Raw genomic sequence first — 57,671 nt, forward strand, 5'->3', positions numbered from 1 at the left:
CACCAAAAACGCCGTCTGCCGCGCCCGCGCATACAACGTCTCCAACGACAGCCGCGCGTCCTTCAGGAAGATCTGCCGGTCCGCCCAATACCGCACCCGGGTACCCGTACGGGTCTTGGGGATCTTCTTCCCCTTCAGCAGGCCGTTGGCGGGGTCGAACGGGGCGTCCGGACCGGACTCGGTGAAGATCCCCGGCACACCGCGGCGGAAGCTGATGGCGTGCGTGCGCCCGTCCCGGTCGACCTCGACGTCCAGCCGCGCGGACAGGGCGTTGACGACCGAGGCGCCGACACCGTGCAGACCGCCGGAGGCGGCGTAGGAGCCACCGCCGAATTTCCCGCCCGCGTGCAGTTTGGTCATCACGACCTCGACGCCGGACAGCCCCGTCTTGGGCTCGACGTCCACCGGGATGCCGCGGCCGTTGTCGCTGACCTCCACCGAACCGTCGTCGTGCAGGACGACCTCGATGTGATCGCAGTAACCGCCCAGCGCCTCGTCGACCGAGTTGTCGATGATCTCCCACAGACAGTGCATCAGCCCACGACTGTCGGTCGAGCCGATGTACATACCCCTGGGTTGCCGCGTCAGAGGGTACCGAGGCCCAGGACGGCAGGTGACGCACGACCCAGGAGACGATCAGGGAGAACCGCCATGCTAGCCCACATTCGATATCCTGTTCGATAACGACCTGGGTGACACACACATCACGTTCCCATCCAGGCATGAACCGTTTAGGCTCCGGGCACGTCCTCCACAACGAAGGAGGAACAGCCCGCAGCCGGACGACAACCCAACGGCACGACGACAGGCCTGCCGGCGCCACCGGCAGAGCTCGCCACCACCCACCGTCACAGACTGCACAACAGACCGAACACAACAGACGGAAAACCCAACCCCTGCACTACGGCCCATTCGCCGCCACCCGGCAACTATCCGGCCTCCCGGCCAAAAAAGTCCGGGAATGATGGCCAGAGCGGGAACGTTATCGGCCTGGTTGGATGTTGACCCTGGTACGACAGCTCGTCGAGCTAGAGAAGAGGCGACGTGACTACAGTTCTGACCCCCGCGACTCCGCTGACGGCAGCCGACCGCTGTGACCGCTGCAACGCCCAGGCGTATCTGCGCGTTGTCCTGGTGAGCGGCGGCGAGCTGCTGTTCTGCGCCCACCACGGCCGCAAGTACGAGCCGGAACTCAAGAAGATCGCCGCGGAGATACAGGACGAGACGGAGAAGCTCAACGCGACTCCCGCTTCCGCCGGCGAAGACGAACGATGAACTCCGGAACGGCGTCCGCTTGAGCTGACGCCCTCGCGTCCGCATCCGACGAGCTAGCCCGCCGCAGGCCGGAACAGGCGGGCGGCCCTCCCCCAGCGGAAGGGCCGCCCGCCCTCGTCATGGGACGGAAACCCCAGCAGCCCGTATCACGGCGCGGACAGCCGGCCCTGAAGCGCGCCCCCCCCGGGGCGACGGGCCCGGCGCATCCGGCGCCCCCGCGCTTTCCGGTCAGCTCCCCCGGCGCTCGCTCACCTCGGGCGGCAACAGCGGTTGCCGGGCTCACGCCCCCGCCGGGACCCCCGCGTCCTCCGCCTGCACCACGGACTGCAGCGCCGAGACCCGCGTGTACACACCGGGCCGGCCGGGCTCACCGCAGCCGATGCCCCACGACACCAGCCCCACGAGCTTGCCCTGGGCCACCAACGGCCCGCCGCTGTCTCCCTGGCAGGCGTCCCGGCCGCCCTGCTTCAACCCCGCGCACAGCATCGTGGCCGGGTCGTAGGTGCCCTCGGACGACCCCGGATAGGCCCGACTGCAGTCCGTGTCCGCCAGCACCCGCACCCGCGTCGCGTGCAGGCTCGTCGCGTAGGTCCCACGCCCCGTGGTGTCGCCCCAGCCGTAGACCGTCACCGCGGTACCCGACTGGTGCACCGCGTCGCCCTTCTGGGCCATCGGGAGGACGGAACCCTGCGGCAGCGGAGACGCCAGCCGTAGTACGGCGATGTCACCCTTGTTGGTCACCGGGTCGTAGTCCGGGTTCACCCGGGACGACTCGACGGGGATCTCCTTACCGGCCGTACCGGTCAGATCGGTACGGCCGGTGATCACCCGCAGATCCGTGACCTGCGAGGGGTCCGCGCCCAGCACCTCACGGCTGAGACAGTGCGCCGCCGTGATCGCCGTTCGCGGGCCCACGACGGCACCGCCGCAGAACTGCCCCGAGCGCTGGGGACCGAACCGGGAGCGGCTGGAGAGCGCCACCACCCACGGATGACTCTCGGCGCGCACCGGGGCGCCCCCGATGACCGCACGGTCCGGATCCTGGTCGTGTGCCGCCGCCCCCAGGACGCGCCCGACACCGCCTTCCCGTGCCGCGGGCCCGGAAACCTGCCCCGGGGCGTGCACGGGCCGCTCCGCGGCCGACTCGGCCGCCACCGCCCCCTGCGGAACAGTGGGCGCGGCAAGCGCCGCTATCAGCGCCGCCCCCAGCACCAGACGGCGCCTTCCCCGCCCGCTCGCGATCCGGATGACCCGCGTTCGCCTCCAGCGCATCGATCGCATGAGACCGACCTCCTGACCGTACGGAACCCTGTGACTACCCAGGGTGTTCCGGCTCGACGCTGCGCGCATCCCGGGCCGCCCCAGGTGTGCGCCCGGCGCACGGTGGGCCGTCCGGGTGCCGCGGCCAGGAGCAGCCGGTACGGCGAAGGCCGGCACCCCCTCCGCCCGGGAGGGAGCACCGGCCTTCGCCCGGCGCGTGTGCCGCGTACGGCCACTCAGTCCAGGTAGTCCCGCAGAACCTGGGAACGAGAGGGGTGCCGCAGCTTCGACATCGTCTTCGACTCGATCTGCCGGATGCGCTCACGCGTGACGCCGTAGACCTTGCCGATCTCGTCCAGCGTCTTCGGCTGGCCGTCGGTCAGACCGAATCGCATCGACACGACGCCCGCCTCACGCTCACTGAGCGTGTCGAGAACCGAGTGCAGCTGCTCCTGCAGAAGCGTGAAGCTCACCGCATCGGCCGGTACAACCGCCTCGGAGTCCTCGATCAGGTCACCGAACTCGCTGTCACCGTCCTCGCCCAGCGGAGTGTGCAGCGAGATGGGCTCGCGGCCGTACTTCTGGACCTCGACGACCTTCTCGGGCGTCATGTCCAGCTCCTTGGCCAGCTCCTCCGGGGTGGGCTCGCGGCCCAGGTCCTGGAGCATCTGACGCTGCACACGGGCGAGCTTGTTGATGACCTCGACCATGTGCACCGGAATACGGATGGTGCGGGCCTGGTCGGCCATGGCGCGAGTGATGGCCTGGCGGATCCACCACGTCGCGTAGGTCGAGAACTTGTAGCCCTTCGTGTAGTCGAACTTCTCGACCGCACGGATCAGACCCAGGTTGCCCTCCTGGATCAGGTCCAGGAAGAGCATGCCGCGGCCCGTGTACCGCTTCGCCAGCGAAACCACCAGTCGGAGGTTGGCCTCCAGCAGGTGATTCTTGGCGCGGCGGCCGTCCTCGGCGATGATCTCCAGCTCCCGCTGGAGCTTGGGGGCCAGCTTCTCCTCGGTGGCCAGCTTGTCCTCGGCGAACAGACCCGCCTCGATCCGCTTGGCCAGCTCGACCTCCTGCTCCGCGTTGAGGAGCGGGACCTTGCCGATCTGCTTGAGGTAGTCCTTGACCGGGTCGGCCGTCGCCCCCGCGGCGGCGACCTGCTGGGCCGGCGCGTCGTCCTCGTCGTCGTCGGAGAGGACGAAGCCCTCATTCTCGTTCTTGCCGTCGGCGGACGGACCGTCCTCGGCGCCGGGCTTGCCCGACGGCTTGACGGGCAGGTCCTCCACCATTTCCTCGTCACCTTCGAGGAGTTCGTCGACGACGGACTTCTTGGCCGCCGTCTTCTTCGGGGCGGCGGTCTTCTTGGCGGCGGTCTTCTTCGCCGCGGCCTTCTTGGCAGTGGCCTTCTTCGCGGCGGGCTTGGCTGCGCCCTCCCCGGCGGGGTCCTGCCCGACGGTCGCGGCCGTCGCGGCCGGGGAGGAGGCGACGGACGCCGCGGTGGAGGCCGTCCGCGTGGGGGCGGCCTTCTTGGCCTGCGTGGTCTTGGTGGCGACTGTCCTGGTGGTGGTGCGCTTGGCCTGAGTCTTCGCTGCGACGCTCTTGCGGGTGCGCTTGGGCGCCTCGGCTGCGCTCACCATCAGCGTCACACCCTCTTCGTCGAGGATCTGATTGAGGCTGCGCAGAACGTTCTTCCACTGGGTCGGCGGAATCTGGTCAGCCTCGAAGGCCCGACGCACGTCGTCGCCGGCGATCTGCCCCTCAGCCTTCCCCCGCTCGATGAGCGCCATCACGGACTCGGACTCGGCGATCTCCGCAGGGAGAGTACGGGATGTGCTGGCCGACACGAACAACCTCTCGGAACGATGGAAACGGCGGACCGCCGGCGGGGATGAACCGACGGCACGGGCGGAGCAGTGGAGAAACAACGGTGCAGACTAGAGCCCCGAACGGGGCGCCCGTATTCCCTCCTCGGCTGTCACCTCTTGAGTCATCGCGTGGGAACGGGAAGCGTTACGCCCAATTCACGTGGCCCGAGTCACATTCTGTACCCGTCTCTATCCGGTGATAACCGGACGAAACCCCTGACCACTGCGGGCGCGACACCTCCACGGTACGGCTCCCGCACGCGAAACGGTCTTGCGGACAGTCGGCACCTGCACGACGAGCGCGCGAACCACCCGGCGGAGTGCGGACGCGGCGGCGGACCGCCCCTCGGTCGCCCACCCGCTCGGCTGCCCGGGCTTTGTCCCTCAGCCCTTCGGCCTCCACCCGGGGACCGTTGCCGAGGCTGTCCGCCTCCGGGGCAGGTCCGCCCCTCCCGGCCGCCGCTCCTGTCCCCCTGTCGGAGGACGACTGAGCACGACTGCGGTGCGGCACGCGGGGCTGTCGTGCTGGTTGCCCGGCCTTGTGGCCGTGCAACCAGCAGGGGCTGGGCGGACGCTCCGACCGCCCCCTCGTGTCGCTCCGAGGCTCTGATGTGAACCGGCAGCGACTGTCACCCCGGACACGGTGCCGCCGCACCATGCACAGCCGCCCTCTGCGTCCGGGTGCGGGCGGGCAAGGTCGAGCGCAGGCTCCGGGGTCCGGGTGCACGCAGCGGGGTACTCGGCTGGAGGACACCGTTCAGCGAGGCCTTCGAGGAGACGAGCGGGGTCACCGCCCCGACCCACCAACACCAAGACCGGCACCGGCACCGGCATCGGCACCGGCCGAGTGACCGGCTTCCGAGGAGGCCGGTCGCGTCCGATGCGGCTCAGACCCACGGCTGCGAAGCGTCAGCCATGCCCCGCCGACAGGAGAGGCAACGCGAGACTCGGTGCTGTGCTGTGCCATGCCTGCGATCTCGTCGGCCCACCATGGCTTGGTGGCCCGGAACCGCGAGCCCGGGGCCCTCGACCCGGACTCGCGGCGGCCCCGGCCCCGCGACGCCGGACGCGGCTCACCACTCTGCGAGCGGAAACCCACCCCCGAGGCACTCACGGCGGCCAGTCCTCGGCCCCTCGGCTCCTCGGGAACAGCGAAATGGTTTCCCCAGGCCGGTCGCACCGCGACCCGACCCGCGTACCGGAGCGGTGCGTCCTCAGGGGGCCTGGCGCAGTCCCGAGCCACCGCACGAGCCAGGAGCGGGCGACCGGACCACCGTTCGGGTTCGCACCCGCCGAGCCACAGCGGGACGGGCAGCGCTCTGCACCCTCGGGCACGCAGCGACACAGAGGCCGGGTGCCCAGGTCGTGTCCCGTCACCGGACACCCGGCCGGTATGGAAGCCCGGAGCCGACAGGCCGTCCCGCGGGCCGACAGGCCGGCAGAGCGGGCGGGCGGCCCGACTCGGCTGCCCGCCGCCGGTCAGTGCTCGCGCGGCGCCGGGACGACGTGGTCCGCCCCGCCGGGGGCACCCGGGCTGCCTGCCTGACCGGGCTGCCCCGCGCCGGCGGGCACACCATGGGACCCCGCCTGCGCGGGCTGGGCCGCGGGGGCCGCCGCCTGCCCGGAGGCGCCCGCCTGCGCAGCCTGCGCGGCCGGGACCGTCTCGGTGGGAGCGCCGAGCACCTGCCGCATGGCGTTCTCGGCGACGCCGGCCTCGCCGGCGGCGAGAGCCTCCACAACGCGGCGGTGGTACCCGACGACACTTTCGGTCGGGTGCTCGCAGCAGGCCGTCGGGCCGCCCGAGACCTGGAGCGCGGAGGAGACGATGCCGGAGAGGTGCTCCAGCATCCTGTTGCCCGCAGCCTGGAGGATCAGGCCGTGGAACTCCGCGTCGGCGCGGGAGAAGGTGAGGGCGTCGCCCTGAGCGTGGGCGTGGCCCATGATCTCGACCATGTCGCCGAGGCGCTGCTGAACGTCGTCATGGCTCTGCCCGGCGGCCAGGCGCGCGGCGAGGGGCTCGATCGTCCAGCGCAGCTCGCAAAGCTCGCGGCGCTGCCCCTCCCGCTGCGGCCCGAAGGCACGCCACTCGATGATGTCGGGGTCGAGCAGGTTCCAGTCGCTGACGGGCCGGACCCTGGTGCCGACGTTGGGGCGTGCGCTCACCAGCCCTTTGGCTTCGAGCACGCGCAGGGATTCCCGTACGACGGTACGCGAGACCTCGAAGCGCTGGCCGATCTCTTCGGGGACGAGTGGACGGTCCGCGCCCAGGTCGCCCGAGACGATCATCTGGCCCAGCTGCTGGACGAGTTGGCCGTGCAGGCCCCTGCCACGGCTACCGGACGCACGTCGGTTCACACGGTTCATATCAGCCTCGGAACCCTCCCACGCCGAGGCGTTGGTGGTGGTACGCGCCGTCCCCGTGGACTCGGCGTATGCGTAGCGGTCCAGCTCGCCCGGGCCGACGATGCCTGTGTCGACGGAGCGAGCCGCGGTCATCATGGAGTGCGCAAGGGTAGTCACGACCCTTGTGTCGGCGGGGCTCGGCGCGGTCTTGAGGGCTTTGGTGAAAAGCACACGAAAGGGTGATCGCTGCCTTCCTTGTAATTGACGCCTTATCGGAAAGAACGGACCACAACACTGGTGGTCAGAGCCATGTACGCCCGTCGAGCACCGGTTTGCGGGGTGCGCAGGTGAACAGATGCACGTTTACGCGCTGTTCCGTGAGCCACTGACCAATGCGGCTGTCATGGGCCGTGTTCGTCCCTCCCTCCTGCCATCCGTCGGACACCTTCAGCACCTATCTCCGCCATGGGCGCCCCCGCAGCGAGGTGAGGGCATAGGCACAGAACAGCACCATCAGCGCAAAGGCCAACGCCCGCCCCACCGGTTGGGCTGCGATCTCCCCCGCCACAGTGCCCCATCGTTCGGCCACCGAAGGCCAGGGGAAGAGCAGCACTGCCCGCAGACGCTCGGGCAGCCCCCCGAACGACTGGCCGCCCGCATCCACCGTCGCCCCCCGCAGGAACGGCGCCACCAGCAACGGCACGGCCACAACCGCCGCCACACCGAGCACCGTTGAGCGGAATACCCCAGCAGCCAGCAGCCCCGCCCAAGCACAGCCGACGCACAATGCCAGCACCGCGACAACCTGCACCCCGAGCGACGGCACCGAGGCCCCGCCCGCCGAACCGCCCGGCACGGACAAGCTCGTCAGGCCGTCCTGGTGCAAGGTGCCGGCGGGGAAGCCGAGGGCGCCGCTGTCCGCACCGAAGAGCAGGGTGAGTGCGACCCCGTTGCACAGCGCTGTCGCCGCGCACAGCGCCACGGCCGTACCGCCCGTCACCGCCAGTTTCGCCACCAGCAGCCCCAGCCTTCTCGGCACCGGGACCTGCGCCGGAACCAGCGCCGGATACCGGAACTCCTGCCCGAAGGCCGTTGCCCCCAGCAGTCCCGCAGCCAAAGCGGCGGGCGGAACGAGGAAAGGCGAACCGGGAGGCCATCCCGTCAGCAGTTTCAGCGCCGGTGCGATGCCCGTCTCCGCATCCACCACGGCTCTGTCCCCCGCTCCGACGCGCGCCACCGCGACGGACACCACCAGCCCGGCCAGCAGCGCCAACCCGATCAGCACCCACGGAGTGCGCACACCGAACAGCCGCCGCAGTTCGTACTGGAGCGGGGCCACCGGTCCCGGCCGGCGCACCACCCGTGAGACGGGTGGCAACACCGCCCGCTTCCCCGGCGTATCCGAGACGGGGCTCCCGAACGGGGTCTTGCCCGACCACGTCCGGCTCGCCGCGTTTCCCCGAGTGCCGGCCCTGCCCCGCAGAACGCCGTACATCCGCCGGCCGTGTGTCCGCACCGCCGCGCTGAGGGTCCCCTCCTGGGCAGTGGCTGCCGCAGCGCCGTACTCCTCCCGCCGCCCGGGCATCGGCTCGGCCAGGTCCGAGGCGAAGACGCGCCGCGGGTCCGGCCCGCCTTCCGCCCCGCCTTGCGCGCCTCCTCCCCTCCCGGCCGACTGCGCATCGGGGGTCTCCGCTGCTCGGAACACAGGGCCTCCTGCGCTCCGCGTCCCTTCCTCGGCGCTCCCGCGCGGGCCGGCCGGGTGCCCGCCGTCGGCCGACTCGCTCTCAGCCGCGGGCATCTGTGCCGCCGCCCCGGTCTCCTCCGGCACCGTTTCGCGCCCGGCTCCGGCCGGAGACTGCGAAGCACCGGGCGCGGACTGCCTCTGGGCCCGCGGCAGCGCATCGACGGGCGCGGAAATGCCGGTCACCGGTGCCGAGTTCTGCTTCACCGCCGGAACGAGTACCTCTGCCGACGCGGGCCGGTGCTCCTGCGACGGCTCCGGTGCCTTCTGTGACCGTTCCTCTGCTGCGGCCTGCTCACCGGCTTGCTGGGTACCGGTTGCGCACCCGGGCTCGTCATCCGCTTCGGACGCTGTCGCCGGACAGCCCCTCCCCCCGTCTTCCCTGGTTTCCGTGACCACTGCGGCGCCGCCGCCACGTTGTGGCAGGTGAGCACCGGGTGCAGGCACCGAGGCATGCCCCCGGACGGTGATGCTTCCGCCTTCCACCGCCCCCGTCTCATCATCTCGAACCGCCTCCCCCATGTCGTCTGCGTAACGGGCCCCCACATCCGCCCCCTTCGTTTCACCTCCCCCGCTCTCGTCGGGCGAGATGGTCTTCCGCGCCGATGTGCTCCGGGCAGTGGCCCGCCCATCGGCTCGGATCAGCGGCCCCGGCCGGAATCTGTCCCCGGTGTCCCCGATCTCCTCCGTCAGCTGGTGGACGAGAATGCCGTGCCGGTACGCCGTCTCTCCCACGAACGCACAGTCCGTGCCGTACACCGAGATACGACTTCCTCCCTCACACACCACCTCAACAGCGCCCTGCCTCAGCTGTGTTCGTTCTGCACTCCGTGCTTCCTGCGACAGGACGGCCGCGAAGCGCTCCGCGTGCGGTGTACGGACCGCCACGCGCGGCCGGAGACGGGTCCGGGAGAAGTCAGCAGCGGTCTGATCGGCCACCAGCCTTCCGTTGTCGATGGTCACCACTCGGTCCGCGATGCGTGCCGCCACTTTCGGATCACGCGAGGCGATGAGCGCCAGCCCGCCCTGCTCCGCGTATCCGCGCACCAGTCCGTAGAGCCAACTGGCTTCCCGGGGCGACAGCTCCCACGCCGGCTCGTCGAGCACCAGCGTGTGCGGATCCCCCAGTAGCGCTGCGGCCATCCCGAGCCTGCGGTCCATGCCCCGCGAGAAGTTGCCCAGGCGTTCGTCCGCGAGTCCGCTGAGCCCGACCACTTCGAGCACTTCGTCCGCCCGCTCGGCGGGCACTCCCGCCACGGCCGTGAGCATCCGGAGATGGCCGCGTGCGCTGCGGGCCGGATGTCCGGGCACGTCTCCCAGCAGGACCCCGATCTCCCGAGCGGGGTGCTGGATCCGCTGGACAGGACGGCCCCGGAAGAGCGCGACCCCTCGCCCCGGTACGAGTTGCAGCATGAGCCGCAGAGCCTCGCTCTTGCCCGAACCAGCCGGCCCCAGCAACACCGTGACCTCGCCGGAACGCGCCTCGAAAGTGAGGTCGTCAACGCGGGGCAGGTGCTTTCGCCGGGCCGTACTGGTGAGTCCGATGGCCTGAATCATCGCTTCTCCCGCAGAACGCATGGCGGACGCACCACTGCAAGATAACGCGACATTTCCGACTTTCCGGGTAGGCAGTCCAGCCATCAGCCGGGCGGAGCCGGACCCGTCCCGCCTCGCGCCGTCCTCAGACCTCGGGTCGCAGCATGGGTGGGTTGAGCAATGTGGCTCCTCCCGCGCGGAAGAGCTGTGCGGGCCTGCCGCCCTGACGAGTCGTCGTCCCTCCGGTGGGCACCAGGAATCCGGGCGTTCCCGTCACCTTGCGGTGGAAGTTCCGAGGGTCAAGTACCACGCCCCACACAGCCTCGTACACGCGCCGCAACTCCCCGACTGTGAACTCGGACGGACAGAAAGCGGTGGCGAGCGAGGAGTATTCGATCTTCGAACGCGCCCGCTCCACACCGTCCCGCAGGATCCGCTCGTGATCGAAGGCGAGCGGTGCCTGCCGCTCACCGTCCCAGCCGGCTCCGTCGGCGCCGCCCAGCAAGGTCTCCGTCGGCGCCCACCGGGCGCCGCGTGCGTCTCCGCCTGCGATGGGTGAGGGCAGGTCGGGCGCGAGGACGAGGTGGGCGACGCTGACGACCCGCATCCTGGGATCACGGTCCGGCGCACCGTAGGTGGCGAGCTGTTCGAGGTGAGCGCCGGCGCTTTGTCCGTCGGGGACCTGCGGATGGAGCCCTGTCTCCTCTGTGAGCTCGCGCGCTGCCGCCGCCTCCAGATCCTCGTCGTCCCGGACGAATCCGCCGGGCAGAGCCCACATCCCCTGATAGGGCGGTTCCCCACGGCGTACGACCAGTGCGCAGAGTGCGTCTTTGCGCACGGTGAGCACCACGAGGTCGACGGTGACGGCGAAAGGCGGGAAGGCCGAGGGGTCGTAGGGCATGACGTGATCATAGTCGTCTCCTTGACGATAAACAGGCGGTTCGGCAGCACCGTTGACACCTCCTTCTCGCAGGCGGGGGCAGGTCCCAGGGCGGGTACGGGGAATGTTCAGACAGCGGTGTCCGGGGCGGGGCCAGGCCGTTCCGCTTCCTCGTCGACGGGGCGCTCCCGGCCCTTCTGTTCCTTGCGCAGACAGCGACTGACCAGCTGGGGATCGAGCCCTTCGTTGCATGCCTGGTGCAGGAGCTGGGCGAACAGGTAGTCCGGGTCCACCCGCAGTGCCACCCCGAGAGTGACGCGTGCGGTCGGTACGTCTCCGCTCGACCAAGCGGCCCATCCCGCGAGTGAGAGCAAGGCCGCCGAATAGGCCGCGTAGGGTCCCGGGCACCGACGGGCCAGTGCCCGCCACAGCCTCAGGGCCGCGGGCAGGTCCCCCTCCTCCGTCCATGCGGCGACCTGATCACGCGTCTCCCGGTCCTGGAGGCCGAGTACCGCCGCGGCACATTCGTCGTGCGTGAGGAGTCCGTCGTCGTGCGCGTCGTCACTCCCGTGTGCCCCCGTCTTCGGCAGCCGCTGCTCGAAGCGTTCCAAGAGGCGCTGGAGGAGGGCCAGCGTCTCGACACGCACTTCCAGCCGACCACCCTGCGACAGCATGCGCGGGGTGAGGGCGAGGCTCGCGCGGTCGAGGGCACGCTGCTGCTCCTCGCCGAGGGGCGGCCCGAGCGGCAGCAGCCGCCGTTCCATCTCCCGCAACGAGCCGCGGACCGGAATACCGGCGTAGGCGGCGGCGACGGCCATCGCCGAGGTCCGCGAACGTGACAGGGGCACCCCCTCGGGCGGGCAGCAGCTCTCGTCGGGGCAGCAGTACGAGAAGAAGCGGCCGTCCGAAAGGCAGAGCGCTTCGTAGACGGGCATGTCCCGCTGTCCGCAGGCAAGGCGCAGCGCTTGGACGAGAGGCCGCAGCCGCTCCATGACGTCCCTTCCGCTGGCTCCTTCTTCCGGTTCCTGGCATACGAAGATCAGTGCACCGTCCGGCGGGGCTCCCCGCGCCCTGGAGCTGGCATCCAGGCATTCGGCGATCTGAGGAGCGAGGGGGCTCCAGGCGCTCTCCGCGGTGGGAATGCCGATCCTGATCCGTCCTCCGAACCGGCCCCGCTCACCGTGGAGGGCGACCACCACCAGCGAGTCGTCCGGGTAGAAGCCGAGGAGATAGGGCAAGGCCTCCGCGAGTTCCGCCGGCTCCCGCAGGGAGATGCTCATCGGACGGGATTCGGGCAGGGCCGGTTCAGCGCCGCGTTCGGCGCGGTCGTGGTGTGTCATGCCTCGACGGTGACGGACCTCACCGATCCGCGGTCCGCGGTTGTCCACAGGCGCATACCGTCCGTCCTCTTGTCATACGAACAGTGAGTTGTCCACAGCCCGATTCCCCGGTTCCACCGGCCATCGGGTTGCATGGACGCATGAGTGACACACAGCTGCGACGAGAGGCCGACGCCGTGCTCGCCGATCTCGTCGGCGACCGGGAAGGCACGGCCCGGCTGCGCACGGATCAGTGGCGGGCGATCGAGGCGCTGGTCGCCGAACACCGACGCGCGCTGGTGGTCCAGCGCACCGGCTGGGGCAAATCGGCGGTGTACTTCGTCGCGACCGCTCTGCTGCGCAAGCGGGGCTCCGGTCCGACGGTGATTGTCTCGCCGCTGCTGGCGCTGATGCGGAACCAGGTCGAGTCAGCCGCGCGAGCAGGCATCCACGCACGCACGATCAATTCCTCGAACCCCGAGGAATGGCGGACGATCGAGGCCGAGGTGGCGCAGGGAGAGGTGGATGTCCTCCTGGTCAGCCCGGAACGACTGAACAACCCCGATTTCCGGGACAACGTGCTGCCGAGTCTCACCGCGTCGACCGGACTGCTCGTCGTGGACGAAGCCCACTGCATCTCCGACTGGGGCCACGACTTCCGGCCCGATTACCGACGTCTGCGCACCATGCTCGCCGAGCTCCCCCACGGCGTGCCGGTCCTGGCGACCACTGCCACCGCCAACGCCCGCGTGACGGCGGACGTGGCCGAGCAGCTCGGCACGGGCGGCAAAGCCGACGACGGAGACCTCGCGGGCCCGGCACCCACGCTGGTGCTCCGCGGCTCCCTCGACCGGGAGAGCCTCAGCCTGAACGTGCTGCGGCTGCCGGACGCCGCGCACCGCCTGGCCTGGCTCGGTGATCACCTCGCCTCGCTCCCGGGCTCCGGCATCATCTACACCCTCACCGTCGCCGCGGCGGAGGAGGTTGCGGCTTTCCTCCGCCAGTGCGGCCACGAGGTGTCCTCCTACACCGGCAAAACGGAGAACGCGGACCGTGAAGCCGCCGAGGCGGATCTCCTCGCCAACAGGGTGAAAGCTCTGGTCGCCACATCGGCCCTGGGCATGGGCTTCGACAAGCCGGACCTCGGATTCGTCGTCCACCTCGGCTCTCCCTCCTCCCCCATCGCCTACTACCAGCAGGTCGGCCGCGCCGGCCGAGGCGTCGACCACGCCGAGGTGCTGTTGCTCCCCGGCCAGGAGGACGAGGCGATCTGGCGCTATTTCTCGTCGCTGGCCTTCCCACCGGAGGAGCAGGTGCGCCGGACACTGGACGTCCTGGCCTCCTCGGACACCCCGATGTCCCTGCCGGCCCTGGAACCCCGCGTCGAGCTGCGCCGCTCACGGCTGGAGATGATGCTCAAGGTCCTCGATGTGGACGGGGCCGTGCGTCGCGTCAAGGGAGGCTGGGTCGCCACCGGCCGGCCATGGCACTACGAGGCCGACCGGTACGAGTGGGTGGAAAAGCAGCGCCTCGCCGAGCAGCAGGCGATGCGCGCCTACACGGAGATCACCACCTGCCGTATGGAGTTCCTGCGCCGGGAACTGGACGACGAGAAGGCGGCCCCCTGCGGCAGGTGCGACAACTGCACGGGGAACCACTACAGCCCGCAGGCCGACGAGTCGCTGGTGGCCGCGGCCCGCGGTGAACTGCGCAGGCCAGGCGTGCGCGTCGAGCCGAGAAAAATGTGGCCCACCGGCATGCCCTCGGTCGGCATGGACCTCAAGGGGCGGATCCCCGCTCAGCAGCAGGCGGCGCCAGGACGCGCGCTGGGCCGGCTCTCCGACATCGGCTGGGGGAACCGGCTGCGCCCACTGCTGTCGCCCCAGTCCGGGGACGGCCCGATCCCCGACGACGTGCTGCGCGGCGCGGTGACGGTCCTCTCCGACTGGGCGAAGGGGCCGGGCGGCTGGGCGTCGGACGATCCGGAGGTGTCCGGACGGCCCGTCGGCGTCGTGGCGATCGACTCCCGTACCCGTCCTCAGCTGGTGAGGTCCTTCGCCGAGCGGCTCGCCGAGATCGGCCGGCTGCCGCTGCTGGGTGCGGTGGCCTGCGCGGATGAGTTCGGCCTGCTGAACGGCCCGCGCAGCAATGGTGCTCAGCGTCTCCGGGCGGTGCACGAGGCGCTGACGCTGCCACCGGAGCTGGCCGCTTCCCTGGCCTCCGTCAACGGTCCGGTTCTCCTGGTGGACGACTACACCGAGACGGGCTGGACCTTGACCGTGGCCGCCAGGATGCTCCGGCAGGCCGGTGCGAAGGAGGTGCTCCCGCTGGTCCTCGCGGTGCAGAACTGACCCTCGCCCGCCCGGGAGGCAGCCGGCCCGGCCAGGCCGTCACGGAAAGGAGGCACGGAAGGGACAACCGGAGGCTCAGCGGGAATAAGGGGGAAGAGACAGCGGCAGGAGGCCGGTGATGCTCCCCGCCTTCGTCGCCGCCCCGCTCAGTGCCGAAGTGGGGAACAGCACGAACGGAGGTAGGGACATGGCCTTCGGCTCCGCTGCTGCTCCGGCCCCCGGGCCCGTGTCGGGACAGCACAGCCGCATCGTCCGTCTCGCCGAATGGGCACGGTTCGGCATTCCCGTGCCGGAGGACGCCCCCGCCCTGGTGACAGGTTTGTACGAACGTCATCAGCCCCGTCCGCAAACTCTGGTGCTCGGGGTCCTGGGCCCCGGCGAACGGCTCGTCGCCAGCGCGTCGTTCAACCAGGAGACGGCACGGCCGGACGGCTGGGAATACCGCAACGCGCTGCTGAGCCGACTGCGCCGGATCGTTCCGCACGACCTGCGACGCAGAACTCCGACACGCACGGCGGTCCTGCTGTGCTGCCGGTTCGGGGAGCCCGGGTGGACGGCCGTGGACGGTGCGTGGATGTGGGGCCTGCGCGACGCCTGCACCCTGCACGGGTTGCGCTGCGGGGCCTACATCACTCTCACCGCCTCCGGGTGGCAGGTGATGGGTGCGGAGCCCAGCGGCTCACAGCCCGCAGCGGCACGGTCGGCCGAGCCGAGGAACGAGCCGGTCATGGCATCGGCTCACTCGGCGGAGCCCACATCCCCTGGCCCCGCCCCGCGGATCACGGCGTGAGTGCCGTGGCCGCGGTGCCGGGGAACGTCAGAGCAGGACGCGCAGACGCGCCGGGTCGCCACAGACGATCAGCTGCTCGGTGGCCTTCTCCAAAGCCGCCGGCAGTGCTGCCGCTGCCTCCGGATCGGTACCGCCGTTGACCGCGAGCAGTACGACGGGGCGCTGCGCGGTGCGGGCGACGGCGGAGGCATGGGCGCAGAACACGTCCTCGGCTTCGGTGAGTTGGCGCCAGTAGGCGTCCTCGCCGAAGGAGAGCTCGTGCTCGGCCCACGGGTGCTGGGCGCCGGTGGTCAGCAGCAGGATGTCGCCCGGCGAGCGGCCCTCGTCGAGCAGCTTGTCGACGGTTTCGTCTGCGACCTCCACCGCCGTCGCGTCGGTCGCGGCGACGAGCTGGATCTGCGCCTTGGCGGCGGCTTTGGCCTGGGCACCGGGCTTGGGCTGAGCCGGGCTGTTGCCCTGGCGGGGTGCGTTCGGCCGGCCGGGGGTGTTGGGGCCCTTGCTGTCGGTCCTCGGCGGTGCGGGACGCGGCGCGGGGCGCGGGCCGGGAACGGGGGCTGCGGTGCGTGATGCCTGCGGTGTTCTGGACGCTCCCGCTGATGCGCGGGTGCCCGGGACGCTCTCGTAAATCTCTGGCTCCTCGGGAGTGAGAGGCATGGGGTGTTGTCTATCAAATGACGGAATCAGCTAAGTCAGCGGGTACGGAGTACCGGGCTATTCCCCGGCGGAGTTCCCGTACTTCGCGACGTTGCCGTCCGGCAAGTTCCGATTCAGAAGAGGCCGATCTGTTCTGCGGGCTCGCTCCGGTTGCGCTTGAGGTGCTTCCAGCGTGTCAGGGCGTCCATATACGCCCAGGACAGCCGGTGGTGCGGGGTGGGGCCGCGCTTTTCCAGGGCCGCCTTGTGCACCGGCGAGGGGTACCCGGCGTTGTCCTGGAAGGCGAACTCCTCGTGCTCAAGGGCGAGTTCGGCCATGAGGGCGTCGCGGCGCACCTTGGCGATGACCGAGGCGGCTGCGACGGCGACACACGACTGGTCGCCCTTGATGACGGTGCGGACTCGCCACGGTGCCCCGAGGTAGTCGTGCTTGCCGTCCAGGATCACGGCGTCGGGGCGTTCGGGCAGGCCGTCCAGGGCGCGGACGGCGGCGAGCCGGAGAGCGGCGGTCATGCCGTACTCGTCGATCTCCTCCGGTGTGGCATGGCCGAGGGAGTAGGCGTTGACCCACTTGATCAGTTCCTCGGCCAGTTCGCTGCGGCGGGGCTCGGGGATGAGCTTGGAGTCGGTCAGACCGGCGGGCGGGCGACGCAGGCCTGTGATCGCGGCGCAGACCGTGACGGGCCCGGCCCAGGCTCCACGGCCGACCTCATCCACTCCAGCGACGATCTTGGCACCGGTGGTGGCGCGGAGCGAGCGCTCGACGCGATGGGTTGGAGACTCGTACGGCATGGCAATACCAAGCGTATCCGCTGGGGGTGCGGCGAGTTCAGCCGACTCCGAGAAAGGCGGGAGCGGCAGAGGGGAAAGGGTCCGCTGGTCGCGGAAGGGCGCTATTCGGTGACACAGAGTCCGCGTAATGGAGCGTGAGGTTTCGCCTGCTGCGGTTTCCGGGGCTCAGGCGTCAGCGGGGCCAGCCGAGGCTTTCGCGGAGCCAGGCGGGAAAAGCCTCGGTCCGGTCGGCCCATTCCCGGGGCGGGGCGGAGCCGGGGCCTCCTGCGGCGACGATACCGCCGACGATGGCGCAGGTCGTGTCCACATCACCGCCGGCGGCGGCCGTGGTCCAGATGGCTTCGCGGAAGTCGCCCAGGTGCCGGGCGGCGGCCCACAGGGTGAACGGCACGGTGTCCTGGGTACTGGTGCGCCGTCCGCAGCCCAGGACGGCGGCGACGGTATGTACGTCGGCATAGTCGAGCAGGTCGAGCGCACGGCGCAGACCGGCCTGGACTGCGCTGCGGGGGACGAGGTCGTGGACTTGGACGAGCAGTGTCTCGGGACTGAGCGAGGTGGGCGGGGCGGACGTTTTGCTGTCACTTTCCTGCTGGCCGCCGACGTCTTGCCGGTCGCCGACATCTTGCCGGCTGCCGCCCTGCTGCTGATAACCCGCCTGCCGTTCGCCACCGGCTCGTGGCTGGCCGCCGGACTGTCGTTCGCCACCACCCTGCCGTTCGCCCCCGGCCTGCTGCTCACCGGCGTCCTGCTGCCTGCCGTCGTTCGCAGCACCGGTTGCCGCGTCCCGCGCGGGGGCCGCGCCCGGAACGGGGCCCGCGGCAGTGGCTCCCTGGGCGGCTGCGGCGACGAACGCGGTGGCCGCGGCGATGGCGCGGGTGCCGGCAATCGCTTCGGGGTGCCGGTGGGTGACCTCGGCGGAGCGGGCCGCTTCGTCGGCCGCGTACTCCGGGTCGTCGGCGAACCAGGCGCCGAGCGGGGCCACCCGCATGGCTCCGCCGTTCCCCCAGGAGCCCTGGCCGTCGAAGAGGGCGGGGGCCAACTCGCGCCAGTCGCCGCCCTCTTGGCGGATGAGGCGGAGCATGCGGTTCACCGCCGGGCCATAGCCGCGGTCGAAGTCGTGGTGGCGGGCGAAGGAGGCGGCCAGCGCGTCCTGGTCGGCCCGGCCGCAGGCGGCGAGGACGGCCACGACGGAGGCGGCCATCTCGGTGTCGTCGGTCCACCGCCAGGTGCCCGGCGGGAGCTCGCGACGTCGAAGGTGGGGAAGGTTGTCGGGGACGAAGAACTGCGACCCCAGAGCGTCGCCCACGGCGACGCCGCGCAGGGAGGCAAGGGCGCGGGAGATGCGCTCGTCACGCGATGCGGCGGGAAAACGTGCGCTCATATCCGCACGATGCTAGCGCGGACTGCCGTAGGGCCGGGGCGTTTGCCAGCGTTCGAAGGGCCGGTCTAGCTGGTACCGGCCGTCCGGGCCGAGGAGGAGGGTGCGGGTCTCACCGTTGTCCGGGTTGGTGAGGCATTCGAACTCCTCCACCGTCCAGTGGAACCAGCGCATACAGAAGAGGCGCATGGTCAGGCCGTGGGTGACGAGCAGCACGTTCGGCGGGTTGTCAGGATCTTCGAAGCTGCGCCAGAGACTTTCGAGGAAGGCGCCTACCCGGTCGTAGACGTCGGCGCCGGATTCCCCCTGCGCGAAGCGGTAGAAGAAGTGGCCGTAGGCGTCGCGGTACTTCTTCTGCTGTCGTACGTCTTCCCTGTCCTGCCAGTTGCCCCAGTCCTGCTCGCGCAGCCGGGGCTCTTCGCGCACGCGTATCTGGTCGGGTCCCATGCCGAGGGCGGCGAGGGTCTCGCGGGTGCGGCGGTAGGGCGAGACGAAGGCGGAGACGCGTTCTGCGCCGAAGACCTCGCGAAGGTGTTTCCCGGCTTCCTCGGCCTGCCGCAGTCCGCGTTCGGTCAGTGGCAGTGCGTGGTCGGGTACGCGTTCGTAGATGCTGTCGTCGGAGTTGCCCTCCGACTCTCCGTGCCGGAGAAGGACGATGCGACGAGGACGCGCCATGCTGTCCACCCTAGCGAGGTCACACGGTCCACGACGGTTCGAGGTCGATGACGTCCCCGTCCACGTGTGTAATGTCGGCTCCCGTCTGGGCGCGCAGGGCGAGCCGCTCGACGCGTTCCACCCGGTACTTTCCGTACTCGGCGTTCGAGTCCCACATGGAAAGGACGAGGAACTCGTCCCCCGTATTCGCTTGCGCGAATACTCCGCGCAGCATGCCGGGCGAGCCGGCCATCGCCGGGTTCCAGACCTTCTCCTGCATCAGCGTGTAGTGCTCGACGCGGTCGGGCCGCACTCGGCAGTGCGCCACCCGCAGCAGGTCCGCGTCGGTGAACACCGGGGTGAAGCCGGTTTTGACGTCGAACCGGTAGTCGAAGAGTCTGACCTGGGGATCTTTATAGGTACCGACCTGAGAGGCATGGAGCCGGTCGTGAGAGCGGGCCATGAAGGAGTCGTAGAAGGCCCGGCTTTCCCAGAATGCGAACAGGTGGACGACTCCCCGGCGGCTGCGGCTCCAGCCGCCGCCCTGGCCCCGGAAACCGGGCTCGCCGAGCAGCCCCGCCCATTTCCGCTGTGCCCGTGCGAACCCTGGACGGTCGACGACGGCGCAGCGCATCCACTTGACCAGCACCGCGCCATCGTACGGCCATCCCAGCGACCCCGGGTCACGGCGACGGCACACCATCGGTTCGCACTGGTGTACCTCCGCTCCCCAGCCTCGGACCCCACGAGCCCCTGTCGGCTTCCCGTGGCAGGGCCCCGCGCCCGCCACATTCCTGACCGCTGCCAGTCCCTGAAAACGCCGCCGGGGCGGGGACGGGAAGAAAGTGTGCTCTTCCCGTGCCCCGCCCCGGCGGTCAGGGGTGAGGGCCGGCCTCAGCTGCAGCCGCTGGTCGAGCCGCAGCCCTCGCACAGGTAGCAGCTGCCCGCGCGGCGCATCTTGGTGCCGCAGGAGAAGCAGAGGGGGGCGTCGGCGTTGAGGCCGAGCTGCATCTCCAGCAGCTCCGTGGAGCTGTGGGCCTCCCTCGGTGCGGGGGTCGGTGCCTCCGGTTCGGCGGTGGTGCGGTCCGCGTCCTTGGCGTCCTTGGCCTCTTCCCGCGGGGTCACCTGCGGGGCCTGGTCGGCCTTGGGCGCCGACTGGGCGAGGGCGTCGGCGTCGAACTCCTCTTCCTCGCTCGCCTCGTAGGAGCCGGTCTCCAGGTGACGCTGGCGCTCGGCCGCCGAGTGGATGCCCAGCGCGGAGCGGGTCTCGAACGGCAGGAAGTCCAGCGCCAGGCGGCGGAAGATGTAGTCGACGATCGACTGGGCCATCCGCACGTCGGTGTCGTCCGTCATGCCGGCCGGCTCGAAGCGCATGTTGGTGAACTTCGAGACGTAGGTCTCCAGCGGCACGCCGTACTGGAGGCCGACGGAGACGGCGATGGAGAAGGCGTCCATCATGCCCGCGAGGGTCGAGCCCTGCTTGGACATCTTCAGGAAGACCTCGCCGAGGCCGTCGTCCGGGTAGGAGTTGGCCGTCATGTACCCCTCGGCGCCCCCCACGGTGAAGGAAGTGGTGATGCCGGGGCGGCCCTTGGGCAGACGGCGACGGACCGGGCGGTACTCGACGACCTTCTCCGGCTCCTCCGCCTTCTTCTCCTCCTTGGCCTTGGCCGACAGCGGCTGGCCGACCTTGCTGTTCTCGACGTAGACGGCCAGCGCCTTGGTGCCGAGCTTCCAGCCCTGGAGGTAGATCTCCTCGACATCCTCGACGGTGCTGCTCGCGGGCATGTTGACCGTCTTGGAGATGGCGCCGGAGAGGAACGGCTGGGCAGCCGCCATCATCCGCACGTGGCCCATCGGCGAGATGGAGCGCTCACCCATGGCGCAGTCGAAGACCTCGTAGTGCTCGGGCTTGAGGCCGGGAGCGTCGACCACGTTGCCGTGTTCGGCGATGTGCTCGACGATCGCCTCGACCTGCTCGGGCTGGTAGCCGAGGCGCTTGAGGGCCTTGGGGACCGTGTTGTTCACGATCTGCATGGAGCCGCCGCCGACCAGCTTCTTGAACTTGACCAGGGCCAGGTCGGGCTCGACACCGGTGGTGTCGCAGTCCATCATCAGGCCGATGGTGCCGGTCGGGGCCAGCACGGAGGCCTGCGCGTTGCGGAAACCGTTCTTCTCACCGAGCCGCAGCACGTCCTGCCACGCTTCGGTCGCAGCCGCCCACACCGGGGTGTCGAGGTCGTCCATCCGCGTGGCAGCGTCGTTGGCGTCGCTGTGCTGCTTCATGACGCGCTTGTGCGCCGCGGCGTTGCGGGCGTAGCCCTCGTACGGACCCACGATGGCGGCCAGCTCGGCCGACCGCTTGTAGGAGGTGCCGGTCATCAGAGAGGTGATGGCACCGGCCAGGGCCCGGCCGCCGTCGCTGTCGTAGGCGTGACCGGTGGCCATCAGCAGGGCGCCGAGGTTGGCGTAGCCGATGCCCAGCTGACGGAAGGCGCGGGTGGTCTCGCCGATCTTCTCGGTGGGGAAGTCCGCGAAGCAGATGGAGATGTCCATCGCCGTGATGACCAGCTCGACGACCTTGGCGAACCGCTCGGCGTCGAAGGACTGGTTGCCCGCGTCGTCGTCCCGCAGGAACTTCATCAGGTTCAGCGAGGCCAGGTTGCACGAGGAGTTGTCCAGGTGCATGTACTCGCTGCACGGGTTGGAGGCGGTGATCCGGCCCGTCTCCGGCGAGGTGTGCCAGTGGTTGATGGTGTCGTCGTACTGGATACCGGGGTCGGCACAGGCGTGGGCGGCCTCGGCCATCTTGCGGAAGAGCTTGCGGGCGTCCACCTCCTCCAGGACCTCACCGGTCATGCGGGCCCGCAGCCCGAACTTCGAACCGGACTCGACGGCCTTCATGAACTCGTCGGTCACCCGGACCGAGTTGTTGGCGTTCTGGTACTGGACGGAGGTGATGTCCTCGCCGCCCAGGTCCATGTCGAAGCCCGCGTCGCGCAGGGCGCGGATCTTCTCCTCTTCCTTGACCTTGGTCTCGATGAACGCCTCGACGTCCGGGTGGTCGACGTCGAGCACCACCATCTTGGCCGCCCGCCGGGTGGCACCGCCCGACTTGATGGTGCCGGCGGAGGCGTCGGCGCCACGCATGAAGGAGACAGGGCCGGAGGCGTTGCCGCCGGAGGAGAGGAGTTCCTTGGAGGAACGGATACGGGAGAGGTTCAGGCCGGCGCCGGAGCCGCCCTTGAAGATCATTCCCTCTTCCTTGTACCAGTCCAGGATCGACTCCATGGAGTCGTCCACGGACAGGATGAAGCAGGCGCTGACCTGCTGCGGCTGCTTGGTGCCGACGTTGAACCACACCGGGGAGTTGAACGCGAAGATCTGGTGCAGAACCGCGTAGGCCAGCTCGTGCTCGAAGATCTCGGCGTCGGCGGGGGAAGCGAAGTAGCCGTTCTCCTCACCGGCGGAGCGGTAGGTCTTGACCACACGGTCGATCAGCTGCTTCAGGCTGTTCTCCCGCTGGGGGGTGCCCACGGCGCCGCGGAAATACTTGCTGGTGACGATGTTGACCGCGTTCACCGACCAGAAGTCGGGGAACTCGACGCCACGCTGCTCGAAGTTGATCGAGCCGTCGCGCCAGTTGGTCATGACGACGTCGCGGCGCTCCCAGTTCACCTCGTCGTACGGGTGCACTCCGGGGGTCGTGTGGATGCGCTCGATGCGCAGCCCCTTGTTCGCCTTGCTGCCCTTCGCGCGGGAGCCGCGTGTCGGGCCGCTCGTCGTCTCTGTCATTCCGCCTCCCTGTATGGGGCATAACACCCCAACATGCCCCGGTTCTTCCCCGAGATCTGTGCCTGTCTGGTGATCCGGGCACGCTGCGCACCCGGACCAGGTCTCTGTGTGTGCCGGGCTCTCTCCCCGGCCTGTCGGCCCCGCCCTGCAGCGGGCACCGGCCGCCGCTCAGTCGGCGGCGGCAGTGGCGGGGGCGTCATCGGCCCCGCCCGGCCCGCCCGTCCCGGCCCGGCCGTCCGCCGAGGCGGATCCGCCCTTGGCGGACTTCGCTCCGCGGGTCGCCTCCCCGGCACACTCCGGGTCGGGCCCGTCCTCACCCGGTACCCCTGAGCCGGGGACGGACGACCGCGCCTGGCGCAGTTCCGCTATGGCCGCCTCGAAGTCCTCCAGCGATTCGAACGCCTTGTAGACGGATGCGAACCGCAGGTATGCGACCAGGTCCAGGTCCCGCAGCGGGCCCAGTATGGCGAGCCCGACGTCGTGGGTGGACAGCTCGGCACTGCCGGTGGCCCGGACGGCTTCCTCCACCCGCTGCCCGAGCTGGGCGAGGGCGTCCTCGGTCACGGGCCGGCCCTGGCAGGCCTTGCGGACACCCGCAATCACCTTGTCCCTGCTGAAGGGTTCGGTGACGCCGCTCCGCTTGATTACGGTCAGTGATGCGTTCTCCACGGTGGTGAACCGTCGGGAGCAGTGGGGGCACTGACGCCGCCGCCGGATGGCCGCACCGTCGTCCGCCGTACGGCTGTCGACCACACGGCTGTCCGGGTGCCGGCAGAAGGGGCAGCGCATCGTATTCACCCTCCCAGGGCTCGCCCGAGCCCTCACCGTGCATGACAGATCACGCCTGGGCACCCCCGTCACAGGGGCCCCTCGACGGGTCACCAGCATAGGGGAAGCGCTCCCGGGTGAGCACCCGGGGACCACAACTTGTGGTGGCGTGCGCTCATCAAACCACTAGATCTGGTAGCCGATGGCGAGGAACGGAGATACGCGTGTCGCACCGGCGCGAGCCATGAGCCTACGCGAAGCGGGGTGGCGGAAAGCGCCGGGGGCGCGCCTGCAAGACTGTGCGGGACGCGGTGACGCGGCCGGGCCGGACCGGCGGCGAGCCGGTGGCCGGGCGGCGCGGAGACGATGTCGCAGGCTACGCCATACGGCTCCGCGGGCGCGCCGGACGGCTGCCGGAAACCGGCCGTACGGACGCCCGGCGACAGCGCGGCGGCGACCACGCGAACGGCGAAACGATTACGGAGAGCAACTAACGGCGGCGGATCGACAGCAGACAATGCCCGTGGCGGCGACGACGGCAATCCCTCCGGAGGCCGCGGCAGTCAATGGCCTCGGCCATGCGCGGGCGCCGTGGAAAAGACGGTCACATCCGTCACAAAGAACGCCGGCCGGTCTTTGCCCGGCCGTCAGTGCCACAGATGCCACCCCAGCCGCAACGACAACAGACACAACGACAGACGAAAAAGAAGCGACCACCGACCCCGACAACGAACAGACCGCACCTGCGAACAGACCGCGAGAGCGAACGGAAAACCCGGTCACACGGATTCCGAAGGCCCTGCGAAACCCGCCGGTACGAGCGAAAGCGCGACTTATACACCCATGAGGCCGAAGGAGTCCGCAGATCTGCGAATTTTCACTCGAACGTGTGTTTGGCGCAACCTTTCGAAACCAACTACCGTTGTCCGGCTAGGGAGAACTTATCGAGAGGGGCCGACGTGACCACGACCGCAGACAGCGCCACCATCACCTCCCAGAATCGCTCAGCTCAGGCAATGGACGAAATTCAGCCGGTGAATGACGCCGCGAACGTCGCGCATGCCGCGAACACCGTGAACGCGGTGAGCGCGGGGAACGCCGCGCACGCCTCCAACGGAGATCCTCAGGAAGCCCATCAGGCGAAGCGCTCACTGCCCGGCCGACCTCCGGGTATCCGAGCGGACAGTTCCGGACTCACGGAGCGACAGCGCCGGGTGATCGAGGTGATCCGCGACTCCGTCCAGCGGCGCGGATATCCGCCGTCCATGCGGGAGATCGGTCAGGCTGTCGGACTCTCCAGCACTTCCTCCGTGGCGCACCAGCTGATGGCACTGGAGCGCAAGGGTTTCCTCCGCCGTGACCCGCACCGGCCCCGTGCCTACGAGGTGCGCGGCTCGGACACGCCCAGCACCGCACAGGCCGCCGCCGACACCGCGGGGAAGCCCTCCGCCTCCTACGTTCCCCTGGTCGGGCGGATCGCCGCGGGCGGTCCCATCCTCGCGGAGGAATCCGTCGAGGACGTCTTCCCGCTGCCGCGCCAACTCGTCGGTGACGGTGAACTCTTCGTCCTCAAGGTCATCGGCGACTCGATGATCGAGGCCGCGATCTGCGACGGCGACTGGGTCACCGTCCGGCGCCAGCCCGTCGCGGAGAACGGCGACATCGTCGCGGCCATGCTCGACGGCGAAGCCACCGTGAAGCGCTTCAAGCGGGAGGACGGGCACGTGTGGCTGCTGCCCCACAACTCCTCCTACCAGCCCATCCCCGGCGACGACGCCACCATCCTGGGCAAGGTCGTCGCCGTTCTGCGGAGGGTCTGACCGACTTCTCTTCTTCTGGATCCTCACCACGGCACCGCCCCGCCGCCATCTGCGGCCCCACCGGTCGCCGTGCAGCCCCTCGGGGCCCCACGGGCCGCTGGTTCCCTTCGCACCGGAACCGGCGGCCCGCTCCTTTTCCACCACCGCGGCCGAGCGGCACGCATCCGTCCGCCCTCTTGCTCCGGCTGCCCCCGGCACGGACCAGGGCCGCCCCTCGCCTGACGAGGCAGCCCCCCGGATCCGCCCCCCTGCCCCGGCATCCCCTGCGGTCTCCGACGGCGGCGCTGACGGCCGACAGCCGGGCGACCGCCCCTGTCAGCCCTTCTTCGCCGCGGCGTCGATGGCGGCCAGGGAGCGCCTCACCTGGTTGCGGTCCGTCGTGTACCAGAAGTCGGGCAGAGAGGCCCGCAGAAAACCGCCGTACCGGGCCCGCTCAAGTCGCGGATCGAGGACGGCGACCACTCCCCTGTCCCCCGTGGCACGAACGAGCCGGCCGGCTCCCTGCGCCATCAGCAGCGCGGCGTGGGTTGCGGCCACCGCCATGAAACCGTTGCCGCCCGCCTCCTCGACCGCCTTCTGCCGCGCGCTCATCAACGGGTCGTCGGGGCGGGGGAAGGGCACCCGGTCCATCACCACCAGCTGGCAGTTCGGACCCGGGACATCGACGCCCTGCCACAGCGAGAGGGTGCCGAAGAGGCAGGTCTCCGCATCCTCGGCGAAGCGCCGGATCAGCTCGCCCAGTGTCTCCTCGCCCTGGAGCAGGATCGGCACATCGAGACGTCCGCGCAGTTCCTCGGCGGCCACCCGCGCCGCCCTCATGGAGGAGAAGAGCCCCAGGGTGCGGCCACCGGCGGCCTCCACCAGCTCGGCCAGTTCGTCCAGCATGTCGCTGCGCTGCGCATCGCGTCCGGGCGGCGACAGGTGCTTGGCGACGTAGAGGATGCCCTGCTTGCGGTAGTCGAAGGGGGAACCGACGTCGAGCCCCGTCCACGGCGGCGTCTCGGCGTCCTCGTCGTCGTCACCGATCCCCTCGGGGGCCAGACCGAGAGACGCGCCCACGCCGTTGAAGTCGCCGCCCAGTTTCAGGGTGGCGGAGGTGAGGATGACCGAGCGGTCGGCGAACAGCTTCTCGCGCAGCAGGCCGGAAACCGTCAGCGGCGCCACCCGCAGCGAGGCGCCGTAGCGTTCGTGGCGCTCGTACCAGATGACGTCGAACTCGGAGCCCTCCAGGATGCGTTCCGCTACGTCGTGGACGTTCTCCACCGACGCTTTGGCCTGCTTGCGGACCGCGTCCTCGTCCTGGACGGAGGCGTCCCGGGTGTTGCCGAGAGCCGTCAGACAGGCCCGGCCCGCGTCCCGCAGCGCCATCAGCGCGTACTGGAGGTCTTCCGGAAGAGTCTCCAGCCGGCCTGGCAGGGCCAGCTCCATGAGTCGCTCGAACGTCTCCGAAGCGGTCTGGAGCTGGTCGGCCGCCTTCTCGTCCACCAGTTTGGCGACGCGGCGCACCGCGCGGTTGACCCCGCCCGGGGTGAGCTCACCGGTGGCCACGCCGGTGACGCGGGAGACCAGTTCGTGGGCCTCGTCGACGATCAGCACTTCGTGGCTGGGAAGCACCGGCGCGCCCTCGATGGCGTCGATGGCCAGCAGTGCGTGGTTGGTGACGATGACATCGGCCAGCTTGGCGCGCTCGCGGGCGGCCTCGGCGAAGCATTCGGCCCCGTAGGCGCACTTGCTGGCGCCCAGGCATTCGCGTGAGGTGACGGAGACCTGGGCCCAGGCACGGTCGGAGACGCCCGGCTTGAGGTCGTCGCGGTCGCCTGTCTCCGTCTCGTCCGACCAGTCGCGCAGCCGCAGCAGGTCCTTGCCGAGTTTCGAGGTGGGGGCAGCGCCTTCGAACGGGTCGAAGAGGCCGTCCTCCTCTTCCTGCGGGACGCCCTCGTGGAGGCGGTGCAGGCACAGATAGTTCGAGCGGCCCTTGAGCATGGCGAACTCGGGACGGCGGCGCAGCAGTGGATGCAGCGCGTCGACGGTGCGCGGCAGGTCCCGCTCCACGAGCTGGCGCTGGAGCGCGAGCGTGGCGGTGGCGACCACGACCCGCTCGCCGTGGGCGAGCGCGGGCACCAGGTAGCCGAGCGACTTTCCGGTGCCGGTGCCCGCCTGAACGAGGAGGTGGCGGCCGGAGTCGACAGCCTCGGCGACGGCCTCGGCCATGGCGGCCTGACCAGTGCGTTCGGTGCCCTTCACGGCGTCGACGGCGGCCTTGAGGAGTTCGGTGACGGCGGGCTTGCTCATAGACCCGACACCTTACGCGGCTCCACTGACACTCCGCTCGGCCGCGATCCCCTCCGGTCCCCGACGGTCCGACCTGGTCGAGGACGGTCTCTTCCCGACTGCTTTCCGCTGTGGGTTCCATGCCCGTTCTGACACACCAAGTGCCCGTTCCGTTACGCACCGGATCCCAGCGGGAGGCCGGCGTGCGCCCGGCCGGCGGCAGGACGCCCGAGCACCCGCCCCGGGGCAGGGAACCGGTACACAACCGGAGTCCGGTGAGGCGCCCGGCGGTGCGGCGGCCGGGCGCCCCGGGGGGCCACGGAGATCAGGTTCAGTGCAGCGGGTTGCGGACGGTGCCGTGGACGGCGGCGTGCGGACGCTCGGAACGGTCGCGGTAGCCGTCCGTGTGCAGCCGGTTCCGGTTGAGGCAGAGCCGTTCGATGCGCGGCGTGAGCAGGTCGAAGGTCTCGAACCGGGACTTGAGGGCCGGGAAGCGCTGCTGGTAGCGGTCGATCTCGCCGCGTACGAGCGCCCAGAAGTCCTCCTCCGGAACCCCCAGCTGTTCCTCGCACAGCGGGGCCAGATAACGGAAGACGCCGACGAAGAGTGCGGAGTGGATGAACTGGGTGAGGAACGTGGGAGGTTCCGTCAGCAGCACATCCCGTACGTCGGAGGGCATGGAGTCGTGTTCGGGGACCGGCTCGGCACTCACGTTGACGTCGTCGACGAAGTCCTTGATGGCCAGCCGTACCGGCACGTCCTGCTCGTCGAAGACGACGATCGCGTTCTCGCCGTGCGGCGAGAAGACCGTGCCGTACCGGTAGAGGAAGTGCAGCAGGGGCGGCAGCAGTGCCGCGAACAGGTGCCGCAGCCACACCACCGGCTCCAGTCCGGAACGGGCCACCAGTTCGGCGGTGAGGGCACGGCCGTCCGCGTCGGTGTGGATGAGGGCCGCCAGGGTGCGGGCCCGCTCACCAGGGTCGAGGCCGGGGGTGAGGGGCTCGCGCCAGATGCACCCGAGCAGTTCGCGGTACTGGTAGGGCACGCCGGGCAGGACGTCGTAGACCGGGTGCCGGACGGCCACCGAGGCCACCTCCCCGAGGAGAATGACCCGGCATTCGTCGCTCAGGAAAGGGTCCTGGTCGCGCAGCCCCTGCACCCACCGGGTGACGGCGGGCGCGGCGAGGGTGCGTTCGGTGGGCAGCCCGCGCCACACCAGTGTGTTGAGGATGGCGAGCGGCAGCTTGACGGTGTGCCGGTCCGGTCTGCTGAGGTTGAGGAAGGTACGGATCGACTGCTGGGGCAGGCGCAGGTCGCCGTCGGTGGGGAGCGGGACGATGTACCCGGCGGCCACCTGGGGGGCGAACAGCGGGACGATGGTTTCGTCCCACTGCCAGGGGTGCGTCGGCATGCACAGGTATTCCTGCGGCGCCAGGCCGCGCGAGCGCAGGCATGCGTGGAAGGCGGCGAGGGTCTGCCCGTCGAGTTCGCGTGTGTGGAGACGTTCCGCCTCCGCGAGCCGGGGAACGCCCCGGTAATCCGCCAGGTCCTGGTGCACGGCGATCCACGGCAGAGGGCTCGCGGTGCGGCCCTCGGGCGCCCAGCGTTCCGCGTCGCCGGCGGAGAAACCGAGGCGCCCTTTGTTGGCGACCAGCCAGGGGTGGCCGGTCATGTGGCCTTCCAGTTCGGCGTATCCCAGGTCGGCGAGCCGGGCGGCCGGCAGTTCGGTGGCCAGCAGCCCGGCGTCCGCGGTGAGGGTGGCGGCCAGTTCGCGGAGATAGTGCCCGGCCGTCTCGGCTGACAGGCCCAGCAGTGACCTGGCGCGGCGGACGAAGTCCAGCGGGTCCAGTTCGGGGGTCACTGACGCCGGGTCGATGCTCCAGTGGCCGTAGGCGCCCCGGCGGGCCCGGAAACGCAAGGTGAGCCCGTCGTCCACCGGCAGTTCGTACCCGTCGGGCACGGCGCCGGACAGGGCCCGTGGGAACAGGATCTCCTCGTAGGAGAACTCGGCGAGCAGCTTGGCGAGCAGCCGCCTGGCCGCCCGGCGCCAGTGGTCGGGCCCTGCCTCCAAGCCGGTGGGGACGGCTAGCGGGGCCACGTCCGAGGAAGAGGGGACAGATGGTTTTCGGGACACGGATGTTGCTCCTTGTGGGAAGCGGAATGTGGGGGGGCGGGTTCAGGGGTGGGCACGGGGCGCCTGTGGGGTGCGCGCGTGGACGGGCACGGTCGCGGCACGGCGGGACCTGCCGTGCGCACCGGTTCAGAGCAGGTGGCCCAGTTCGCGGTCACGAATCATCAAGGCCGCGCGTTTGCCGGGCAGTTCGATCTCGGCGCAGAGCCGGAAGCCCGCGCCCAGGAAGGCCGCGACGGACGCCACGTTGCGCACGTCCGGCTCCGCGAGCACCCGGCTGCACCGGGAACGGCGGTCGAGAACCAGATCGGCGACCGTACGCAGCAGCAGCGTGCCCAGGCCGCGTCCCCGGTGGGCGACTCCCCCGATCAGGAGGTGCACACCGGTGTCGTGCGGCCGGGTCGGGAAGTGGCGGGCCAGCGGGTCGAGGTCCGCCCGGTAGAGCTCCCAGTAGCTCATCGGGGTCCCGTCGAGCACCCCCAGGCAGGGGATGCTGCGGCCGTCACCTTCGACCTGCGGGCGCAGATGCGTTTCGGTGAGCTCTTCCGGCCCGGCCAGCTCCCAGAAAGCAGCCACTGCGGGGTCGTTCATCCAGGCGGAGATCAACGGCAGATCGCGCGCCAGCAGTACCGGAACGAGTTGAAAACGGCCCGCCGCGGTGGGGACGGCCGGCCAGGTTGCCGGGTGGTCGAGCAGTTCGCCGGGCGCGGTGCCCGGCCGGGGTTCCTCCGCCGGCCCGGGACAAGCCGCTCGCCGGGCGAGCAGTTCGGGCCATTCGTGCGGCAGTTCCAGGTCGAGGGTGTCCTCCGTCTCCTCGTCGTGGGCCGGTGCGGTGGCCAGGTTTCCGGCCGCTCCGTCCGTCGCTCCAGCGATCCGTGCGGCGGTCACGCCACTGGCCGCCGGAGCGGCGGGTCCACCGTTGCCGGCTGTGAGGGGGTCGTCGCTGCTCGGGTCTGCGCCGGTCTCCGCGGTGCTCACGGCTGCGGGGCCGGCTTGGCCCGGGCCGACGCCCGGGGCTGCGGCTGGTGGTGCGGAGCCCGGCTGGGGATGCGGCATGACGACGTCTCCTCTCCTGGAGGGCCGGGGTTACAGGGTCATGGGACGAGCGGGTTGTCGAGGGTGACGTAGACGGACTGGGTGTCCACCGGGCCGACCAGCTCGTCCAGGCCGTGCAGCCGGGTCAGCAGGTTGGCCTTGCAGCGCAGCGTCGGTGACTCCAGCAGAAGCGCCGGCAGCGGGGACGCCGGGCGTTCACGGGCGGCATCGGCCAGGAAGCTGCGGAAGGCGGCGATGAGCAGCCGCTCGTCGGCCAGCTGCTGGGCGCCGAAAGCACCGATGAGTCCGAAGACGTTGTTGATGCCGAGGTAGTAGGCGAAGCGTTCGTCGGTGACCTCGTCGGCGACGAATGTGTCACTGGCCACGCCGAGGGCGGCCCGGGGCAGCCGCCCGCTGAGCGCGTCACGGTGCGAGGTGCGGAAGTAGTACCCCTGATTGTCGCGGTACCGCCCGCCGCGGGGCCATCCGTCCTCGTCCAGCAGCACGAGCGTGTTCTGCTGGTGCGCTTCCAGGGCGATGCCGGCGTGCGCGTCCAGCCACAGGACGGGCCGTACGACGGCGTGCAGGTACCGCAGGAACCACTCGGCGGCCACCGCGCCGACGGGCCGCCCGGTGTCCTGCGCGAGGGCGGTCACCAGTGCGGCGAGGCGGGAGCGCAGCGCTCCGGAGGGGTCGTCCGCGACGGGTACGGGCGCCGTCAGCCCGGCCACGCAGACCGCGTCCTCGCCGCCGGTGAAGGGGTTGTGCCGGATGACGGTGTCGAACCCGGGCAGACGTCCCTCTCCGGGCACGTCCACCCCGAGCCACGCGGGGTCGCGCACGATGTCGAACCCGGGGCAGGCGGCCCGCCACGCCGTCCCCAGTCCGCCGCGGAGCAGTCGGTGCACCTCCATGCCGCGCAGCAGTTCCTTGCGGAGGTTGTCCCTCCGCGAGTTGGTGATGCGCAGTCCCAAGGACAGCTTGAGCATGGCGATGCTGTCGGAGCGGAAAACGGTCCGCACGGAGGAAGTGGGGTGCCAGTGCTCTCCCGCCTGCCCCAGGTCGTGCAGGAGGCCGGCGTCGAGCAGTCGGCGGACGGCCGGGCTGTGCCGCAGTTCGCCGGCCTGCCAGGGGTGCAGGGGCAGCGGTACGCACTCGCCGGGCAGCCGGTCAGCCAGCGCCTTCCCGCCGAGGCGCCGTGCCAGCTCCGGTGCCGGAACGGGCTTGCCCCGCTCCGTCCATGCGGATGCTCCTGCCAGGACGGAGGGGTGCGCCGCCATCCAGTGCAGGGGGAAGCTGCCGCGCAGTTCGGGCGAGTAGGCGCTCTCCTCCGCGTCGGAGAGCCCTTCGCGGCTTTTCGGGGTGGGGTGGAGCGGGTGGCCGAAGAGGAGAGCCTGTTCGCCGTCGAGGAACGGGCCGGTGCCGGGTGGCGGTTCGGGGTGGGCACGGCGGTCGGCGAGGAAGCGCGCGGTGCGCTGGAGGGAGTCGGCGACACGGCCGACGAGGGCCGCGTTCTCCCGGGTGCAGGCGGCTGCGCTGCTGCTTCCGGTGGGGGCCGCGTCGGCGGTGGTCTCGGCACTCCCGTGCGCGGCGGCGTCTGCCGCACCCTGTGCGGCTTCGCGTCCGAGAAGAGCAGCGACGGCGACGGCTTCGAGGGGCGCCGCGTGCCCGGGGGCGCCTTCCAGGAAAGGCGGGTCGAACCGGTGCCACCCCACGGACGACCAGTGCCGCACCGGCACCAGCAGGGCCGTGCCGCTGGCGGGCAGCGGGATCCGCAGAAGGCCGTTCGCGGGTCGGGCCGGACCGGTCTCCCGGACCCAGCAGCGCAGCAGGTTCTCCGTCGCGGCGGCGTCGGCAGCCCTCCCGGGGTCACGGTCGTGCAGGGGATCGTACGGTGCGATGCGGGGTGGTGCAGCTTCCCTCTCGCGCCCGCCGCCCTCCCAGGGCGCGTGCACCACGTCATACCGGGCGCCGTTCCGCTGCCGTACGCCGGGGCGCGGGGATCCGCCCAGGTGCCGCTCACCGATCCGGTGCCGCTCATCGGCTCGCCGCCCGCCCGGTGAATGCCGGGGGTCGGACGCATGCCGCGCTTCCGGCACGCGCCGCGTCTCGGACACGCGTAGTGCCTCGGAATCGGGCCGAACGTCGGTCGCATACCGGCTCTCGGCCGCCTGCCGGCTCTCGGTGACGTCCGCGTACCGGTCCTCGCCCGCCTGCTGGTTCCCGAGTCCGTACCCGTTCCCGGTCGTATCCGGCGCGTCCTGCCCGTCGGTCACATGCCGTACGGCGGTTCCCTCCTGCTCGGTGGCGTGACCTCCTGCGGCCGCCGTCGTCCCGTGCTGTTCGGCCGGGATGTCCTCCTGGAGCCCGGTGCGGCGCTCCTGTGGCGGAACCTTCGGCTCGATCACGCGGACCGGCCCCTCACGGACCGGTTCCTGCGGGCAGTCGGCTCCGGAGCGCGCGTTCACTCAAGGTCTCCTCAGCTGGTGTCGACTGGGCGCGCTGGGCAGCGAGCCACTGTCCCCCGTACGCACCAACGAGGGGAGCCACGCGGGATCACGGGCTGGTCGGCGATCCGTTTCCGCTCGGGGCACAGTGAAGCGACACGGGGGCGCATCACGCGCGGCGTGCGCCGGGGAACCGCGGACCCTGCTGTGCCCGTCCCGAACACCACCGGGCATAGTGGGGGCGCCCCACTCAGCTAGGTTCATGACAAATCAACAGGCACCACGCAACAGGCACGACGATCCGCTTCAGGGGGAGTTACAGCCATGCCATCGATAGCCAGGTCCGCACGGCGCCGCTCGGCGCTGGCCGCAGCAGCGGTCGCCGCCGTGCTCGCGGTCACCGCGACGGCCTGCGGCCCGGAGGACGACCAGGCGGACGGCAAGCCGTCCCCCGCCTCCAGCGAGCACCTCACCGGTGACCTCAAGAAGGATCTGGGGCTTCCGGACGACCTCCCCAAGGACCTGCCGACCTCCCTCAAGGACCTGGACGCGTGGAAGAACGGCGCCTGGAAGAACTGGGACCGCGACAAGTGGCTGAAAGAAGCGAAACAGTTCTTCAACCCGATCATCGATGACCTGTGGAACCCGGACCGTATGAAGGACGCGGACGGGAACGACCGCAAGGTCGACGACTCCGACATCGACGACGGCCAGAGCGGCGGCAGGGACGGCACGGGTGAGGACGAGGGGGTCACCGACCCGACGCCGCAGCCGGTGAAGGCGAGCGCCGTACCGACGCCGTACACCCAGGACGATCTGCCGGTCGGCAAGGTGTTCATGGACACCCCGAAGGGTTCGATGGTCTGCTCCGGCGCCGTCGTCAAGGACCCGCGCCACCCGGGCAAGTCGAACTTGGTGGCCACCGCCGGCCACTGCGTGCACGGCGGCAAGGGCAAGGGCTGGTACCGCAACGTCGTCTTCGTCCCGGACTACAACCCCAAGGGGCTGCCGAACGAGCAGCTGGCCAACGCCTCCCAGAGCGATGTGGCGCCCAAGGGCATCTGGTGGGCCAAGCGGGCCCGCACGACCGACCACTGGATCAACAACGGCGCCGAGCGCGGCGGCAAGGGCGCTCAGCAGGACTTCGCGGTGCTCCGGGTGCAGCCCGAGGACAAGACGGACAGCACCTCGCTGGAGGAGAAGGCGGGCGGCGCCGTCCAGGTCAGTTTCAGCACGCCGCGGGTGAAGTCGGTGGAGAGCCTCACCGCGGTCGGGTACCCGGCGGCGCCTCCGTTCGACGGCGCCAAGATGTACCGCTGCGCCGACAAGCCCGGCCGCCTCACGCTGGACCCGGAGCAGCCCACGATGTACCGCATCGGCTGCACGATGACGGCCGGCGCGTCCGGGGGCCCCTGGCTCGACGCCTCGGGGACCCGGCTGCTGTCGGTGACCTCCATCGGCCCCGTCACCGCCGACTGGCTGGCGGGGGCCCGCCTCGGCAAGGAGGCCAAGGCGGTCTTCGACACGGTCAGCCGCGAGGGCTGAACCGGTCGCCCGGTCCGGCACCCGGGGTGCCGGACCGGCCGTACGGCGCGGGGCGCCGCGCCAGCGCGCGGACACACCGCGCTCACGTATGACGTCTCAGGGGGAACGCGAAACATGTCACGCATACGCAGAGCACCACACAAGCGTCCGGCGCTGGCCGCCGCGGCACTCGCCGCGACGCTGGCCCTCACCGCGACGGCCTGCGGTTCGGACGACGGCTCCGGCAAGAAGACGGACGCCAAGCCGGCCGCCTCCGACTCGCCGCAGGGGGGCGACGATTCCGGCGACGACGGAGACGGGCTCGGCCTGCGGGACAAACTGCCCAGGAAGTTGCCGGGCTCGTTCCAGGATCTCGACCAGTGGCGCAACGGGGGATGGAAGAACTGGGACAAGGACAAGTGGGTCCGTGAGGCCAAGGAGTTCGCCAACCCGTACCTCAAGGGCCACTGGGACCTGGGCCGGATGAAGAAGGCCGAGGACAACGAGAAGAAGGTCCCCAAGGACATCGCGAGCACCTCAGGAGCGGCCGACACCGCCGAGCCGCGCCCGGTACGGGCCGAGGCGGTCAAGACGCCGTACACCCGCAACGCCGCCCCGGCGGGCAAGGTCTTCATGGACACCCCGGAGGGGCCCATGGTGTGCTCAGGAACGGTGGTGCACGACCCGCGTCACCCCGGCAAGTCCAACCTGGTGGCCACCGCCGGCCACTGTGTCCACTCCGGGCGCAGCGGCGGCTGGCTGCGGAACATCACCTTCATCCCGGCGTTCAACGACCGCGGCCTGGACATGCCTTCGGTCAACAGCGCACCGCCGCAGGAGGTCGCCCCGTACGGCGAGTGGTGGGTCAGGTGGGCGCAGACGAGCAACTACTGGATCCAGAAGGGTGAGAAGTCGGGGGGCGGCGGCTCCCAGCAGGACTTCGCCGTACTGAGCGTGCAGCCGGTGAACAAGTCCGGCAAGTCTTTGGAGGAGACCGTCGGCAACGCCATCCGCGTCAGCTTCAAGGCACCCTCGCTCTCCCGCATCCGGGGCGTGAGCAACTACGGCTACCCGGCGGCCCCGCCCTTCGACGGCGCCAAGATGTACTCCTGCACCGACAAACCGGGCGCGCTCACGATCGACCCGTCCCAGCCCGCGCTGTACCGCATCGGCTGCACCATGACCGGCGGTTCGTCGGGCGGCGCCTGGCTGGTCGAGGGCTCGGACGGCAAGCCGGAACTGATCTCGGTCAACTCGATCGGCCCGCACCCGGCCACCTGGCTGGCCGGGCCCCGCCTGGGTGCCACCGCGAAGGCAGTCTTCGACGCCGCCAGCCGCAAGGGCTGAGCCGACGGCACGTCACACGACACTGAGGGCCCTGCTTCTCCCCAAAGGAAGAAGCAGGGCCCTCAGTCGTCGAAAGAAACGTCCCAGCGGCCCGACGGGAGGGCTCCTCAGCGGTCGCGAAGAGCAGCCTCGTGGCAGGCGGCCTCCGGCGGTGCCGCCGCCGGCTCACCGGCGGCGGCGCCCGGTCACGGCCGGGCCGCTGCCATGGGCTGGAACGCGCGCAGCTCGGCGGCGAGTTCCTCGTGCACACGGGCCTTGAGGAGGGTGCCGTGCTCGGTGTGCTCCTCGGAGAGCACCTCGCCCTGGCTGTGCACCCGCGAGACCAGCTTGCCCTCGGTGTAGGGCAGCAGCACCTCCAGCTCGACGGAGGGGTGCGGCAGCTCGTTGTCGATCAGCTCCCGCAGCTCGTCGATGCCCTGCCCGGTGCGCGCCGAGACCGTCAGAGCGTGCTTCTCGGCGCGCAGCAGCCGCTGGAGGACCAGCGGGTCGGCGGCGTCCGCCTTGTTGACGACCACGATCTCGGGCACGTCGGCCGCACCCACGTCGCGGATGACCTCGCGCACGGCCGCCAGCTGCTCCTCCGGCGCCGGGTGGGCGCCGTCCACCACGTGCAGGATCAGGTCGGCGTCGCCGACCTCCTCCATCGTGGAGCGGAACGCCTCCACCAGGTGGTGCGGCAGGTGCCGGACGAAGCCGACTGTGTCGGCCAGCGTGTAGGCCCGCCCGCTGGGCGTCTCGGCCTTGCGGACTGTCGGGTCCAGGGTGGCGAACAGGGCGTTCTCCACCAGCACGCCCGCGCCGGTGAGCCGGTTGAGCAGCGAGGACTTGCCGGCGTTGGTGTACCCGGCGATGGCCACGGAGGGCACCCGGTTACGCCTGCGGTCCTGCCGCTTGACCTCGCGGCCGGTCTTCATCTCCGCGATCTCCCGGCGCATCTTCGCCATCTTCTCGCGGATCCGTCGCCGGTCCGTCTCGATCTTGGTCTCACCGGGACCACGCGTCGCCATGCCGCCGCCGGCCGATCCGGAGCCACCGCCACCCATCTGCCGGGAGAGCGACTGGCCCCAGCCGCGCAGCCTGGGCAGCATGTACTGCATCTGGGCCAGCGAGACCTGCGCCTTGCCCTCACGGGACTTGGCGTGCTGGGCGAAGATGTCCAGGATCAGGGCCGTCCGGTCGACGACCTTGACCTTGACGACATCCTCCAGGTGGATCAGCTGGCCGGGGGTCAGTTCACCGTCGCAGACCACCGTGTCCGCGCCGGTCTCGAGCACGATGTCGCGCAGCTCGTCCGCCTTGCCGGAGCCGATGTACGTCGCCGCGTCCGGCTTGTCCCGCCGCTGGATGACACCGTCGAGCACCATGGCGCCCGCCGTCTCGGCGAGGGCTGCCAGCTCGGCCAGGGAGTTCTCGGCGTCCTGGGCCGTGCCGGAGGTCCAGACACCGACCAGCACGACGCGCTCAAGACGCAGCTGCCGGTACTCGACCTCTGTGACGTCCTCCAGCTCGGTGGAGAGACCGGCCACTCGCCGCAACGCCGCCCGGTCGGAGCGATCGAACTGCTCCCCGTCACGGTCCTCGTCGAGTGTGTGACTCAGAGCGACGTCCTCTTCCATCAGGGCGTCGGCTCGGCGGTTCGTGGCGATGCGCTGGCCGTTCTGTGGAAGGGAAGAGGAGAAGGTCAAGTGGATCCTTAAGGTCGAGGAAAGTTGTCGTGCCGCTCACAACGCTCCGGCGGCGGGGAAGATTCCCCTCGGGCCTGCGGTGTTTTCCGGGCGACACGCGGAGCGCGCCGCCGCGCCGTGCGGTCACCAGATGGTCGCACGGCGCAGCGGCGGCGTCATCCGTATTTGCCGCTTCCCGCGTGTGTGCCGGTCCGTGTCGAGTTGCCGCTGGGTCCCGTCTCGGGGCCCCTCAGTGCCCGGACGTGGCGGCCCCGGCCGGGTGCCCGGCCGGGGCGGGGCGGGATTCGGCCGCCTTCCGCTGCGGCTTCGCGTGCTTCTTCTGCTTCCAGTCCGGATGCCCCGGCATGGGCGGAGTGGTCTTCCCGTAGAGCCACTTCTTCAAGAAGGCGCTCTGATCCTGCCCCGTCACCCGGGAGGCCAGGGCGATGAAATCGGCCGTCTCCGCGTTCCCGTCCCGGTACCGCTGTGTCCAGGCGCGTTCCAGGCGGGCGAAGGCGTCCTCCCCGATGTGCTCCCGCAGGGCGAACAGGACGACAGCCGAACCGTTGTAGACGATCGGGCTGAACAGATCGACCTTTCCGTCGCTCTTGGCGGGCAGCAGGGCCGCGGGCGGACCGTAACGCTTGCGCCACGCGTCGGACTGCTCGTACGCGGCGCGCGCCCGCTCCTCCACGGTGAAACCGCCGCGCTCGGCGGCGTACGCCCACTCGTACCAGGTGGCGTGCCCCTCGTTGAGCCACAGGTCCGTCCAGCGGCGCGGGCTGACGCTGTCTCCGAACCACTGGTGGGCCAGTTCGTGCACCATCAGTGATTCCTTGTACCAGGCCGGGTAGGCGGGGTCGGCGAGGATGTCGCTCTCGAAGAGCGACAGTGTCTGGGTCTCCAGCTCGAAGCCGGTCCGTGCCTGGGCGGCCAGCACCCCGTAGGTCTCGAACGGGTACGGCCCGGCGTGCCGCTCCATCCAGGCGATCTGGCCGGAGGTCCGCTCCAGCCACGGCAGCAGGGCCTTGCGCTTCTTGACGGGCACCACGTGGCGCAGCGGCAGCCCGTGCGGCCCGGTGGACCGGATCACGGCGGAGCGGCCGATGGAGACCTGGGCCAGTTCGGTGGCCATCGGGTGTGCCATCCGGTACGTCCAGACGGTGTCACCGCCGGCACGGCTGCGGCCGGCCGGGAGACCGCCCGCCACGACGGTCAGTCCGCGCGGGGCGCGTACCCGGAAAGTGAAGACGGCCTTGTCGGCGGGGTGGTCGTTGGAGGGGAAGACGCGGTGGGCGGCGTCGGCCTGGTTGGCCATGGCCAGACCGTCCTTGGTGCGGACCCAGCCGCCGTTCTTGGTGGTGGGATCGCTGGTGTGGTCCACCACCACGTGCAGCCACCCGCCGCGCCGCAGGGGCGCCCGCGGGGTGATCACCAGGTCCTCACCGGCCCTGGCGTGCCGGGCGGGTGCGCCGTTCACCTGAACGGAACGGACGTCACCGGCGGCGAAGTCCACATTGAAACGATCCATGGTCTCGGCGGTGACCTGCGCGTCGATGACGGTGCGTGCGGTGAGCGGTTTCTTGTTGTCACCGCTGTAGTCGAACGACAGGTCGTAGGTGCGGACGTCGTAGCCCGGGTTGCCGAGATGCGGGAAGAGGTGGTCGCCGATCCCGGCCGCACGGGGCGCGGGGAGGGCCGCCCCGACGAGCGCGAGGGTCGCGGCGCCAACCGTGCCGGCAACGGTGCAGCGGCGGCGGGCGGTGCGCGAGCGGCTGAGGGATGTGTGGGCTGAGAGGGCTGCCATGGCTCATCGCTACCAGCGCCCGGGGGCGGCTGGTGATCAGCGTCGGGCGCGTCCACCCGAAAGGGGGCGACGGGTGCGTCCGGGAGAACCCGTGCGCCGCGCCGCCGCGCTCTGTGCGCCGTCCCCGCAAGAGCGTCAGTCGGCCACGGGGCGGGCGGACCGGGTCACGTCGTAGACGCCGGGCACGCGCAGCATCGCGCGCATGAGGGCCGGGAGTTCGGACGCGTCGGGAAGCTGGAGGGTGTAGGTGTGCCGCACGCGCTGCTCGCGAGGAGGCTCGACGTCGGCGGCTACGACGGCCGCGCCGTGCGCCGCGATGGTCTCGGTCAGGTCGGCCAGCAGACGGGGCCGCCCGAACGCCTCGGCCCGCAGGGTCACCCGGCATCCGACGGCGCCCTGCTCCCAGCGCACCGGCAGGGTCAGCCGCCCGTCCGACGCCATCCGGGCCACCGACTGGCAGCTCTCGCGGTGGACGGTGACGGCACCACCGCGCACCGGAAAACCGGTGACCGCGTCGGTGGGCACCGGTGTGCAGCAGCGGGCCAGCCGCACAGGTGCGCCAGGGCGTCCTGGCACGACGGGGACGTTCTCCGCGTACCGGTCGTGCCCGGCGGGCTGCTGGGCCGTCCGCTCCCGGCGCCGGGTACGTGCTGTCCGTACGGCGGGGCGCGGTGCCGCCCCGGTGGCGGGCGCGGTGCTGCCGGCCGGGACTTCGGCGGCGGGCTGCGGCTGCCCGGCCGGCTGCCGGTCGGGATCCTGCTGGTCGGGGTCCTGGCCGGGGTTCTGCCGGTCGGGTGTGGGCTGACCGTGTGCGGAGAGCCACTCGCGAATGGCGAGCCGGGCGGAGGGTGTCCTCACGTGAGCGAGCCACTCCGGCGACGGACCCGAGGGGCTGCCCTGGCCGGGCTCCAGGAAGAGCTGCAGGGAGTCCCCGTCCCGCAGCACGGTCGTGAGCGCCGCCAGCCGCCCGTTGACGCGCGCCCCGATGCACCGGTGCCCGGCCTCCCCGAGCCTGGCGTAGGCGGCGTCCACGCAGGTCGCCCCGGCGGGCAGCGGCAGCGCGGAGCCACCGGACCCCTCGGCGCCGGGGACGGCACAGTAGACGGTGATTTCCAGGTCCTGCGCCAGTTCGTCGCGCAGTTCCTGCCAGAAGGTGTTCGGGTCGGGGGCGTGGCTCTGCCATTCGAGGAGCCGGGAGAGCCATCCGGGGCGCGTCGGATCGGTACGCTCCTGCGGGCCGGCCCCGGCCGGGGCGCCCGCCCGCTCGGTGGCGTCCCTCGCCTCCGCGGCAGCCGAAGCATGGGGGTCGCCCAGGGCGATCACCCCGGTCTCGGCCACACGGTGCATCCGGCGGGTGCGCACCAGCACCTCGGCGACGCGTCCGTCCTGGTCGGCGATCGCGGTGTGCAGCGACTGGTACAGATTGAACTTCGGGACGGCAATGAAGTCCTTGAACTGGGAGACCAGCGGCGCGAAACAGGTGTGCAGCTCGCCCAGTACCGCGTAGCAGTCGGCGTCCTCCTCGACGAGCACCAGCAGCCGGGCGAAGTCGCAGTCGCCCAGCTGGCCGCGTTTGAGCCGCAGCCGGTGCACGGAGACGGTGTGCCGGGGCCGGATGAGCACCTCCGCGGCGATCCCGGCCTCCCGCAGGGTGCGGCGCACCTGTGCGGCGAAGGCGGTGAGCGGGTCGGGGCGGGCGTTGTGCTCCTGGATCAACTCGCGGGTGCGGGCGTGCTCCTCGGGGTGCAGAACGGCGAAGACCAAGTCCTCCAGCTCGCTCTTGAGCGCCTGGATGCCGAGACGCTCGGCGAGCGGGATGAGCACGTCCCGGGTCACCTTGGCGATGCGGACCTGTTTCTCCCGGCGCATGACCCCGAGAGTGCGCATGTTGTGCAGCCGGTCGGCCAGTTTGATCGCCATGACGCGCACGTCGTTACCGGTGGCCAGCAGCATCTTGCGGAACGTTTCCGGCTCGGCCGCCGACCCGTAGTCGACCTTTTCCAGCTTGGTGACCCCGTCGACCAGATAACAGACCTGTTCGCCGAACTCCCGGCGTACCTGGTCGAGGGTGACGGCGGTGTCCTCCACCGTGTCGTGCAGCAGCGACGCGGTCAGTGTGGTGGTCTCCGCACCCAGCTGGGCCAGCAGCAGGGTGACCGCGAGGGGGTGTGTGATGTACGGCTCGCCGCTCTTGCGGGTCTGGCCCCGGTGCGACGATTCGGCCAGCACGTACGCCCTGCGCAGGGGCCGCAGGTCGGCACCCGGGTGGTGCGCCCTGTGCACCTTGGCCACGTGCTCGATGGCGTCCGGCAGGTCCCGTGACGAGGCTCCCCGCAGTGCCACTCTGCTCAGCTTCCGCAGACCGCGCACCGCGCTCATGGGCACCTCCCGCTCCTGCCGCACCCCCGGGCCGGGGCTGTGATGCTACCGACCCCACCACGTGCCGCTGACCGCCTCCCGCCCAGGGTGAGGCGGATCACTCCATCGTGCGACGCGCCGGTGTGCGACACCACCGCGTACCCGTTCTGCGGTCTGTTACCGCAAGGCGGCGCTCCGTCATCGAGTCCGGCGGCGGCAGCCCCGGGAAGACGCGGCACGGCGGAAGCCCGCGGGTGCTCGCCCGGGCCGCCGGGCACGCCGGGAAGCAGCCCCGCTCCTACACGAGGAGGCCGGGGTCGATCCGGCCCTCCGCGACGATCACGGCCGGGCCTGTCATCTCGATCTCCCCGTCCGTCCGCTCGGTGATCTCCAGCTGTCCGCCGGGCACCTCCACGGTGTAGGTGACCGGGGCGCCGTCCTGTCGCGGATCGTGTCCGTCCCGCCGGGCGGCGGCCACCATGACGGCGCAGGCCCCGGTGCCGCACGAACGCGTCTCGCCGGCGCCCCGCTCATGCACCCGCAGCGCCACGTGGCGCGGGCCCCGGGAGACGACGAATTCGACGTTGACGCCCTCCGGGTAGGCGGCGGCAGGCCGCACCACGGGGGCCTCCAGCAGCGGCCCGGGGTCCGCCAGGTCCGTCACGAAGGCGACCGCGTGGGGGTTGCCCATGCCGACCTTGCGTACCGGCCAGGTGTGCCCTGCCGCGCTGACGGTGATCTCGTCGGCGCCCCGCGCGGAGGTGTGCAGTTCGGCGGCGCCCATGGCGATGGTGACGGGACCGCCGTTCTTGGCGATGTGCGCCCGGCGGACCCCCGCGCGGGTCGCGATGGCCAGATCACCGGGTTCGACGAGTCCGGCCCGCTCCAGATAGCGGGCGAATACCCGGGCACCGTTGCCGCACATCTCGGCCACGGAACCGTCGCTGTTGCGGTAGTCCATGAACCACTCCGCCTCGGCGGCCATGGCCTTGGCCTCCGGGTGCGCCGCCGAGCGGACGACACGGAGCACACCGTCGGCCCCGATGCCCGCCCTCCGGTCGCACAGCCGGGCCACCACCGCCGGCGGCAGGTCGAGCTCCCCGTCCGGGTCCGGGATGATCACGAAGTCGTTCTCGGTGCCGTGCCCCTTCAGGAACGGGAAGGGCACGCCTGCTGTGCTGCTCACCTTGCCGATCGTACGGGAGACCGGGTGCCCCCGCGGCCCGGGGCAGCGGTGCCCAGGACACGGCAGTGCCGCGCCCCGGGGAACAGCAGCGCGGCGCACCAGGACGGCGGCGCACGGGGCGGGGCCAGCGGCAGCGGCGGGCGGCCGTCAGCGGAGCCGGGCGACCCGCCAGACGGCCAGGACGACGAGGGTGCACACCACGACCGCGTAGAGCGCCACCACCCGCCAGTCGGGACGGCGGTCCGAGCCGCGCGCGGGCAGCCCCGGCCAGGTGTGCCCCACCCGGCGGGCGGCCATGACACCCCAGCCGGCGGCACAGCCGCACAGCAGCAGCCCCAGCATGGAGACCACCGCGCCGGAGCTGCCGCCCGGCTCGAACGCGAGCGGGAAGGCGAACATCAGGGAGCCGAGCGCGCCGAGCACCACGATGGGAGCGAGCTGCCACAACCGCAGCTTGCGCTGCGGGCGCAGCTCGTGCGGCTCGACGGGAGGGCCCGCATCCAGCGGCCCGCCGCCCACGGCGCCCGGGCCGGGGGGTTCGGCGTCCGCCGGGGAGGAGTCTCGAGGGCCGGCCTCCATTGCCACGCGCCCTCCCAACTCCGGCCTGCTGGCTTCCAACGATGGACGATGATGGCACGCCGACGGTAACGGGACGGTCGCACAGGGCTTCCCGATGCCATCACGTGATCAGGCTGTAACCGCCTTCGTGAGCAACGTCAGGGCCGCACCCGGGAGTTCCCCCCGGTCCGCAGCCGCGCCGCTGAGCCAGTGCACCCTCGGGTCGCGCCGGAACCAGGAGTCCTGGCGGCGTGCGAAGCGCTTGGTGGCGCGGATTGTCGCCTCGCGTGCCTCCTGGAGGGTGCACTCCCCCGCCAGGGCGGCCAGCACCTGCTGGTAGCCCAGGGCACGGGATGCCGTGCGCCCCTCTCGTAGGCCCTGCTTCTCCAGCTCGCGCACCTCGTCGACCAGTCCGGCCTCCCACATGACGTCCACGCGGCGGGCGATCCGCTCGTCCAGCTCCGGCCTGGCCACATCGACGCCTATCTGCACGGTGTCGTAGACGGCCTCGTGGCCCGGCAGGCTCGCGGTGAACGGCCGCCCTGTGATCTCGATGACCTCCAGGGCGCGGACGATGCGCCGGCCGTTGCTCGGGAGGATGGCGCGGGCGGCCTCGGGGTCGGCCTCGGCCAGGCGGGCGTGCAGCGCACCGGAGCCCTCCTGGGCCAGCTCGCCCTCCAGCCGGGCGCGTACCGCCGGGTCGGTGCCGGGGAACTCCATGGCGTCCAGTGCCCCGCGCACGTACAGCCCGGAGCCGCCGACCAGCACGGGTACCCGCCCTCGGGCCCGCAGCCTGTCGATCTCGGCACGGGCGAGCCGCTGGTACTCGGCGACGCTGGCCGCGACTGTGACGTCCCAGATGTCCAGCAGGTGGTGCGGGACGCCCTGCCGCTCCTCGACGGTCAGTTTGGCCGTGCCGATGTCCATGCCCCGGTAGAGCTGCATGGAGTCGGCGTTGATCACCTCGCCGCCCAGTGCGCGGGCGAGATGGACGCCCAGATCGGACTTGCCCGCCGCGGTGGGGCCGACGACGGCGACGACCGGTGGCGCGGACGAGGGGACGGACGGTTGCGGAGCTGCGGCGTTCACGCGTCAAGTTTCGCAAACCGTCCTCCGCCTTCCCGAACGAGCGACGTGACGGACCGCGCCCGGGGTCGTTGCCCGTTGCGAGGTTCCGACAGCCGGTTTCCGCACCGGTGCCCCGGGGCGGCGCAATGGGACGCTCCGCAAGGCGCGGGATTTCGCCCACACGAGTACAGTCTGGAGTAGATATGGGCGTGTTTGCGAGGCTTCTCCGTCGTTCGTCCAGCAAGTCAACACAGGACACCTCCGATGCCACTCGCGCGGAGGAAACCGGTACCGCCCAGGCGGACTCCGTCGCGCGGGACGGCGAGGCCGGTGAGGGCGCGTCCGGCGGGGCCGGATCCGCCGAGGGGCGCACCCCGGAGGCCGGGGCCACCCGGGAGAGCCCGCCCGCCGCGGGCACCGCTGCGGAATCCGCCGAGTCCCGGGGCGCGGAACGCGCCGAGGGTGCTGCGGCGGAGGGTGCAGAGGGTGCCCCCGCGGCGCGCACCGAGCCGGCCGAGGGGTCTGTCGGCATTCCGAAGCAGCAGTCGGCCGAGGAGGCCGCGGACAGCGAGACCGGCGACAACGCCCGCAAGTAGACCGTGCGGCCCGCCCGCACGGTCCGGCAGGAAGGCGACCGAGATGGGCTTCATGGACAAGGTCAAGGGCATGCTCGGCCAGCACGGCGACAAGGTGCAGCAGGGGCTGGACAAGGCCGCCAAGGCCGCCGACTCCAAGACCAAGGGCAAGTACCGCAGCCAGATCGACAGCGGCACCAAGAAGGCGAAGGAAGCCGCCCAGCGGATGGCCGACGAGCAGCGCCGTTCCGGCGGAGCGGGCGGTTCCGGCAGCGGCCCCAAGGGACCGGGGTCACCGGGCGGCGGCAGCGGCTCCGGCCCGACGGGCGGCACCGGCGGCGGCACCGGGACCTGAACTCTCGGACCGCGCCCACCCCTGCGGCTCCGGACCTACGCCGTGAGCAGGCTCCCCGCGCGAACCGGACCGCCCCCTCCGGGGCGCCCGGAAGGCCGTCAGGCGGCCTCCCGGGCTGCCGTGCGACCCCGCGGACTCCGGCGGTCTCGTCGGCCCGCACAAGGGCGCTGTGCGTCTTTCCGCGGCGGGGCAGGAGCGGGCTTCCACACAACGGCGGGGGCGTACGCGTGCCGCAGCACCGTACGCCCCGGTGGTGTCGGCGGTTCCCAGGGCGCGCGCGGCCTGCGCGTCGAAAGCGGCGGCGCGGTCGTCGAAGTAACCGGGAGCCTTCAGGGTGCGGCAGTTGCTGCCGTCTCCCATCACGAGCAGGGCCACGCGGTCGGCGGCAGCAGCCAGCTCGCGGCCCGTCTCCACGCAGCGGGAGCGGGCCAGTGGTTCGCCGATCCCCAGCCCCTCCACGGGGCAACCGGTCCAGTCGGTGCGCTCCAGCAGCCAGGCGCCGACCGTGAGCGACGGGGGCAGTTCCCGTTTGGCCGGCTCGCCCTTGCCGAGGCTCACCTCCAGCGGGACACCGAACCCGGCGAACGACCCGCGCGCCCCTTGGGGGTGCGGGCCGCGCCCCGGCTGTTCGGCGGGGCCGATGACGTACAGCTGGTCCGGACGGGCAGCCGCCAGGACGCCGACGGCGTCGTAGCAGGCGGCACGGGCCGCGTCCATCTCGGGGGCGGCTCCGCCCGCGACCTCGGGCACCAGGAGCGGGGGACAGGGGCATACGGCTGCGGCGACAAGCATGGCGCGCAGCTTAAGTGCCGCTTCGTCCACTTCCCAGACTGCCCGCGCCGTGACTCACCCGCGCGTGCGAGAACCACGAAAACAGGTGACACGTGCGCCACAGACGCCGCACATGTGCGGCGGTCATCTCCCGCCCTCCCGGCAGGCGTTCGGCCGGGCTCCTGCGCTCGGCCGGCCCACGGGAGGCCCCCGTCACGGACCTCTGCGCCCCAGCAGACGGGCTTCCCAGCCGTCCGTTCCGGACGTCGAGGGCGCATGCCGGAGTAGGTGTGCTGGGCGCGCTCACGCCCGGAACAGGACGCCACGGAAGACCGGACGTCGCGGAGCGTCGGACGTCGAGCTCCGGGCGTCGGACGTCGGACATCGGTAAGGGCGTGGGCCGCCGACGAACGACGGCACACTCCGCCGGACCGGCCCCGCGACGCGACACCTTTCGACGAATGCGACAACCCGGACGCCGCCGCCCGACGGATGCGGCAAGCGGCGGAGCGGCGGAGTCCCTGGCAAGCGGGCCCCGGAGACCGACGGCGGCGCGGACACCGGTGGCCGGACCTGACCTGGCGGCGGGTACGCCACCGACGAAGCGCGGCATCGCGAACGCCCATGCTCGGTGCGAGGCCCGAATGTCCATGGACGGCCCGGCAGCACGCACCGGCCGTTGCCCAACCCGGCAACGCGCCCGCTCGCGCTGCCGGGCCCGGCAGCGCGAGCGCCGTCGGTACCGGCGCGGCCCGCCCGGCAGGCGCCGGAGGGGCGAGGAGGTCAGCCCAGGCCGCAGCCGCCGGTGGGTGCGGGCAGCGGCTCGGGGACGCCGACCTTCGGCAGACCGAGCAGCACACCCTTGCCCTGCTCCGCCGCGGGTGCCGCGTTGCGGCGCTCCCAGGCGTCGCCCGCACGGGTCCGGCGCACCGCCTTGGCGGGGCCTTCGGCGAGCAGGTGATGCGGGGCTGCGTAAGTGACCTCGACCGTCACCATGTCGCCGGGCCGCACGGGCTCCTCGGGCCGGGTGAAGTGGACCAGGCGGTTGTCGGGCGCGCGCCCCGACAGCCGCTGGGTGGCGTCGTCCTTGCGGCCCTCACCTTCCGCGACCATCAGTTCCAGGGTGCGGCCGACCTGCTTCTTGTTCTCCTCCCAGGAGATCTCCTCCTGGAGGGCCACCAGGCGCTCGTAGCGTTCCTGGACGACCTCCTTGGGGATCTGGCCTTCCATCTCGGCGGCCGGCGTCCCGGGGCGCTTGCTGTACTGGAAGGTGAACGCCTGGGCGAACCGGGCCTCGCGCACGACGTGCAGCGTCTCCGCGAAGTCCTCCTCCGTCTCGCCGGGGAAGCCGACGATGATGTCGGTGGAGATGGCGGCCTCGGGGATGGCGGCGCGGACCTTCTCGATGATGTTGAGGAAGCGCTCCTGGCGGTAGGAGCGGCGCATCGCCTTCAGGACCCGCGAGGAGCCGGACTGGAGCGGCATGTGGAGCTGCGGCATCACGTTGGGCGTCTCGGCCATGGCGGCGATGACGTCATCGGTGAAGTCGCGGGGGTGCGGCGAGGTGAACCGGACGCGCTCCAGCCCTTCGATGCGTCCGCAGGCGCGCAGCAGTTTGCTGAACGCCTCCCGGTCGCCGATGTCGGAGCCGTAGGCGTTGACGTTCTGTCCGAGCAGGGTGATCTCGGTGACGCCTTCGTCGACCAGTGCCTCGATCTCGGCGAGGATGTCGCCGGGCCGGCGGTCCTTCTCCTTGCCGCGCAGCTGGGGGACGATGCAGAAGGTGCAGGTGTTGTTGCACCCGACGGAGATGGAGACCCAGGCCGCGTACGCGCTCTCCCGGCGGGTGGGCAGCGTGGAGGGGAACGCTTCCAGGGACTCGGCGATCTCGACCTGTGCCTCGTCGCGCAGCCGGGCCCGCTCCAGCAGGACGGGGAGCTTGCCGACGTTGTGGGTGCCGAAGACGACGTCCACCCAGGGCGCCTTCTTCACGATGGTGTCGCGGTCCTTCTGCGCCAGGCAGCCGCCGACCGCGATCTGCATGCCGGGACGGGCTGCCTTCTTGGGGGCGAGCTGGCCGAGGTTGCCGTAGAGGCGGTTGTCGGCGTTCTCGCGGACCGCGCAGGTGTTGAAGACGATCACGTCGGCGGCGTCGGCTCCCTGGGGCGCGCGCACATATCCGGCGTCCTCCAGGAGGCCCGCCATCCGCTCGGAGTCATGGACGTTCATCTGACACCCGAAGGTGCGCACCTCGTACGTCCCCTTGACGCCTTGGACGTCCACTGCCTGACTCCGGTCGCTACTGCTCATGCGACAAGGGTAGGCGTTCCGCCGGACGCCCTCCGCCTCGCCGGAGGGCATCGCCGGATCACCGCGGGAGCACTGTGACGCAGTTCACTGTGCGTACCGGGGGGCGGGCCCGTCCAGGGGCAGCCGCAGTGTGGCCCACACCGCGTTCCCGGCGGTCATCGTGGAGCGGCGCACGCCCCAGTCGGCGGCGAGCGCGGCCACGATGCACAGCCCGCGCCCGCTCTCGTCCCCGGCCTCGCTGCGCTTCAGGTGCGGGCATTCGTCGCCCTCGGAGGGGTCGTGCACCTCGATGCGGAGCAGTGCTCCCCTGGAGGTGCCCCGGGGGGCCACGGCGGCGCGGCACAGGAGTTCAGCGTCGGGCAGACAGCGGGTGTGGACGACGGCGTTGGTGGTCAGTTCGGAGAGCAGGAGGACGGCGTCGTCGGCCGTCTCCTCGGGTATCGGCGGGTCGTGCGGCTGCCCGAGCCACCGGGTGAAGGCGGCACGGGCGCGGGCGATGTTCCGTTCCCGGGCGGGGATGCTGAGCTGCCAGCCGGCGTGTGCGGTACGCGCGGCCGGTGCGGTCGGATCACAGGTGCTTCCCGAGAGGGGGGCGGTGGTGGCTGCGGATTCCCTGCGGGCGGGGGCGGCGTACACGTGGGGGCGCCTTCCGTCGGGCTGGTCGCGGCCGGGGGCGCGGGCCGCGACGCATGGTCTGCCCGTCACTATGGCCCCTGCTGTTCCACTCAGCAAGCGACAGTGTGAAATTTGCACTTCGTCGCTACCACCGCTCCCGCAGCCTCCATGCAGGAGCGGGGATGTGACCCCCGCCACTCCCCCGCCGCCTGGGGGCTGGCAGTATCCCCTTCCATGGCCAGTCTGCGTGCGCGAACGGCGTCCTCCTCCCTGCTGGCCCGCGGGCTGGGTGCCGGACGACGGCGCCTCGTGTGGGTGGCCGCCGTCATCCTGGTGGTGTGCGGGCTGCTCGCGTGGTGGCTGCTGCCCTCCCCCGCGCCCTCGCCCAGCGGACGGATCACCTTCGCCACGGGCGTCCGTACCGGCGTGTACGAGCGTTACGGCAGCCTCTTGAAGCACCGGCTGTCCCGCGACCTGCCCAAGGTGCGGCTGACGTTGCAGAGGAGCCAGGGCTCGGTGCAGAACGTGGCACGGGTGGCGTCCGGGAAGGCCGACTTCACTATCACCGCCTCCGACGCCCTGGCCGCCTACCAGGAGGACGGCGGCAAGGACGCCTCCCGCATCCGTGCGTGCGCGCGGCTGTACGACGACTACATGCATCTGGTGGTGCCCAGGGACTCCCCCGTCAACAGCGCCAAGGACCTCAAGGGCCTGCGGGTGGGGGTCGGCGAGGCGCACTCGGGGGTGTGGCTGGTGACCAACCGGCTGCTCAAGGCCGCCGGACTGGACATGGACCACGACATCCACCCGGTGCGGGAGGGCATCGACCGGATGCCGAAGCTGCTGGCCGAAGGGAAACTGGACGCGTTCTTCTGGTCGGGCGGGCTGCCGACGAACGCCGTCGAACGGCTGGCGGAGCGCACCGACATCCGCCTGGTCCAGCTGGGCGATCTGCTGCCCAGGCTGCACGAGCAGGGGCGCAAATCGCGGTACTACCGTGCCGCCGTCATGGCGCCGGACGCCTACCCCACGGTGCAGCGCGGCCGGTCGGTCAAGACGCTCGCCATCGCCAACCTGCTGGTGACCACCGACCGTACGGAAGCCGATCTGACGGAAGGCGTCACCCGCTCGGTCATCAAGAGCAGGGACCAGATAGGGCGTGAGGTGCACGCCGCGCAGAAGGTGGATCTGCGCACCGCCATCTACACCGACCCCGTGCCGCTGCACGAGGGCGCACGGCGCTACTACCGGTCCGTCAAGCCCTGACCGCTCCTACTGCGCGGCGGTCGCCTCTCCCGGCGGGCCGGCCGCCGGCGCGCTCCTCGGCACGGAGATCAGCACCCGCAGCCCCTGCGGAGTGTTGTGCGCGAAGGACAGTCCCGCACCGCTTCCGGCGAGCAGGGCCCGGGTGATGGACAGACCCAGCCCCGACCCCGAGACGTTCTGGTGACGGCTGCTGCGCCAGAACCGGTCGCCCACACGCTCCAGCTCCTCGTCCGTCAGCCCGGGGCCGCCGTCGGCCGTCTCGACCGTCACCCGGTCGCCCTCCGCGCGGACGAGTACGGTGACGGCGCTGCCGCGCGGGGTGAACTTCACCGCGTTGTCGACGACGGCGTCCAGCGCGCTGGAGAGCGCCACGGGATCGGCCCACCCGGTGGCCGCCGTCTGGCCGGCGAACGTCAGCTCCACGCCCCGCTGCTCGGCGCTGGGCCGCCAGGCGGCGACCCGTTCGGCGGCGACCTCGGCGACATCCGTGAGCACGACGTGCGAGGCGTCGGTGTGCTCGGCCGTCGCCAGGTCCAGAAGATCGTCCAGGACCCGCGCGAGCCGCTTGCCCTCGGCCCGTACGGAGGCCATCTCCTCGTTCCCCTCGGGCAGCTCCAGAGCGAGCAGTTCGATGCGCAGCAGCAGCGCCGAGAGAGGGTTGCGCAACTGATGGGAGGCGTCGGCGACGAACGCGCGCTGCTGCTCCAGCGCGCTCTCCACGTTGCCCGCCATCTCGTTGAAGGAGTGCGCCAGCCGGCGCAGCTCCGGCGGGCCCGCGGAGGCGACCACACGGGAGGTGAATTTTCCGGTGGCGATCTCATGGGTGGCCCGGTCCAGGGTCCGTACCGGCTTGAGCACCCATCCGGTCAGCCGCAGCGCCGCGCCGAGTGCCAGCAGCATGGCCGCGGACTCGCCCAGTGCCACGACCAGCCAGTCCCGCAGGATCCGCGAACGCAGCTGGCCGGTGGGCGAGTCGGTCAGGACGACGGCCGCCACGTCACCGTCCCGGATCACCGGGGAGGCGACCGCGATACGGCCGTCCCGCTGCCAGGGCCACACCTGGGGCGGATCGTGGCTGCGCCGTCCGGCCAGTGCCTCGGCGAAGGCCCGCGCCCCGTCCGGCCGGGCCGCGCCCTGGCTCTCGCCGTCGCCGGGGACGCGCCAGCCGCCGGGTGAGGCGGCCATGGTGCGTTTGTCCCGGTAGAAGACGCCGGCGCGGATGCCGTACACGTCGTGGTACCGGTCCAGTTCGCGCTGGAGGGTGGCGCGGCGTTCGTCCGGCTGGCTCGTGGAGGTGACGAACTGGGCGAGCGAGGCGAACCGTGCCGTATCGTCGATGCGGTCGACCACGACGTTCTGCTGCTCGGCCTGCGCCTGGCTGACGGCGAGGGGGAAGCCGAGCGCCAGCAGGATCCCGGCGAGCAGGATGATCAGAAGCGGTAGGAGGCGGCTGCGCACTGTGGTCCCGGACGGTCCTGGCTCGTCAGACGCCCTGCGCGGCCATGCGGTAGCCGACGCCGCGCACGGTCTCTATGAGGGTCGGCCGCTGGAGCTTGGAGCGCAGCGAGGCGACGTGCACCTCCAGCGTGCGCCCGGTGCCCTCCCAACTGGTGCGCCACACCTCGCTGATGATCTGCTCGCGGCGGAAGACGACTCCGGGGCGCTGAGCGAGAAGGGCCAGCAGATCGAACTCCTTACGGGTGAGCGCCACCGGTGCACCGTCGACGCTCACCGTGCGGGTGGGCAGCTCGATGATGACGGCGCCCAGGCGGATCGTGCCGGGCTGCTCCGTACCGTTGCGGCCGGGCAGCGGGTGCTCGCCCGTGCTCTGGCCGTCCTCCCCCGCGGAGCGGCGGCTGACGGCGTGGATACGGGCGAGGAGTTCCCCCATGTCGTACGGCTTGACAACATAGTCGTCGGCGCCCAGGTTGAGCCCGTGTATCCGGGAGCGGACGTCCGCGCGGGCGGTCACCATGATGACCGGGGTCGCACTGGTGCGGCGGATCCGGCCGCACACCTCGAAGCCGTCCTGGTCGGGCAGGCCCAGATCGAGGAGCACCACGGCGTAGCCCGCCCCCTCCCCTCCGCCGACCAGCAGTTCCTGGAGTGCCTCGGCGCCGCTGCGTACGTGGGTGACGTCGAAACCGTGCCGCTTCAGTACGGCGGAGAGTGCGGCGGCGACCCGGTTGTCGTCCTCGACGAGCAGCAGTTTCACCAGGCACCCTCCTCTTTTCTTGTCCCGTCGTGCCGTCCGGCCGGCGCCGGCAGGTGGTTGCCCCGGCGAACGGTCTGACAGTGCATCCACGCTGATCGGCGCAGGTGAGTCAAGAGGCTGTTCGTCCGGTCCCCCCATCCGTTACGCAGCCGGTACCGACCCCCCTGCCCCAGCGGGGCGGACCGCAGCCGATTCGTGATGCTCAATTTCCGCTCAGATGTAATGACGGTCACGTTGGCCGCTCATTAAGGTCCTCGCAACCGACGAGGACGGAGCTACACGCCGATGAGCGAAGTATCGGTGACCAAGGAAACGAGCGGGCCCGAGTCCGCGACCGACAAGCTGGTCGTGCTGGACAACGTCAACAAGCACTTCGGTGCGCTGCACGTCCTCCAGGACATCGACCTGACCATCGCCCGCGGTGAGGTCGTCGTCGTCATCGGCCCCTCCGGGTCCGGCAAGTCGACCTTGTGCCGCACCATCAACCGCCTGGAGACGATCGACTCCGGCAGCATCACGATCGACGGCAAGCCGCTGCCCCAGGAGGGACGGGAGCTGGCCAGGCTCCGTTCCGACGTCGGCATGGTCTTCCAGTCGTTCAATCTCTTCGCCCACAAGACGGTGCTGGAGAACGTCATGCTCGGCCAGCTGAAGGTCCGCAAGACGGACAAGCAGGCGGCCGAGGAGAAAGCCCGCAAGCTGCTCGACCGGGTCGGTGTCGGCAACCAGGCCGACAAGTACCCCGCGCAGCTGTCCGGGGGTCAGCAGCAACGTGTGGCGATCGCCCGCGCGCTGGCGATGGACCCGAAGGTCATGCTCTTCGACGAGCCGACCTCGGCGCTCGACCCGGAGATGATCAATGAGGTCCTGGAGGTCATGCAGCAGCTGGCCCGGGACGGTATGACGATGGTCGTCGTCACCCACGAGATGGGTTTCGCCCGCTCGGCCGCCAACCGTGTGGTCTTCATGGCGGACGGCCGGATCGTCGAAGAGGCCGCACCCGAGCAGTTCTTCAGCAACCCGCGCAGCGACCGGGCCAAGGACTTCCTCTCGAAGATCCTGCACCACTGAGCCACCGGTCAGCGCAGCCAGCGCACTGGGCCACGACTGTTCAAGCAAGGGATGTTCACTATGAGGTTCCACAAGACCGCCGCCGCGGCAGCCGCCGTGCTGGCGCTCGCCGCCACCGCCGCCTGCGGTGGCAAGGAGGGTTCTGCGGGCGACAAGCCGAAGGACCAGACGGACGAGAAGGCACTGCCGACCTACGACATCGCCAAGGACGCCAAGGTTGACTCCCCCGTCTGGGAGCGGGCCCACAAGCGCGGCAAGATCGTCATCGGCGCGAAGGCCGACCAGCCCTACCTGGGCTTCCAGGACCAGTCGACCAAGAAGTACTCCGGCTTCGACATCGAGATCGCCAAGATGATCGCCGCCGACCTGGGCTTCTCCGCCAAGCAGATCGAGTGGAAGACGGTCGACTCCGGCGCCCGTGAGACGGCTGTCGCCAAGGGTGACGTGGACCTGATGATCGGCACCTACACGATCAACGACGAGCGCAAGAAGCAGATCGACTTCGCCGGCCCGTACTACCACGCCGGCGCCTCGCTGCTCGTCCGCAAGGACGAGAAGGCCGTCACCGGCCCGGAGACCGTCAAGGGCAAGAAGGTCTGCTCCATCGTCGGTTCGACGCCGCTGCAGGTCATCAAGCAGCCGAAGTACGGCGCCAAGGTCACCGAGCTGAGCAAGTACTCCGAGTGCGTCTCACAGGTTCTCGACGGCCAGGTGGACGCCGTCACCACCGACGACGCGATCCTGATGGGCTACGCCGCGCAGAACCCCGGCAAGCTCAAGGTCGTCGGCAAGCCCTTCTCCGACGAGCCCTACGGCGTCGGCATGAAGAAGGGTGACGACGCCCTCCAGAAGGCCGTCGCCGACGCCATCAAGGCGCACCAGGACAACGGCGACTACAAGAAGGCGTTCGAGGCCACCATCGGCAAGTCCGGCTCGAAGTTCAAGACGCCTCCGCAGCTGACCGAGAAGTGACGTCCCGCGCCCCGCTCCCCGGCACTGTCCCCGATGCCGCGCGGGGCGGGGCGCACTGTTGCGACCCAGCCTCCCGGCCGCTTCTGCTGCCGCCCCCTACGCGACTCCTCGCGGAGAATTCATGAACGTACTGCTCGACAACCTGGCGCTGTTCCGCGAGGGATTCCTCGGCACTCTCTACCTGACCGCTGTCAGCGCCGTCCTCGCCCTCGTCCTCGGCGTCGTGATAGCCGGTTTCCGGGTCTCCCCGGTGCCACCGTTGCGGATCTTCGGCACGCTGTGGGTGACGCTGCTGCGGAACACCCCGCTGACGCTGCTGTTCCTCGTGGCGTTCTTCGTCGTCCCCAAGGTGCTCTTCCCCGGCGTCAACTCCTTCCTCCTCGCCGTGTGCGCCTGCGGCTTCTACACCTCGGCCTTCGTCGCCGAAGCCGTCCGCTCCGGCATCAACACCGTGCCCATGGGGCAGGCCGAGGCCGCCCGCGCCATCGGCATGACCTTCACGCAGACCATGCGGATCGTGGTGCTCCCCCAGGCCACCCGGACCGTCGTACCGCCGCTCAGCAGCATCTTCATCGCGCTGACGAAGAACACCGCGATCGCCGGCGCGTTCGACAACGTCGACCTGTTCAACGTGCAGAAGACGCTGAGCAACGACGGGTACGAGATCGCCTGGATCTTCCTGTGGATCACCATCGGTTATCTCGTGATCACCTACGCCATCAACGGCCTCTTCCGGCTGCTGGAGAACCGTCTGGAGGTCGCCCGATGAGTGCGAGCGTCCTGTTCGACGCGCCCGGCCCGAGGGCCCGCGCCCGCAACCTCATCCTGTCCGTCGTCGGCACCCTCGCCTTCCTCGGGCTGTTCTTCTGGATCGGCATCCGCCTCAACGACAAGGGACAGTTCGCCGGCGAACTGTGGGACATCTTCAACTACGCGGGCATCCGGGAGAACATCCTGGACGCGCTGCTGTCCACCCTGAAGGTGTTCGCGATGGCCGGCGTTCTCTCGCTGGTGTTCGCCGTCATCCTGTGCGTGGCCCGGCTCTCGGACCACAAGCCGATCCGCTGGGTGGCCACGGTCTTCATCGACCTGTTCCGCTCCATCCCGCTGCTCATCACCATCTACGCGCTGTGGGTGGGCATCGTCGGCGACTTCACGCCGATGTGGGCGCTCGTCGTGGGCCTGACCGTCTACAACGGGTGCGTCCAGGCCGAGGTGCTGCGCGCCGGCATCAATGCCGTCCCCAAGGGGCAGGCCGAGGCCGCCTACGCGCTCGGTCTGCGCAAGACGCAGGTGAACGCCTCGATCCTCTTCCCGCAGGCCGTCCGGTCGATGCTGCCGACCATCATCAGCCAGCTGGTGGTCACCCTCAAGGACACCTCGCTGGGCTTCATGGTGCTCTACCCCGAGCTGCTGTACTCGGCCCGGCTGATCGCCAACAACACCCCGGTGGGCGGTGTCTACCCGATCGTCCAGACGGTCATCGTCTTCGGCGCCATCTACATCGCGCTGTGTCTGGCCCTGGCCTGGCTGGCGAACTGGATCGAGCAGCGCGGCCGTAAGTCGAAGGCGGGCATCACCCCCGCCGCCGGTGCCAAGGAGCTCAAGGAGGTGGCCGCCGCCGGCACCGCCGACCTGGCCGCAGCCGCCCCGGCGGGCACCGCGGACATCCGCAAAGAATGACCATCCCCCTCCCCCCTCGCAGGCGGCGGCCCGGCAACGGGCCGCCGCCTGCGGCATGTCCGGCCCCGGGGTCCCCCACCGAGACGTGTCCGGCCCTGAACGGGCGTCACTTGACGACCGCTCAGGCAGTGGGTTGCATACCAGAGTGATCGCGCACCAGGCTCCACCGTCAGAAGAACCCTTCCCCCGTCCCCGCCGGCAGGGGTGTGAGGTCGCCACGCTGTGGACCCGGTGATCGTCGTCGGGGCAGGCCCCGTCGGACTGGCGCTCTCCCTCGCCCTGGCCCGGCACTCCGTGCCGTCGCTCGTCCTCGACGCGACAGACGGCCACCCGCAGCCCCGGGCCGCCCGCACCTGCGTCCTGCGGGCGGACACCGCGGCGCTGCTGCCGCCGCTGCCCGGACTGCGCTGGCGCTCCTGGCGCACCCGGCGGCGCACGCAGCCGGTCGAAGAGATCGATCTGCCCCCTGAACACGCCCCGCTCCATGTCGAACAGCACGCCCTGGAGCGGGCCCTGCGCGCGGCGCTGGCCGACGAGAAACTCGTCCATGTCGTCACGGACAGCCCCGTCGACCTCCTCGAACAGGACCCGCGCGGCGTCACCGCACACACCCGCGGGCCGTCCGGCACCTGGTGGCGCGGCAGCTACGCGGTCGGCTGCGACGGTGCCCGCTCCATGGTCCGCAAACTGCTCGGGGTGCGCTTCCCCGGCCGCACCGCCGTCGAACGGCACGCCGTCGCCGCCCTGCGGGTCCGGCTGCCCTGGGAAGAGGGTGAGTGGGGACCGGACGGCGTGTGGGAGCCGGGCAGCGTGGGCGGCGCGCTGCTGCACCGGGACCCGGGCGGCACTCCCGGCGAGGTGACGGCCCGCCCCCTGACGGCCGGACTGTGGCGGCTCGACTGGCTGCTCACCCCCCGGGGCGACCTCGTGACCCCGGAAGAGATGCTGGAACGGGTGGCCGACACCCTCGCCGTCTGGTCCGAGGAGGCCCACACCCTCCGCGTCGGCGCCGGAGGCAGCCGCGAGGCAGCGGGGCACAAGGACGCCGGTACACCGCGCGGCCGGTCCCGGAGGCGCGGGGCCGAGGAGTCCCCCGGCGGTATCGGCGCGTACGAGCTCGTGGACACCGGCGTCCATACGGCACACCAGCGGCTGGCCCGGCACTGGCGTGTGGACCGGGCCTTCCTCGCCGGGGACGCCGCACATCTGACCGGGGCGC

The 57,671-nt window shown here is 70.9% G+C and carries 40 protein-coding genes and 3 pseudogenes (1 of these 43 running past the window's edge); 14 read left to right on the plus strand and 29 right to left on the minus strand.

Going from position 1 to position 57,671, the window contains the following annotated elements:
- Positions 1 to 582, minus strand: a pseudogene (locus tag IO40_RS0130565) (ATP-binding protein); the annotation flags it as partial.
- Positions 583 to 1,044: 462 nt separating this feature from the next.
- On the opposite strand from IO40_RS0130565, the gene IO40_RS0130570 reads away from it, so the two are divergent.
- Positions 1,045 to 1,275 carry a DUF7455 domain-containing protein gene (locus IO40_RS0130570; RefSeq protein ID WP_016470264.1) on the plus strand — a complete coding sequence of 77 codons (231 nt, stop codon included), beginning with the start codon at positions 1,045 to 1,047 and terminating at the stop codon, positions 1,273 to 1,275.
- A 279-nt stretch (positions 1,276 to 1,554) separates the two neighbouring features.
- On the opposite strand, the gene IO40_RS0130575 is transcribed toward IO40_RS0130570, so the two are convergent.
- The 6 genes from IO40_RS0130575 to IO40_RS0130600 all read right to left on the minus strand — a co-directional run bounded on the left by IO40_RS0130575 (position 1,555) and on the right by IO40_RS0130600 (position 12,243).
- A complete protein-coding gene (locus IO40_RS0130575; protein ID WP_031176551.1) occupies positions 1,555 to 2,556 on the minus strand; it encodes a serine protease in 1,002 nt (333 codons plus the stop codon).
- Positions 2,557 to 2,771: 215 nt separating this feature from the next.
- Entirely contained in the window at positions 2,772 to 4,382 is a 1,611-nt protein-coding gene (locus tag IO40_RS0130580; RefSeq protein ID WP_030409309.1) for an RNA polymerase sigma factor, read from the minus strand.
- A gap of 1,500 nt (positions 4,383 to 5,882) precedes the next feature.
- Positions 5,883 to 6,902, minus strand: coding sequence for a FadR/GntR family transcriptional regulator (locus IO40_RS0130585; protein WP_415852529.1), 1,020 nt, complete (start codon positions 6,900 to 6,902; stop codon positions 5,883 to 5,885).
- Positions 6,903 to 7,200: 298 nt separating this feature from the next.
- A complete protein-coding gene (locus IO40_RS0130590) occupies positions 7,201 to 10,044 on the minus strand; it encodes an ATP-binding cassette domain-containing protein (protein WP_031176553.1) in 2,844 nt (947 codons plus the stop codon).
- Between the two features lie 124 nt (positions 10,045 to 10,168).
- Positions 10,169 to 10,924 (minus strand): NUDIX hydrolase, encoded by a 756-nt coding sequence (locus tag IO40_RS0130595; RefSeq protein ID WP_016470259.1) that lies wholly within the window; start codon positions 10,922 to 10,924, stop codon positions 10,169 to 10,171.
- A gap of 107 nt (positions 10,925 to 11,031) precedes the next feature.
- Positions 11,032 to 12,243, minus strand: a complete 1,212-nt coding sequence (locus tag IO40_RS0130600) for a DUF4192 domain-containing protein (protein WP_016470258.1) — start codon at positions 12,241 to 12,243, stop codon at positions 11,032 to 11,034.
- Between the two features lie 140 nt (positions 12,244 to 12,383).
- Between IO40_RS0130600 and IO40_RS0130605 the strand changes: the two genes are divergently transcribed.
- Positions 12,384 to 14,573: a RecQ family ATP-dependent DNA helicase gene (locus tag IO40_RS0130605; protein ID WP_016470257.1), complete on the plus strand. Its 2,190-nt coding sequence runs from the start codon at positions 12,384 to 12,386 to the stop codon at positions 14,571 to 14,573.
- A gap of 187 nt (positions 14,574 to 14,760) precedes the next feature.
- Positions 14,761 to 15,363 (plus strand): hypothetical protein, encoded by a 603-nt coding sequence (locus IO40_RS38330; RefSeq protein ID WP_135567286.1) that lies wholly within the window; start codon positions 14,761 to 14,763, stop codon positions 15,361 to 15,363.
- Positions 15,364 to 15,390: 27 nt separating this feature from the next.
- Here the strand turns inward: IO40_RS38330 and IO40_RS38115 are convergent, their stop codons facing one another.
- The 7 genes from IO40_RS38115 to nrdR all read right to left on the minus strand — a co-directional run bounded on the left by IO40_RS38115 (position 15,391) and on the right by nrdR (position 23,424).
- The gene (locus tag IO40_RS38115) at positions 15,391 to 16,017 is read right to left on the minus strand and encodes a hypothetical protein (protein ID WP_016470255.1); all 627 of its coding nucleotides are present in this window, start codon (positions 16,015 to 16,017) and stop codon (positions 15,391 to 15,393) included.
- A 113-nt stretch (positions 16,018 to 16,130) separates the two neighbouring features.
- Entirely contained in the window at positions 16,131 to 16,808 is a 678-nt protein-coding gene (locus tag IO40_RS0130620) for a ribonuclease HII (RefSeq protein ID WP_016470254.1), read from the minus strand.
- Between the two features lie 172 nt (positions 16,809 to 16,980).
- Positions 16,981 to 18,189, minus strand: coding sequence for an ADP-ribosylglycohydrolase family protein (locus tag IO40_RS0130625; RefSeq protein ID WP_031176554.1), 1,209 nt, complete (start codon positions 18,187 to 18,189; stop codon positions 16,981 to 16,983).
- A gap of 12 nt (positions 18,190 to 18,201) precedes the next feature.
- Positions 18,202 to 18,861: a histidine phosphatase family protein gene (locus tag IO40_RS0130630; protein ID WP_016470252.1), complete on the minus strand. Its 660-nt coding sequence runs from the start codon at positions 18,859 to 18,861 to the stop codon at positions 18,202 to 18,204.
- 19 nt (positions 18,862 to 18,880) lie between these two features.
- Complete coding sequence (locus tag IO40_RS0130635; RefSeq protein ID WP_030409318.1) at positions 18,881 to 19,489, minus strand: YdbC family protein; 609 nt, start codon at positions 19,487 to 19,489, stop codon at positions 18,881 to 18,883.
- Positions 19,490 to 19,734: 245 nt separating this feature from the next.
- Positions 19,735 to 22,635: a vitamin B12-dependent ribonucleotide reductase gene (locus IO40_RS0130640; protein ID WP_016470250.1), complete on the minus strand. Its 2,901-nt coding sequence runs from the start codon at positions 22,633 to 22,635 to the stop codon at positions 19,735 to 19,737.
- Positions 22,636 to 22,803: 168 nt separating this feature from the next.
- Positions 22,804 to 23,424, minus strand: coding sequence for a transcriptional regulator NrdR (gene nrdR / locus IO40_RS0130645; RefSeq protein ID WP_031176555.1), 621 nt, complete (start codon positions 23,422 to 23,424; stop codon positions 22,804 to 22,806).
- Positions 23,425 to 24,527: 1,103 nt separating this feature from the next.
- Here nrdR and lexA point away from each other — a divergent pair.
- A pseudogene (gene lexA / locus IO40_RS0130655) lies at positions 24,528 to 25,223 on the plus strand (transcriptional repressor LexA); the annotation flags it as partial.
- A 315-nt stretch (positions 25,224 to 25,538) separates the two neighbouring features.
- On the opposite strand, the gene IO40_RS0130660 reads toward lexA, so the two are convergent.
- From IO40_RS0130660 to IO40_RS0130675, 4 genes are all read right to left on the minus strand, one after another.
- Complete coding sequence (locus IO40_RS0130660) at positions 25,539 to 27,515, minus strand: ATP-dependent DNA helicase (RefSeq protein WP_031176556.1); 1,977 nt, start codon at positions 27,513 to 27,515, stop codon at positions 25,539 to 25,541.
- A gap of 310 nt (positions 27,516 to 27,825) precedes the next feature.
- Positions 27,826 to 29,628, minus strand: a complete 1,803-nt coding sequence (locus tag IO40_RS0130665; RefSeq protein ID WP_031176557.1) for an IucA/IucC family protein — start codon at positions 29,626 to 29,628, stop codon at positions 27,826 to 27,828.
- Positions 29,629 to 29,754: 126 nt separating this feature from the next.
- Positions 29,755 to 30,681, minus strand: coding sequence for a GNAT family N-acetyltransferase (locus IO40_RS34330; RefSeq protein WP_016470245.1), 927 nt, complete (start codon positions 30,679 to 30,681; stop codon positions 29,755 to 29,757).
- A 38-nt stretch (positions 30,682 to 30,719) separates the two neighbouring features.
- Entirely contained in the window at positions 30,720 to 33,128 is a 2,409-nt protein-coding gene (locus IO40_RS0130675; RefSeq protein WP_031176558.1) for an IucA/IucC family protein, read from the minus strand.
- 303 nt (positions 33,129 to 33,431) lie between these two features.
- On the opposite strand from IO40_RS0130675, the gene IO40_RS0130680 reads away from it, so the two are divergent.
- The gene (locus IO40_RS0130680) at positions 33,432 to 34,652 is read left to right on the plus strand and encodes a trypsin-like serine peptidase (RefSeq protein ID WP_016470243.1); all 1,221 of its coding nucleotides are present in this window, start codon (positions 33,432 to 33,434) and stop codon (positions 34,650 to 34,652) included.
- Positions 34,653 to 34,766: 114 nt separating this feature from the next.
- Complete coding sequence (locus tag IO40_RS0130685; RefSeq protein WP_016470242.1) at positions 34,767 to 35,978, plus strand: trypsin-like serine peptidase; 1,212 nt, start codon at positions 34,767 to 34,769, stop codon at positions 35,976 to 35,978.
- Between the two features lie 185 nt (positions 35,979 to 36,163).
- On the opposite strand, the gene hflX is transcribed toward IO40_RS0130685, so the two are convergent.
- From hflX to miaA, 6 genes are all read right to left on the minus strand, one after another.
- On the minus strand, positions 36,164 to 37,663 hold the full coding sequence (hflX, locus tag IO40_RS0130690) for a GTPase HflX (RefSeq protein ID WP_016470241.1): 1,500 nt from the start codon (positions 37,661 to 37,663) through the stop codon (positions 36,164 to 36,166).
- 229 nt (positions 37,664 to 37,892) lie between these two features.
- On the minus strand, positions 37,893 to 39,449 hold the full coding sequence (locus IO40_RS0130695; RefSeq protein WP_016470240.1) for a M1 family metallopeptidase: 1,557 nt from the start codon (positions 39,447 to 39,449) through the stop codon (positions 37,893 to 37,895).
- 135 nt (positions 39,450 to 39,584) lie between these two features.
- Positions 39,585 to 41,828: a RelA/SpoT family protein gene (locus IO40_RS0130700; protein ID WP_031176559.1), complete on the minus strand. Its 2,244-nt coding sequence runs from the start codon at positions 41,826 to 41,828 to the stop codon at positions 39,585 to 39,587.
- Positions 41,829 to 42,105: 277 nt separating this feature from the next.
- Positions 42,106 to 43,002 carry a diaminopimelate epimerase gene (gene dapF, locus IO40_RS0130705; RefSeq protein WP_234315698.1) on the minus strand — a complete coding sequence of 299 codons (897 nt, stop codon included), beginning with the start codon at positions 43,000 to 43,002 and terminating at the stop codon, positions 42,106 to 42,108.
- A gap of 138 nt (positions 43,003 to 43,140) precedes the next feature.
- Positions 43,141 to 43,572 carry a hypothetical protein gene (locus IO40_RS0130710; protein ID WP_016470237.1) on the minus strand — a complete coding sequence of 144 codons (432 nt, stop codon included), beginning with the start codon at positions 43,570 to 43,572 and terminating at the stop codon, positions 43,141 to 43,143.
- Positions 43,573 to 43,680: 108 nt separating this feature from the next.
- On the minus strand, positions 43,681 to 44,640 hold the full coding sequence (miaA, locus tag IO40_RS0130715) for a tRNA (adenosine(37)-N6)-dimethylallyltransferase MiaA (RefSeq protein ID WP_016470236.1): 960 nt from the start codon (positions 44,638 to 44,640) through the stop codon (positions 43,681 to 43,683).
- Between the two features lie 182 nt (positions 44,641 to 44,822).
- Here miaA and IO40_RS0130720 point away from each other — a divergent pair, with 182 nt between their 5' ends.
- Complete coding sequence (locus IO40_RS0130720) at positions 44,823 to 45,215, plus strand: hypothetical protein (protein WP_016470235.1); 393 nt, start codon at positions 44,823 to 44,825, stop codon at positions 45,213 to 45,215.
- 43 nt (positions 45,216 to 45,258) lie between these two features.
- Complete coding sequence (locus tag IO40_RS0130725) at positions 45,259 to 45,549, plus strand: antitoxin (protein WP_016470234.1); 291 nt, start codon at positions 45,259 to 45,261, stop codon at positions 45,547 to 45,549.
- Between the two features lie 255 nt (positions 45,550 to 45,804).
- Here the strand turns inward: IO40_RS0130725 and IO40_RS0130730 are convergent.
- From IO40_RS0130730 to IO40_RS0130740, 3 genes and pseudogenes are all read right to left on the minus strand, one after another.
- Positions 45,805 to 46,341 (minus strand): annotated as a pseudogene (locus IO40_RS0130730) (class III extradiol ring-cleavage dioxygenase family protein); the annotation flags it as partial.
- 762 nt (positions 46,342 to 47,103) lie between these two features.
- Positions 47,104 to 48,630: a tRNA (N6-isopentenyl adenosine(37)-C2)-methylthiotransferase MiaB gene (gene miaB, locus IO40_RS0130735; protein ID WP_031176561.1), complete on the minus strand. Its 1,527-nt coding sequence runs from the start codon at positions 48,628 to 48,630 to the stop codon at positions 47,104 to 47,106.
- A gap of 84 nt (positions 48,631 to 48,714) precedes the next feature.
- Complete coding sequence (locus tag IO40_RS0130740; protein ID WP_016470231.1) at positions 48,715 to 49,335, minus strand: ATP-binding protein; 621 nt, start codon at positions 49,333 to 49,335, stop codon at positions 48,715 to 48,717.
- Between the two features lie 144 nt (positions 49,336 to 49,479).
- Here IO40_RS0130740 and IO40_RS0130745 point away from each other — a divergent pair, with 144 nt between their 5' ends.
- Positions 49,480 to 50,511 carry a TAXI family TRAP transporter solute-binding subunit gene (locus IO40_RS0130745; RefSeq protein ID WP_106963735.1) on the plus strand — a complete coding sequence of 344 codons (1,032 nt, stop codon included), beginning with the start codon at positions 49,480 to 49,482 and terminating at the stop codon, positions 50,509 to 50,511.
- 6 nt (positions 50,512 to 50,517) lie between these two features.
- On the opposite strand, the gene IO40_RS0130750 is transcribed toward IO40_RS0130745, so the two are convergent.
- Complete coding sequence (locus tag IO40_RS0130750; RefSeq protein ID WP_016470229.1) at positions 50,518 to 51,969, minus strand: sensor histidine kinase; 1,452 nt, start codon at positions 51,967 to 51,969, stop codon at positions 50,518 to 50,520.
- A 25-nt stretch (positions 51,970 to 51,994) separates the two neighbouring features.
- A complete protein-coding gene (locus IO40_RS0130755; RefSeq protein ID WP_016470228.1) occupies positions 51,995 to 52,726 on the minus strand; it encodes a response regulator transcription factor in 732 nt (243 codons plus the stop codon).
- A gap of 285 nt (positions 52,727 to 53,011) precedes the next feature.
- Between IO40_RS0130755 and IO40_RS0130760 the strand changes: the two genes are divergently transcribed.
- The 5 genes from IO40_RS0130760 to IO40_RS0130780 form a co-directional block, all read left to right on the plus strand.
- Positions 53,012 to 53,797, plus strand: coding sequence for an amino acid ABC transporter ATP-binding protein (locus tag IO40_RS0130760; RefSeq protein ID WP_016470227.1), 786 nt, complete (start codon positions 53,012 to 53,014; stop codon positions 53,795 to 53,797).
- A 60-nt stretch (positions 53,798 to 53,857) separates the two neighbouring features.
- Complete coding sequence (locus tag IO40_RS0130765) at positions 53,858 to 54,769, plus strand: glutamate ABC transporter substrate-binding protein (RefSeq protein ID WP_016470226.1); 912 nt, start codon at positions 53,858 to 53,860, stop codon at positions 54,767 to 54,769.
- Between the two features lie 121 nt (positions 54,770 to 54,890).
- Positions 54,891 to 55,538, plus strand: coding sequence for an amino acid ABC transporter permease (locus IO40_RS0130770; RefSeq protein ID WP_016470225.1), 648 nt, complete (start codon positions 54,891 to 54,893; stop codon positions 55,536 to 55,538).
- Positions 55,535 to 56,452, plus strand: coding sequence for an amino acid ABC transporter permease (locus tag IO40_RS0130775; protein ID WP_016470224.1), 918 nt, complete (start codon positions 55,535 to 55,537; stop codon positions 56,450 to 56,452). The genes IO40_RS0130770 and IO40_RS0130775 overlap by 4 nt, the downstream gene beginning before the upstream one ends.
- 222 nt (positions 56,453 to 56,674) lie before the next feature.
- Positions 56,675 to 57,671, plus strand: the 5' portion of a protein-coding gene (locus IO40_RS0130780; RefSeq protein ID WP_016470223.1) for an FAD-dependent monooxygenase. The gene runs 743 nt beyond the window's last position; only the first 997 of its 1,740 coding nucleotides appear in the window; it begins with the start codon at positions 56,675 to 56,677; its stop codon lies beyond the right edge, outside the window.

The sequence above is a fragment of the Streptomyces albus subsp. albus genome (genome assembly GCF_000725885.1).
Lineage (GTDB): Bacteria > Actinomycetota > Actinomycetes > Streptomycetales > Streptomycetaceae > Streptomyces > Streptomyces albus.

What these genes read in the sequence shown, in the direction of transcription:
- IO40_RS0130575 (WP_031176551.1), bottom strand. Translation starts at nt 2,556, where the DNA reads ATGCGATCGATGCGCTGGAGGCGAACGCGGGTCATCCGGATCGCGAGC.
- IO40_RS0130585 (WP_415852529.1), bottom strand. Translation starts at nt 6,902, where the DNA reads ATGATGACCGCGGCTCGCTCCGTCGACACAGGCATCGTCGGCCCGGGC.
- IO40_RS0130590 (WP_031176553.1), bottom strand. Translation starts at nt 10,044, where the DNA reads ATGATTCAGGCCATCGGACTCACCAGTACGGCCCGGCGAAAGCACCTG.
- IO40_RS0130595 (WP_016470259.1), bottom strand. Translation starts at nt 10,924, where the DNA reads ATGCCCTACGACCCCTCGGCCTTCCCGCCTTTCGCCGTCACCGTCGAC.
- IO40_RS0130600 (WP_016470258.1), bottom strand. Translation starts at nt 12,243, where the DNA reads ATGACACACCACGACCGCGCCGAACGCGGCGCTGAACCGGCCCTGCCC.
- IO40_RS0130605 (WP_016470257.1), top strand. Translation starts at nt 12,384, where the DNA reads ATGAGTGACACACAGCTGCGACGAGAGGCCGACGCCGTGCTCGCCGAT.
- IO40_RS38330 (WP_135567286.1), top strand. Translation starts at nt 14,761, where the DNA reads ATGGCCTTCGGCTCCGCTGCTGCTCCGGCCCCCGGGCCCGTGTCGGGA.
- IO40_RS38115 (WP_016470255.1), bottom strand. Translation starts at nt 16,017, where the DNA reads ATGCCTCTCACTCCCGAGGAGCCAGAGATTTACGAGAGCGTCCCGGGC.
- IO40_RS0130620 (WP_016470254.1), bottom strand. Translation starts at nt 16,808, where the DNA reads ATGCCGTACGAGTCTCCAACCCATCGCGTCGAGCGCTCGCTCCGCGCC.
- IO40_RS0130625 (WP_031176554.1), bottom strand. Translation starts at nt 18,189, where the DNA reads ATGAGCGCACGTTTTCCCGCCGCATCGCGTGACGAGCGCATCTCCCGC.
- IO40_RS0130630 (WP_016470252.1), bottom strand. Translation starts at nt 18,861, where the DNA reads ATGGCGCGTCCTCGTCGCATCGTCCTTCTCCGGCACGGAGAGTCGGAG.
- IO40_RS0130640 (WP_016470250.1), bottom strand. Translation starts at nt 22,635, where the DNA reads ATGACAGAGACGACGAGCGGCCCGACACGCGGCTCCCGCGCGAAGGGC.
- nrdR (WP_031176555.1), bottom strand. Translation starts at nt 23,424, where the DNA reads ATGCGCTGCCCCTTCTGCCGGCACCCGGACAGCCGTGTGGTCGACAGC.
- IO40_RS0130660 (WP_031176556.1), bottom strand. Translation starts at nt 27,515, where the DNA reads ATGAGCAAGCCCGCCGTCACCGAACTCCTCAAGGCCGCCGTCGACGCC.
- IO40_RS34330 (WP_016470245.1), bottom strand. Translation starts at nt 30,681, where the DNA reads ATGCCGCATCCCCAGCCGGGCTCCGCACCACCAGCCGCAGCCCCGGGC.
- IO40_RS0130680 (WP_016470243.1), top strand. Translation starts at nt 33,432, where the DNA reads ATGCCATCGATAGCCAGGTCCGCACGGCGCCGCTCGGCGCTGGCCGCA.
- IO40_RS0130685 (WP_016470242.1), top strand. Translation starts at nt 34,767, where the DNA reads ATGTCACGCATACGCAGAGCACCACACAAGCGTCCGGCGCTGGCCGCC.
- IO40_RS0130695 (WP_016470240.1), bottom strand. Translation starts at nt 39,449, where the DNA reads ATGGCAGCCCTCTCAGCCCACACATCCCTCAGCCGCTCGCGCACCGCC.
- IO40_RS0130700 (WP_031176559.1), bottom strand. Translation starts at nt 41,828, where the DNA reads ATGAGCGCGGTGCGCGGTCTGCGGAAGCTGAGCAGAGTGGCACTGCGG.
- IO40_RS0130710 (WP_016470237.1), bottom strand. Translation starts at nt 43,572, where the DNA reads ATGGAGGCCGGCCCTCGAGACTCCTCCCCGGCGGACGCCGAACCCCCC.
- IO40_RS0130720 (WP_016470235.1), top strand. Translation starts at nt 44,823, where the DNA reads ATGGGCGTGTTTGCGAGGCTTCTCCGTCGTTCGTCCAGCAAGTCAACA.
- IO40_RS0130725 (WP_016470234.1), top strand. Translation starts at nt 45,259, where the DNA reads ATGGGCTTCATGGACAAGGTCAAGGGCATGCTCGGCCAGCACGGCGAC.
- miaB (WP_031176561.1), bottom strand. Translation starts at nt 48,630, where the DNA reads ATGAGCAGTAGCGACCGGAGTCAGGCAGTGGACGTCCAAGGCGTCAAG.
- IO40_RS0130745 (WP_106963735.1), top strand. Translation starts at nt 49,480, where the DNA reads ATGGCCAGTCTGCGTGCGCGAACGGCGTCCTCCTCCCTGCTGGCCCGC.
- IO40_RS0130760 (WP_016470227.1), top strand. Translation starts at nt 53,012, where the DNA reads ATGAGCGAAGTATCGGTGACCAAGGAAACGAGCGGGCCCGAGTCCGCG.
- IO40_RS0130765 (WP_016470226.1), top strand. Translation starts at nt 53,858, where the DNA reads ATGAGGTTCCACAAGACCGCCGCCGCGGCAGCCGCCGTGCTGGCGCTC.
- IO40_RS0130770 (WP_016470225.1), top strand. Translation starts at nt 54,891, where the DNA reads ATGAACGTACTGCTCGACAACCTGGCGCTGTTCCGCGAGGGATTCCTC.
- IO40_RS0130775 (WP_016470224.1), top strand. Translation starts at nt 55,535, where the DNA reads ATGAGTGCGAGCGTCCTGTTCGACGCGCCCGGCCCGAGGGCCCGCGCC.